Annotated in this window: 56 protein-coding genes (1 of these 56 cut by a window edge); 20 read left to right on the forward strand and 36 right to left on the reverse strand. The window is 69.3% G+C overall.

Annotated features, from left to right (window positions below; all coding sequences use genetic code 11):
- Positions 1-349: 349 nt before the first annotated feature.
- Both H9658_RS19220 and arfB read right to left on the reverse strand, forming a co-directional pair.
- Complete coding sequence (locus H9658_RS19220; RefSeq protein ID WP_179571100.1) at positions 350-952, reverse strand: lysophospholipid acyltransferase family protein; 603 nt, start codon at positions 950-952, stop codon at positions 350-352.
- A 3-nt stretch (positions 953-955) separates the two neighbouring features.
- Positions 956-1387 carry an alternative ribosome rescue aminoacyl-tRNA hydrolase ArfB gene (gene arfB, locus H9658_RS19225; protein WP_179571101.1) on the reverse strand — a complete coding sequence of 144 codons (432 nt, stop codon included), beginning with the start codon at positions 1385-1387 and terminating at the stop codon, positions 956-958.
- A 444-nt stretch (positions 1388-1831) separates the two neighbouring features.
- On the opposite strand from arfB, the gene H9658_RS19230 reads away from it, so the two are divergent.
- Positions 1832-2365 (forward strand): DUF2059 domain-containing protein, encoded by a 534-nt coding sequence (locus H9658_RS19230; RefSeq protein WP_191826590.1) that lies wholly within the window; start codon positions 1832-1834, stop codon positions 2363-2365.
- Between the two features lie 277 nt (positions 2366-2642).
- On the opposite strand, the gene H9658_RS19235 is transcribed toward H9658_RS19230, so the two are convergent.
- Complete coding sequence (locus tag H9658_RS19235) at positions 2643-3467, reverse strand: pseudouridine synthase (RefSeq protein ID WP_191826591.1); 825 nt, start codon at positions 3465-3467, stop codon at positions 2643-2645.
- 67 nt (positions 3468-3534) lie between these two features.
- Between H9658_RS19235 and H9658_RS19240 the strand changes: the two genes are divergently transcribed.
- On the forward strand, positions 3535-3996 hold the full coding sequence (locus tag H9658_RS19240) for a thioredoxin family protein (RefSeq protein ID WP_191826592.1): 462 nt from the start codon (positions 3535-3537) through the stop codon (positions 3994-3996).
- Positions 3997-4189: 193 nt separating this feature from the next.
- Here the strand turns inward: H9658_RS19240 and H9658_RS19245 are convergent, their stop codons facing one another.
- From H9658_RS19245 to H9658_RS19260, 4 genes are all read right to left on the reverse strand, one after another.
- Entirely contained in the window at positions 4190-4540 is a 351-nt protein-coding gene (locus H9658_RS19245; RefSeq protein ID WP_179571105.1) for a DUF3147 family protein, read from the reverse strand.
- A 71-nt stretch (positions 4541-4611) separates the two neighbouring features.
- Complete coding sequence (gene ubiB, locus H9658_RS19250) at positions 4612-6270, reverse strand: ubiquinone biosynthesis regulatory protein kinase UbiB (RefSeq protein ID WP_179571106.1); 1659 nt, start codon at positions 6268-6270, stop codon at positions 4612-4614.
- A complete protein-coding gene (locus tag H9658_RS19255) occupies positions 6267-6908 on the reverse strand; it encodes a ubiquinone biosynthesis accessory factor UbiJ (protein WP_191826593.1) in 642 nt (213 codons plus the stop codon). The genes ubiB and H9658_RS19255 overlap by 4 nt, the downstream gene beginning before the upstream one ends.
- Positions 6909-6974: 66 nt before the next feature.
- Positions 6975-8933: an alpha/beta hydrolase family protein gene (locus H9658_RS19260; protein WP_191826594.1), complete on the reverse strand. Its 1959-nt coding sequence runs from the start codon at positions 8931-8933 to the stop codon at positions 6975-6977.
- A 171-nt stretch (positions 8934-9104) separates the two neighbouring features.
- Here H9658_RS19260 and ddlA point away from each other — a divergent pair, with 171 nt between their 5' ends.
- Positions 9105-10220, forward strand: a complete 1116-nt coding sequence (gene ddlA / locus H9658_RS19265) for a D-alanine--D-alanine ligase (RefSeq protein WP_191826595.1) — start codon at positions 9105-9107, stop codon at positions 10218-10220.
- A gap of 114 nt (positions 10221-10334) precedes the next feature.
- Here the strand turns inward: ddlA and H9658_RS19270 are convergent, their stop codons facing one another.
- Positions 10335-10493 (reverse strand): DUF1328 domain-containing protein, encoded by a 159-nt coding sequence (locus tag H9658_RS19270; RefSeq protein ID WP_003468167.1) that lies wholly within the window; start codon positions 10491-10493, stop codon positions 10335-10337.
- Between the two features lie 62 nt (positions 10494-10555).
- Positions 10556-11566 carry a 2-alkyl-3-oxoalkanoate reductase gene (gene oleD, locus H9658_RS19275; RefSeq protein ID WP_191826596.1) on the reverse strand — a complete coding sequence of 337 codons (1011 nt, stop codon included), beginning with the start codon at positions 11564-11566 and terminating at the stop codon, positions 10556-10558.
- A 197-nt stretch (positions 11567-11763) separates the two neighbouring features.
- Between oleD and H9658_RS19280 the strand changes: the two genes are divergently transcribed.
- Positions 11764-12909 (forward strand): serine hydrolase domain-containing protein, encoded by a 1146-nt coding sequence (locus H9658_RS19280; RefSeq protein ID WP_191826597.1) that lies wholly within the window; start codon positions 11764-11766, stop codon positions 12907-12909.
- Here H9658_RS19280 and H9658_RS19285 read toward each other — a convergent pair.
- The 3 genes from H9658_RS19285 to H9658_RS19295 all read right to left on the reverse strand — a co-directional run bounded on the left by H9658_RS19285 (position 12893) and on the right by H9658_RS19295 (position 17218).
- The gene (locus H9658_RS19285; protein ID WP_191826598.1) at positions 12893-14473 is read right to left on the reverse strand and encodes a winged helix-turn-helix domain-containing protein; all 1581 of its coding nucleotides are present in this window, start codon (positions 14471-14473) and stop codon (positions 12893-12895) included. The two genes, H9658_RS19280 and H9658_RS19285, sit on opposite strands and share 17 nt — an antisense overlap.
- A 10-nt stretch (positions 14474-14483) precedes the next feature.
- Positions 14484-16136 (reverse strand): olefin beta-lactone synthetase, encoded by a 1653-nt coding sequence (oleC, locus tag H9658_RS19290; protein ID WP_191826599.1) that lies wholly within the window; start codon positions 16134-16136, stop codon positions 14484-14486.
- Between the two features lie 482 nt (positions 16137-16618).
- The gene (locus tag H9658_RS19295) at positions 16619-17218 is read right to left on the reverse strand and encodes a short chain dehydrogenase (RefSeq protein WP_191826600.1); all 600 of its coding nucleotides are present in this window, start codon (positions 17216-17218) and stop codon (positions 16619-16621) included.
- A gap of 100 nt (positions 17219-17318) precedes the next feature.
- On the opposite strand from H9658_RS19295, the gene H9658_RS19300 reads away from it, so the two are divergent.
- Both H9658_RS19300 and H9658_RS19305 read left to right on the forward strand, forming a co-directional pair.
- The gene (locus tag H9658_RS19300) at positions 17319-18215 is read left to right on the forward strand and encodes a LysR family transcriptional regulator (protein ID WP_191826601.1); all 897 of its coding nucleotides are present in this window, start codon (positions 17319-17321) and stop codon (positions 18213-18215) included.
- 108 nt (positions 18216-18323) lie between these two features.
- Positions 18324-18698 carry a YkgJ family cysteine cluster protein gene (locus H9658_RS19305; RefSeq protein WP_179571116.1) on the forward strand — a complete coding sequence of 125 codons (375 nt, stop codon included), beginning with the start codon at positions 18324-18326 and terminating at the stop codon, positions 18696-18698.
- Positions 18699-18838: 140 nt separating this feature from the next.
- Here the strand turns inward: H9658_RS19305 and H9658_RS19310 are convergent, their stop codons facing one another.
- From H9658_RS19310 to H9658_RS19340, 7 genes are all read right to left on the reverse strand, one after another.
- Complete coding sequence (locus H9658_RS19310; RefSeq protein WP_191826602.1) at positions 18839-19312, reverse strand: hypothetical protein; 474 nt, start codon at positions 19310-19312, stop codon at positions 18839-18841.
- Positions 19313-19521: 209 nt separating this feature from the next.
- Positions 19522-20427: an alpha/beta fold hydrolase gene (locus H9658_RS19315; protein ID WP_179571118.1), complete on the reverse strand. Its 906-nt coding sequence runs from the start codon at positions 20425-20427 to the stop codon at positions 19522-19524.
- Positions 20424-20579: a hypothetical protein gene (locus tag H9658_RS19320; RefSeq protein WP_191826660.1), complete on the reverse strand. Its 156-nt coding sequence runs from the start codon at positions 20577-20579 to the stop codon at positions 20424-20426. Before H9658_RS19320 ends, H9658_RS19315 begins: the two co-directional genes overlap by 4 nt.
- Positions 20576-21739 carry a protein adenylyltransferase Fic gene (gene fic / locus H9658_RS19325; RefSeq protein WP_191826656.1) on the reverse strand — a complete coding sequence of 388 codons (1164 nt, stop codon included), beginning with the start codon at positions 21737-21739 and terminating at the stop codon, positions 20576-20578. Before fic ends, H9658_RS19320 begins: the two co-directional genes overlap by 4 nt.
- An 87-nt stretch (positions 21740-21826) precedes the next feature.
- Positions 21827-22843, reverse strand: coding sequence for a 3-oxoacyl-ACP synthase III (locus H9658_RS19330; RefSeq protein ID WP_179571120.1), 1017 nt, complete (start codon positions 22841-22843; stop codon positions 21827-21829).
- A gap of 102 nt (positions 22844-22945) precedes the next feature.
- The gene (locus H9658_RS19335) at positions 22946-23263 is read right to left on the reverse strand and encodes a DUF4156 domain-containing protein (RefSeq protein WP_191826603.1); all 318 of its coding nucleotides are present in this window, start codon (positions 23261-23263) and stop codon (positions 22946-22948) included.
- Positions 23264-24013: 750 nt separating this feature from the next.
- Positions 24014-26890 carry a M16 family metallopeptidase gene (locus H9658_RS19340; RefSeq protein WP_191826604.1) on the reverse strand — a complete coding sequence of 959 codons (2877 nt, stop codon included), beginning with the start codon at positions 26888-26890 and terminating at the stop codon, positions 24014-24016.
- Between the two features lie 411 nt (positions 26891-27301).
- Between H9658_RS19340 and H9658_RS19345 the strand changes: the two genes are divergently transcribed.
- From H9658_RS19345 to H9658_RS19360, 4 genes are all read left to right on the forward strand, one after another.
- Complete coding sequence (locus H9658_RS19345; RefSeq protein WP_191826605.1) at positions 27302-27778, forward strand: hypothetical protein; 477 nt, start codon at positions 27302-27304, stop codon at positions 27776-27778.
- A gap of 51 nt (positions 27779-27829) precedes the next feature.
- Positions 27830-28309 carry a tRNA (cytidine(34)-2'-O)-methyltransferase gene (locus H9658_RS19350; RefSeq protein ID WP_179571124.1) on the forward strand — a complete coding sequence of 160 codons (480 nt, stop codon included), beginning with the start codon at positions 27830-27832 and terminating at the stop codon, positions 28307-28309.
- Between the two features lie 302 nt (positions 28310-28611).
- Complete coding sequence (locus tag H9658_RS19355; protein ID WP_191826606.1) at positions 28612-29463, forward strand: AraC family transcriptional regulator; 852 nt, start codon at positions 28612-28614, stop codon at positions 29461-29463.
- 54 nt (positions 29464-29517) lie between these two features.
- A complete protein-coding gene (locus H9658_RS19360) occupies positions 29518-29925 on the forward strand; it encodes a DUF2000 domain-containing protein (RefSeq protein ID WP_179571126.1) in 408 nt (135 codons plus the stop codon).
- A gap of 173 nt (positions 29926-30098) precedes the next feature.
- Here H9658_RS19360 and H9658_RS19365 read toward each other — a convergent pair whose 3' ends face one another.
- Positions 30099-30980: a LysR family transcriptional regulator gene (locus H9658_RS19365; RefSeq protein WP_191826607.1), complete on the reverse strand. Its 882-nt coding sequence runs from the start codon at positions 30978-30980 to the stop codon at positions 30099-30101.
- A 111-nt stretch (positions 30981-31091) separates the two neighbouring features.
- Here H9658_RS19365 and H9658_RS19370 point away from each other — a divergent pair, with 111 nt between their 5' ends.
- The 4 genes from H9658_RS19370 (at position 31092) to H9658_RS19385 (ending at position 34175) form a co-directional block, all read left to right on the forward strand.
- Complete coding sequence (locus tag H9658_RS19370; protein ID WP_191826608.1) at positions 31092-31961, forward strand: SDR family oxidoreductase; 870 nt, start codon at positions 31092-31094, stop codon at positions 31959-31961.
- A gap of 39 nt (positions 31962-32000) precedes the next feature.
- Positions 32001-32474 (forward strand): SRPBCC family protein, encoded by a 474-nt coding sequence (locus tag H9658_RS19375; RefSeq protein WP_191826609.1) that lies wholly within the window; start codon positions 32001-32003, stop codon positions 32472-32474.
- Between the two features lie 113 nt (positions 32475-32587).
- Positions 32588-33256 carry an NAD(P)-dependent oxidoreductase gene (locus tag H9658_RS19380; protein ID WP_191826610.1) on the forward strand — a complete coding sequence of 223 codons (669 nt, stop codon included), beginning with the start codon at positions 32588-32590 and terminating at the stop codon, positions 33254-33256.
- A 346-nt stretch (positions 33257-33602) separates the two neighbouring features.
- Positions 33603-34175, forward strand: a complete 573-nt coding sequence (locus tag H9658_RS19385; RefSeq protein WP_185814848.1) for an OmpO family porin — start codon at positions 33603-33605, stop codon at positions 34173-34175.
- Positions 34176-34340: 165 nt separating this feature from the next.
- Here H9658_RS19385 and H9658_RS19390 read toward each other — a convergent pair whose 3' ends face one another.
- The 5 genes from H9658_RS19390 to H9658_RS19410 form a co-directional block, all read right to left on the reverse strand.
- On the reverse strand, positions 34341-35366 hold the full coding sequence (locus H9658_RS19390) for an NAD(P)H-dependent glycerol-3-phosphate dehydrogenase (RefSeq protein WP_179571132.1): 1026 nt from the start codon (positions 35364-35366) through the stop codon (positions 34341-34343).
- 18 nt (positions 35367-35384) lie between these two features.
- Entirely contained in the window at positions 35385-35903 is a 519-nt protein-coding gene (gene secB, locus H9658_RS19395) for a protein-export chaperone SecB (RefSeq protein WP_179571133.1), read from the reverse strand.
- An 88-nt stretch (positions 35904-35991) separates the two neighbouring features.
- A complete protein-coding gene (locus H9658_RS19400; RefSeq protein ID WP_179571134.1) occupies positions 35992-36426 on the reverse strand; it encodes a rhodanese-like domain-containing protein in 435 nt (144 codons plus the stop codon).
- A gap of 53 nt (positions 36427-36479) precedes the next feature.
- Complete coding sequence (locus H9658_RS19405) at positions 36480-36899, reverse strand: hypothetical protein (RefSeq protein ID WP_179571135.1); 420 nt, start codon at positions 36897-36899, stop codon at positions 36480-36482.
- 37 nt (positions 36900-36936) lie between these two features.
- On the reverse strand, positions 36937-37407 hold the full coding sequence (locus H9658_RS19410; protein ID WP_179571136.1) for a YiiD C-terminal domain-containing protein: 471 nt from the start codon (positions 37405-37407) through the stop codon (positions 36937-36939).
- A 42-nt stretch (positions 37408-37449) separates the two neighbouring features.
- Here H9658_RS19410 and H9658_RS19415 point away from each other — a divergent pair, with 42 nt between their 5' ends.
- The 3 genes from H9658_RS19415 to H9658_RS19425 all read left to right on the forward strand — a co-directional run bounded on the left by H9658_RS19415 (position 37450) and on the right by H9658_RS19425 (position 40587).
- On the forward strand, positions 37450-38226 hold the full coding sequence (locus H9658_RS19415; RefSeq protein ID WP_406848148.1) for a uroporphyrinogen-III synthase: 777 nt from the start codon (positions 37450-37452) through the stop codon (positions 38224-38226).
- 118 nt (positions 38227-38344) lie between these two features.
- The gene (locus tag H9658_RS19420) at positions 38345-39322 is read left to right on the forward strand and encodes a uroporphyrinogen-III C-methyltransferase (protein WP_191826612.1); all 978 of its coding nucleotides are present in this window, start codon (positions 38345-38347) and stop codon (positions 39320-39322) included.
- Positions 39319-40587: a heme biosynthesis HemY N-terminal domain-containing protein gene (locus tag H9658_RS19425; RefSeq protein ID WP_191826613.1), complete on the forward strand. Its 1269-nt coding sequence runs from the start codon at positions 39319-39321 to the stop codon at positions 40585-40587. Before H9658_RS19420 ends, H9658_RS19425 begins: the two co-directional genes overlap by 4 nt.
- Before the next feature lie 114 nt (positions 40588-40701).
- Here H9658_RS19425 and H9658_RS19430 read toward each other — a convergent pair whose 3' ends face one another.
- Both H9658_RS19430 and H9658_RS19435 read right to left on the reverse strand, forming a co-directional pair.
- Positions 40702-41112: a hypothetical protein gene (locus H9658_RS19430; protein ID WP_225210124.1), complete on the reverse strand. Its 411-nt coding sequence runs from the start codon at positions 41110-41112 to the stop codon at positions 40702-40704.
- A 381-nt stretch (positions 41113-41493) separates the two neighbouring features.
- Positions 41494-42774, reverse strand: a complete 1281-nt coding sequence (locus H9658_RS19435; protein WP_179571141.1) for an acetyl-CoA C-acetyltransferase — start codon at positions 42772-42774, stop codon at positions 41494-41496.
- A gap of 102 nt (positions 42775-42876) precedes the next feature.
- Here H9658_RS19435 and H9658_RS19440 point away from each other — a divergent pair, with 102 nt between their 5' ends.
- Together H9658_RS19440 and H9658_RS19445 are read left to right on the forward strand one after the other, a co-directional pair.
- Positions 42877-43764 carry a hypothetical protein gene (locus tag H9658_RS19440; protein WP_191826614.1) on the forward strand — a complete coding sequence of 296 codons (888 nt, stop codon included), beginning with the start codon at positions 42877-42879 and terminating at the stop codon, positions 43762-43764.
- Positions 43765-43869: 105 nt separating this feature from the next.
- Positions 43870-44892, forward strand: coding sequence for an energy transducer TonB (locus H9658_RS19445; RefSeq protein WP_191826615.1), 1023 nt, complete (start codon positions 43870-43872; stop codon positions 44890-44892).
- Between the two features lie 105 nt (positions 44893-44997).
- On the opposite strand, the gene H9658_RS19450 is transcribed toward H9658_RS19445, so the two are convergent.
- From H9658_RS19450 to glnA, 7 genes are all read right to left on the reverse strand, one after another.
- Complete coding sequence (locus H9658_RS19450) at positions 44998-45654, reverse strand: superoxide dismutase family protein (RefSeq protein ID WP_191826616.1); 657 nt, start codon at positions 45652-45654, stop codon at positions 44998-45000.
- A gap of 69 nt (positions 45655-45723) precedes the next feature.
- Positions 45724-46305 carry a superoxide dismutase family protein gene (locus tag H9658_RS19455; protein ID WP_179571144.1) on the reverse strand — a complete coding sequence of 194 codons (582 nt, stop codon included), beginning with the start codon at positions 46303-46305 and terminating at the stop codon, positions 45724-45726.
- A gap of 302 nt (positions 46306-46607) precedes the next feature.
- Positions 46608-48032 (reverse strand): nitrogen regulation protein NR(I), encoded by a 1425-nt coding sequence (ntrC, locus tag H9658_RS19460; protein ID WP_179571145.1) that lies wholly within the window; start codon positions 48030-48032, stop codon positions 46608-46610.
- Between the two features lie 10 nt (positions 48033-48042).
- The gene (locus H9658_RS19465) at positions 48043-49080 is read right to left on the reverse strand and encodes a two-component system sensor histidine kinase NtrB (protein WP_179571146.1); all 1038 of its coding nucleotides are present in this window, start codon (positions 49078-49080) and stop codon (positions 48043-48045) included.
- A 352-nt stretch (positions 49081-49432) separates the two neighbouring features.
- Complete coding sequence (gene amt, locus H9658_RS19470; RefSeq protein WP_179571147.1) at positions 49433-50872, reverse strand: ammonium transporter; 1440 nt, start codon at positions 50870-50872, stop codon at positions 49433-49435.
- Positions 50873-50891: 19 nt separating this feature from the next.
- Positions 50892-51230 (reverse strand): P-II family nitrogen regulator, encoded by a 339-nt coding sequence (locus H9658_RS19475; RefSeq protein WP_039009092.1) that lies wholly within the window; start codon positions 51228-51230, stop codon positions 50892-50894.
- Positions 51231-51557: 327 nt separating this feature from the next.
- Positions 51558-52967: a type I glutamate--ammonia ligase gene (gene glnA, locus H9658_RS19480; RefSeq protein WP_003480122.1), complete on the reverse strand. Its 1410-nt coding sequence runs from the start codon at positions 52965-52967 to the stop codon at positions 51558-51560.
- 221 nt (positions 52968-53188) lie between these two features.
- Between glnA and H9658_RS19485 the strand changes: the two genes are divergently transcribed.
- Entirely contained in the window at positions 53189-53980 is a 792-nt protein-coding gene (locus H9658_RS19485; protein ID WP_179571148.1) for an undecaprenyl-diphosphate phosphatase, read from the forward strand.
- Between the two features lie 345 nt (positions 53981-54325).
- Here the strand turns inward: H9658_RS19485 and H9658_RS19490 are convergent, their stop codons facing one another.
- Together H9658_RS19490 and H9658_RS19495 are read right to left on the reverse strand one after the other, a co-directional pair.
- Positions 54326-54937 carry a YbhB/YbcL family Raf kinase inhibitor-like protein gene (locus tag H9658_RS19490; protein ID WP_179571149.1) on the reverse strand — a complete coding sequence of 204 codons (612 nt, stop codon included), beginning with the start codon at positions 54935-54937 and terminating at the stop codon, positions 54326-54328.
- A 22-nt stretch (positions 54938-54959) separates the two neighbouring features.
- Positions 54960-55012: the 3' portion of a tetratricopeptide repeat protein gene (locus H9658_RS19495; protein ID WP_179571150.1), read on the reverse strand. 2020 nt of this gene lie beyond the right edge of the window; only the last 53 of its 2073 coding nucleotides appear in the window; its start codon lies off the right edge, out of view — the gene reads right to left on this strand; the stop codon is at positions 54960-54962.

The following is a 55012-nucleotide window of genomic DNA, read 5'->3' on the forward strand; positions in this document are numbered from 1 at the left end:
CGCAAGGCCTCGGCTGTCTTCTCAGACCATATGATGCCAAAGCAGGCAGGTTTTTAGAGGTGCCCTTCAGTCGCGACGGGCCTTACCAGTAGAGCCCGTCGCGACCGAAGTCGCTCCCACAGCACTGCGCCGGCCGCAAGAAGCCGGGATGTCGCAACGCTATCGGCAGCAGCGCGGCGACGTCGGCCCGCATGTCGGCGCTGGTGCGGAACAGCGGCCTTTCGAGAGGTTGCAGGTACGCGCCCCTGTAGGAGCGGCTTCAGCCGCGACAGGATGCCACCGGTAACGCCCGGTCGCGGTTGAAGCCGCTCCTACAGAAAGCCCATTCGCATCGAGGTGCCGCCCGGCCTCACAACGTATCGCGATGCTTGCCGCGCCACGGCCGGTACCAGGTGCGGATCGCGGCGATGTCGGCGTGCATGTCGGCGCTGGTGTGGAACAGCGGGCCGAGACCGACGGTGCGGCTGGGGTAGTCGAAGTACACCGGGAAGATCGGGATCTCGGCGCCATGCGCGATCTTCCAGAAACCGACCTTCCACTTCTCCACCCGCTTGCGCGTGCCTTCCGGCGTGATCACGTACCACATGCGCGGCGCTTCCCGGATCAGCGCCACCGCCTGCTCGACCACGCCGCGCGGCGACTTGCGGTCCAGCGGGATGCCGCCGAGCTTGCGCAGCAGCGGCCCCAGCGGCCACCAGAACAGCTGGGTCTTGCCGAGCACGCGCACCTCGAAGCCGACCGCGAACTTGACCGCGAAGCCGAGGAAACCGTCCCAGTTGGACGAATGCGGGGCGACGATCATCACCAGCTTCGGCACGTCCGGGAACTCGCCCACCACCCGCCAGCCGGTCAGGCGCAGCGCGGTGCGGCCGAGCCAGCGGCCGAAGCGGCTGGGCTTGACCATCGGCATGTTCGGGGTCGCGGGGGGCAACGAAAAATCGCGTTCGCTCAAAAGTCACTCCCAGCGGCCGGGCGAACGGCCGCGTTTGATCTGGCTGCGCTCGCGCTTGGCATCCAGGCGCCGCAGCTTGGCGCCATGCGAGGGTTTGGTGGCGATGCGCCGTTTCGGCACCGACAGCCCGGCGGCGATGAACTCGGCCAGGCGCTGGCGCGCATCGTCGCGGTTGCGGTCCTGGGTGCGGAAGCGCTGCGCATCGATCACCAGCACGCCCTCGGCGGTGATGCGCCGGTCGCGCCGCGCCAGCAGCCGCGCACGCAGCGGCTCCGGCAGCGACGGCGAGCCGGCCAGATCGAAACGCAGCTCCACCGCGGTGGAGACCTTGTTGACGTTCTGCCCGCCGGCGCCGCTGGCGCGCACGAAGCGCTCGACGATTTCGCTTTCCGGAATCGCCAGGCTGTTCGAGATGTGGATGGCCCCGGTACCCATCCGCGAATTGTAGGGCATCCGCCAGACCGCTTGATTTTCGACGGCCTGCGGCCTGAACGGCCGGGCGCACGCGGCATCGGCGACTACGGCGCCGCCTGCCGCCGTCCCAGGGCTGGGTCCCGAGCGGCTGGGCGCATGACCTCGACCCCGGCTGCAGATCGGCGACAAGGCACCGACACCGACCCATGGCCCGCGGGATGAGCACGCCACCGCACGCTCGACACCGACCAGGCCACGCCGCGCGCCTTGCGCCGCCATTTCGACAGCGCCGACCAGTCCCGCACGGCGGCGCCGGGCTGTTGCGCTATTTCGAGCCGGCCCGCTCGCGCATCGCGCGCCGGGTCCGGCGAAGCCGCGGAGACCGAATCGCCGCAAGCGCGCAGACGGCGAGGCCGCGGCGATTCCCGTATCCTGGCCGCCGGTCATAGCCTTGCAGGACGCTCGATGAATCCGACCCCGCTCCTTTCCCGTCGCTGGCCGCAGCGCCTGCTGCTGGCCGCGCTGCTGGCCCTGGCCGCGGCTCCCGCCCTGGCCGAGCCGCCCAGCGATGGCGACGTCAACCGCCTGCTGTCGGCCTCGCGCGCGCAGAACATGCTCGACAGCATGCTGCCGCAGATCGAGGCGATGCAGCGCCAGCAATTCGCGCAGCTGACCGCGCAGCACCCGCTCGACGCGGCGCAGCAGCAGAAGTTGCAGCAGATCCAGGAGCGCACCCAGGCCACCGTGCGCAAGGCGTTGTCGTGGCAGGAGATGCGCCCGCTGTACGTGAACCTCTACAAGCAGTCGTTCTCCAAGCAGGACGTGCTGGCGATGGCCGAGTTCTACGAGAGTCCGGCCGGCCAGAGCATGCTCGACAAGACCCCGCAGCTGATGCAGAACCTGATGGGCGCGATCCAGCAGAAGATCACCCCGCTGTTCGTCGACCTGCAGAAGGACCTGGAGCAGACCGTCAACACGCCGCCGGCGGCGAAGAAGTAGTCCTGCCGCGGCAACCGCGCCGTGCCCCTGCGCGCGCGCGACGCCTGTACTGCGCTGCGGCTGTCGGAGCGGTTCCGGGTGGCCTCGGGCCATCAACCGCGACGAACGAAGCAGCGAGCGTTCCGGTCTCGGCAAGGACCTGGGTCAAACGCTCCCGAGCACGGCCAAAACACCTCCTCTTGCAGCCATGACACTGTAGGAGCGGCTTCAGCCGCGACGGGCTTTCCCGGTAATGCCCGTCGCGGCTGAAGCCGCTCCTACAGGGCGTGCTGACCGGTCAGCCAGCGGCTTCGCCCGGCGTATCCAGCAAGCGTTCCGCCTCGCCCCGCGACCACGGCGCCGCCGCCCACCCGAACAAACCGAACGCGCGCACGAACTCGGCATCCAGCGGCGCGTTCACCTCGATCCGGCGCCCGTCCGGATGCGGAAACGCCAGCCGCTCGGCATGCAGCAGCATGCGGTGCACGCCCTGCATGCGGAAGATCCGGTTGTGGCGGCCGTCGCCGTGACTGGTGTCGCCAATCAGGTGATGCGACAGATGCTTGAGGTGGCGACGGATCTGGCGGAAACGCCCGGTCACCGGGCTGCAGCGCAACAGCGCGTAGCGCGAGGTGCCGAACTCGCCCGACGGCACCTGCAGTTCGCCGCAGGCCAGGCGCTGGAAGCGGGTCTGCGCCGGCTTCTTCAGCGGCTTGCCGGGGCCGCCGTCGAGGTCGTGGTCGACGTCGAAGCGCTCCTCGGCCGGCCAGCCGCGGCAGATCGCCAGGTAGTCCTTGTCCACCTCCCCGCCCATCAGCGCCTTGCCCAGCGCGCTGGCGGTGTCGCGGTCGAAGGCCAGCAGCAGGCAGCCGCTGGTGGCGCGGTCGAGCCGGTGCACCAGGAAGATCGGACGTCCCAGTTGCGCGCGCAGGCGATCGGCGAGGAAGTCGTCCTCGCCGCGGGCCAGCTTGCTGTCGTGGACCATCAGCCCGGCCGGCTTGTCGACCACGGCCAGGAACGGGTCCAGATAGAGGATCTGCAGGGAATCGGGGGAAATGCTCACCGCCGGATTATCCGCGCCCGGCCGCCCCGGCCACAATGCGCGCGTCACGCAGCGTCCCATGGCCGGCCGTTGACGCCGCCGCGCCACCGCTCGACGATGATCCTCCCCCATGTTGCGGAGAGTCCCGATGAAGCGCTGGCTGTTGTTGTCGCTGCTGACCGTGGTCCCGCTGGCGCATGCGCTGGACCTGCCCTACGACGCCGCGGCCGACGCCAAGGCGCAGGTGCGGCAGGCGCTGGCCGCCGGCAAGAAGGCGCACAAGCCGACCCTGCTGATCTTCGGCGCCAACTGGTGCGGCGACTGCCGCGCGCTCGACGCCTCGCTGCACACGGCCAAGAACGCGGCGCTGGTGAAGGCGCATTTCGAAGTGGTCAAGATCGATGTCGGCAACTTCGACCACAACCTCGAACTGAGCCAGGCCTACGGGGACCCGATCCAGAAGGGCATCCCGGCCGCGGTGGTGGTCGGGGCCGACGGCAAGACGCTGTACACCACCAAGGCCGGCGAGCTGGCCAATGCGCGCAAGATGAGCGATCAGGGCATCTACGACTTCTTCGCCAAGGTGGCCGCGGTACCGTCAGGACATTGAGCCGCGGCGTCCACGGCGATGGCTGCCGGTGGCGGCCGGCAGCCTCATCGGCGCCATGGCGTGTCGCTTCCGCGCAAGTCGCGCCGCGTTCGCGCGAACGCGGCCATGTCATCGCATGGGCTCGCGTCCTCCCGTTTCCTGCCCCATGCACGCGCAGGCGTGGCGCGACCTGCTGATGGGTGGATGACAGGCCCTACAGCAACTGGATCCCGAAGCGGCGCACGCCCAGCGCCAACGCAGCGAAGCAGGCGATGGTCAGCAGCGCGCACGCGGCCAGCGTCCACCAGAAGCCCAGCCGCGGCAACAGCAGCGGAAACGCCAGGAACATCGGCAGCGTCGGCAGCACGTACCAGAACGTGTACCAGGCATGGTTGGCGATCTTGGCCTGCGGCTGCCGCTCCAGCTGCAGCCAGATCAGCGTCAGCAAGGTCACCAGCGGCAAGGCCGCGATCAGCCCGCCGAGCCGGTCGCTGCGCCGCGCCACCTCGGAAATCGCCACCACCAGCGCGGCGGTGATCAGGTACTTGCCGACGATCCAGGGCATGCGCAGCTCCCAACAGGTGAAAGACGCAGGACGCGGCCAGCGCGGGGCGTTCGATTGCGGCGGCGAAGCGCCTAGCGCCGCCACCACGCCGAGAGCAGGCTGACCACGCCGATGCCGCCGGCGATCCAGGCCCATAGCGAGGCCCCGCCGAGTTGCGGCCCGCCCGCGTGGAGCGCGTACAGCAGCACGGCGACGGTGAGCAGGCCCACGCCGGTGATCGCGGTGACCACGCGGCGCTGCATGCGCAGCAGGATCAGATTGAGGTCGGACAGGTCGCGCGAGCGCATCGACAGCTCGTGGCCGCCTTCCACCTGCTGGCGCAGCCAGCTGTGCACCAGCCGCGGCATGTCCGGCGCATGGGTCATGATTTCCGGCAGCCGCTTGCGCAACTCCTGCACCGCGCGTTGCGGACTGTAGCGCTCGATCAGGATGCGCTCGAGCACCGGCCGCGCCACCGCCCAGATGTCCAGCTCCGGATCCAGCTGGCGGCCCACGCCTTCGATGTTGAGCAGGGTCTTCTGCAGCAGGATCAGCTGCGGCTGCAGGGTCAGCTGGTAGCGTTGGGCCACGCGGAACAGCTTGATCAGCACCTCGGCCAGCGAGATCTGCGACAGCGGCCGGGTGAAGTACGGCTCGCACACCGAGCGCGCCGCCGCTTCCAGTTCGTCGATGCGCACGTTGGCCGGCATCCAGCCCGCCTCCACGTGCAGCTCGGCCATGCGCCGGTAGTCCTTGTTGAAGATGGCCATGAAATTCTCGGCCAGGTAGTACTGATCTTCCTGCGACAGCTGGCCCATGATGCCGAAGTCCAGCGCAATGAAGCGCGGGTTGATCCGTCGCGCCGGATCGCTGTCCACCCAGATGTTGCCGGCGTGCGCATCGGCATGGAAGAAGTTGTCGCGGAACACCTGCGTGTAGAACACGCGCACGCCCTTGGCCGCCAGCGCCTTGCGGTCGATGCCGGCGGCATCGAGCGAGGCGATGTCGTCGGAAGGAATGCCGCGCACCCGTTCCAGGGTCAGCGCGCGCTCGGCGGTGTGGCTCCAGATCACCTCCGGCACGTACATGTCGTCCGAATGCAGCCAGAAGCGGCGCAGCACGCTGGCGTTGGCGCCTTCGCGCTGCAGGTCCAGTTCCGCGGCCAGGGTGGTCTCGATCTCGGCCACCACTTCGCGCGGGCGGATCTTGTCGGCGCGCGGGTGCGCGCGATCGACCAGGGCGGCGGCGGACTTGAGCAAGGCGATGTCGGCGTCGATCTGCCGCTCGATGTCCGGGCGCAGCACCTTGACCACCACTTCGCGGCCGTCGTGCAGCGTCGCCGCATGCACCTGCGCGATCGAGGCCGAAGCCAGTGGCGTGGTGTCGAAACTGGCGAAGGCCACGCCGATCGGCTGCCCCAGCGCCTGCTCGACGATGCGCCGCGCGGCCTCGCCGTCGAACGGGCGCACCCGGTCCTGCAGCAGGGTCAGTTCCTCGGCCACGTCCGGCGGCATCAGGTCGCGGCGGGTGGACAGGATCTGCCCGAACTTGACGAAGATCGGCCCCAGGTCCTGCAGCGCCAGGCGCAAGCGCGCACCGCGCGACTGCGCGGCGATGTCCGGGCTGGCGCGCGGCACGAACGGCTTGGCCAGGCGCAGCCAGCGCTCGGCCGGGGTGCCGTCGAGCAGGTCGTCCAGGCGGTAGCGCAGGATCACCCGGCCGATGCGGCTGGCGCGGAACATCGCCTTCATGCGCCGCGTTCCGGCTGCAGCCGCGCCACGCGCGCGGCCAGGCGCTCGATGTCGTCGCGCACCGCATCCACATCGTCGTAGAACGCGTCCAACTCGGCGCGCGGGACCACGTCGCGCGATTCCTCGGTGACGAATTCGGCCGCGCTCTGCGCCAGGTCCTGCGCGCTGCGCTGGGCCTGCTGCAGCGCCGCGCGCGCCGCGTTGGCGAACTGCACGCCGAGCACGTCGCCGAACACCTGGGTGAACGGGCGCTGCCAGTCCGGGTCGAAACGCCCCGCCAACTGCTGCAGGCGCCGCGCCAGCTCGGCATCGCCGGACACCCGTACCCGCCCGCCAGGGCTGGCGCCGCGCCGCGCCTGCGCCAGGAACGGCAGCTGCGCGAACAGCCCGCCGAGGGTGCTGCGCACCGCCAGGTCCGGCTCCTGCGCCGCATCCACCGGGCCGACCTGCAGGCGCGTGCCGTCCACGCGGATCTGCAGCGCCAGCGCCGGCGCGTCCAGGGTCAGCGCCACGCGCTGGCCGTCGAGACCGCGCAGCGCCTCGCGGGTATCCGGGTCCAGCGCCAGCGCGCGGTTGAGCGCCGCTTCCAGCGCGCGGCCGGCCAGGGGCTTGAGGGCATCGAAGGGAGATCCAGGCATGCCGCGCATTCTAGCGGCAGACACGTCGCCGCACCGTGCGAGCGGCAGACTGTGAAGCGTGCCGCGCTACTGCGCCTGCGCGCCGCCCAGATGTTTGCTCAGGAACGCCAGCAACTGGGTGTAGTAGGCGCGCCGGTGCGGCTCGGTGTAGAAGCCATGGCCCTCGTTGGGGAAGTACAGCGACTCCACCGGCGCGCCGGCTTTCTTCAGCGCCTTTTCCATGCGCTCGGTGTGCTGGATCGGCGCACGCTCGTCCTTGCCGCCCGCGGCCAGGAACACCGGGATGCGGATGCGATCGGCCAGATTGACCGGCGAGCGCGCGGCCAGGGTGCCGCGTTCGCCAAGCCAGTCGCCGGCCCAGTTCTTTGCCCAGCGCGCTCGCCTGGCCTGGTCGCGGTACATCGTCTCCAGGTCGTATACCCCGACGTAGCCGGCGGCGCAGCGGTACAAGCCCGGCTCCCTGGCCGCGCCCATCAACGCCGCGTAGGCGCCGTAGCTGGCGCCATAGATGCAGATGCGCGCGGCATCGGCGATGCCCTGCGCGGCCGCCCAGCGCGTGGCATCGGTCAGGTCGTCCTGCATGCGGCCGCCCCATTCCTTCGCCCCCGCCTGGGTGAAGGCACGGCCATAGTTGCCCGAACCGCGGTAATTGACCCGCAGCACCGCATAGCCCGCCGCAGCGAGCAGTTGCGTGTCGTCGTCGAAATCCCACGCGTCGAACACGCCGAACGGCCCACCGTGCGGCAGCAACACCATCGGCAAGGGTTTGCCTGCCTCGGCATGCAGCGGCAGGGTGAGATAGCCGTGCAGCGGCAAGCCATCCCTGGCCTTGAAGCTGACTTCGCGGCTGGGCGGGACCTGGTCGGGCCGGAACCATTCGCGCCGGCTGAACACGCGCTTGGCCGATTTGTCCGTGCTGTCGAACAGGAAATAGTCGCCATTGTTGCGGTCGCTCCAGACGTAGAGCAACAGCAACCGGCGATCGGCCGTTGCCGAGATGATGAACACCGCATCGCCGTTGAACGCCTTTTCCAGCGATCGATACAGGCGCGAGGTCGGCGCGTTGTCGTCGAAGAAACGGTTATGCATCCGGTCGCTCATGAACGACACGCCGATCGGCGTCTTGCCGTCCAGGTCGCGCAATACCCGGTACGGGTCGACCTGCTCGTCGCGCAGCAAGGGCGAATAGCGGTCGGTCGCCGGATCCCAGGACACCACCGCATCCGGGCCGCTGGCCTGTTCCACCTGCAGATAGGCGAGCTTGTCGTCGGCGGAGAATCCCAACGGATAGGCGCGATGGAAACTGGCGGCTTCGTCGTTGATCAGCCGCCACGGCGTGGCGCTGTCGTCGCGGTAGTAGAGCTTGCTGGAATTTCCGGTATCGGCGCCGTTGGCGAAACGGACGCGCCCGGCGTGGTCGGCAACGAAGTCCGCTCGCGAGACCGGCGCGGTCGCCACGGGCGTACGCCGGTGATTGTAGATGTCCAGTTTATCGATATGGACCGTCGGGTCGCTGGTCTGCTCCACCACCGACACCAGCACGTTGCGCGGATCCTGCGGCAGCGTATCGAGCATGTACACCGACGGATCCAGGCCCACCTTGAGCGTGGCCGCGTTGACCGCGTCGTTCATCCCATACGGGCTGGCCAGCAGGCGTGGATTCTTGCCGTCGGCATCGATGGCGTGCAGCTGCCCGATCGCCACGGGTTCATCGCGCGTGCCGAAACGCTCGGCCATCGACACCACGATGCGCTCGTCGTTGGCCCACCAGAAATCGTCGATCACCGAGTCGGCGCCGCCGATGATCCTGGCCGAGAGCTGCTTGTCGCTGCGGCGAACGACCACCAGCCCGGTCCGGTCCTCCATCGGCTGGGTGACGGCATAGTAGGCGCCGGTCGGCGAGATCTTGACCCGCTCGAACTGGTCGCGCTTCAGATACGGGGTCAGATCCAGCGGCGGCGGCTCGGCCTGCGCGCATGCTATGCCGGCCAGCGCAAGGCCGGCCACGAACGTCCAACGTCGCATCGAGTGCATCCCCTGTCCCCTGAGCGGCCTATGTTGGCAAGCTCCGCGAACGGCGTCCATCCCCGCCACAGTCCGCGGAGCCCTGCGCGTGCTTCGCAGATACCCTCTCCCGCGACGCGCGGCGATGGCCCATGCTATCGCCCCTTCATCGGGCAATGACGGAGCCGCGACATGCGCAAGATCCGGGTCGGCATCATCTTCGGCGGCAAGTCGGCCGAGCACGAGGTCTCGCTGCAATCGGCGCGCAACATCGTCGATGCGCTGGACCCGCAGCGTTTCGACGCCACCCTGATCGGCATCGACAAGCAGGGCCGCTGGCACGCCAACGAGCGCGACGGCTTCCTGCTGCATGCCGACGATCCGGCGCGGATCGCGCTGCAGCGCAGCGGACGCGGCGTGGCGGTGATCCCCGGCGACGACACGCAGCCGTTGCGCGCGCTGCAGCCGGCACAGGCACTGGAGCAGATCGACGTGGCGTTCCCGATCGTGCACGGCACACTGGGCGAGGACGGCTCGCTGCAAGGCCTGTTGCGCATGGCCGGGCTGCCGTTCGTCGGCTCCGGCGTGCTCGGCTCGGCGCTGGCGATGGACAAGGACGTGGCCAAGCGCCTGCTGCGCGACGCCGGGCTGGAGGTGGCGCCGTTCGCCTGCATCCGCCGCCGCGATGCGGCGCAGGCCGATTTCGCCGCGCTGGCCGCGCAGTTCGGGCTGCCGTTGTTCGTCAAGCCGGCCAACCAGGGCTCGTCGGTAGGCGTGAGCAAGGTGCAGGACGCGGCTGCTTTCGACGCGGCATTGGCGCTGGCCCTGGCCTACGACCACAAAGTGTTGGTGGAAGCGGCCATCGATGGGCGCGAAATCGAATGCGCGGTTCTCGGCAACGACGCCCCGCAGGCCAGCGTCTGCGGCGAGGTGGTGGTGCACGACGCGTTCTATTCCTACGAGACCAAATACATCAGCGAGACCGGGGCCGAGGTGGTGGTGCCTGCCGCGATCGACGAGGCTACCCAGGAACGCATCCGCGCCGTCGCGTTGCGCGCCTACGCCGTGCTGGAATGCGCCGGCCTGGCGCGGGTGGACGTGTTCCTGACCGGCGATGGCCGCATCGTGATCAACGAACTCAACACCCTGCCGGGCTTCACCCGCATCAGCATGTATCCGAAGCTGTGGCAGGCCAGCGGGCTGAGCTACCGCGCGCTGATCACGCGCCTGATCGAGCTGGCGCTGGAACGCCATGCGCAGGATGCGGCGCTGCGGAGCGCGGTGGCCTTGCCGGGATCCGGCGAATAGCGCGGCGGCCATGCAATGGCGCGACTCCGGCGCCAGCGGCGCGCACAAAAACGAACGGCCCGCCGCACCGGATGTCTCTGGTGCGGCGGGCCGTGCGCGATGCAGCGCGGGCGACTACACCTTGCCGCGACGGAACATCGAGATCACGGCCAGGATCAGGAACACCACGAACAGGATCCAGGCGATGTTGGTCGCGGCGCCGGCGATGCCGCTGAAACCGAGCACGGCCGCAATGATGGCGATGACGAAGAAGATGATGGCGTAATGCAGCATGGCAAGGTCCAGAAGTTGTCGTGCCGAATCGGCGCGCAGGTATCTTCGGAAACCGCCGGTCGTCAGGAAGTGACGGAAGTGTCGCGGCGCCATGACGACGCCAGCCGCTGCAGGCCCTGCTCGATCGAAACCTGCGGCACATAGCCGAGATCGCGCCGCGCCGGTTCCATGCTGTACCAATGCGGCGTGCACAGCTGTTCGGCCAGGAAGCGGGTCAGCGGCGGCTCGCCGCGCAGGCGCAGCAGCGGCCACAGCGTTTCGCAGGCGGCGCCGATGCGATACGCCGCCTTGAACGACAGGGTCTTGGTCACCGGCGGCGCGCCGACCGCGGCCAGCAGCTTGTTCAGCAACTCGCGCATCGGCAGCGGCTCGCCGTTGGAAATGAAGTACGCCTTGCCGGCGCAGGCCGCACCCACGCGCAGATGCTCGAATGCGTCGAAATGCGCCTGCGCGGCATTGTCGATAAAGGTGGAATCGACCCGGTTGTCGCCGCCGCCGACCAGGCGCACGCGGCCGGCCTGCGCGCGCTCGACCAGCTTGGGCAGGATCTGGTTGTCGCCCGGCCCCCAGATCAGCCGCGGCCGCAGCGCCACCACCGCCAGCTGCGCGTCGTTGGCGGCGAGCACCGCGCGCTCGGCGATGGCCTTGGTCGCCGCGTACGGCGCCTGGAAGTTCTCGCCGTACGGCACCTGGTCCGCGCCCAGGCCTTCGACCGGATGCGTGGCGCGATGGGTCACGCTCGGCGTGGAGGTGTAGATCAGGCGGCCCACGCCATGCGCGCGGCAGGCGGCCAGCACGTTCTCGGTGCCGACCACGTTGGGCTGGTAGTAGCTGTCGTAGCTGCCCCAGGCACCGGCCTTGGCCGCATTGTGGAACACCGCCTCGGCCCCTTGTACGGCATGGTGCAGCGCCTGCGCATCGGTCAGGTCGCCGCGCACCTGGGCCACGCCCAGCGCCTGCAGTTCCGGATAGTGGCCGCGGTTGTAGCTGATCACCTCGTGCCCGCGCGCGACCAGCCCGCGACACAGCGCCTGTCCCAGGAATCCACCACCGCCCGTCACCACTATCTTCATCGCGCCGCACCGTTCGCACCAGGGCGCACACGATAGCCGGGGTCGCCGGGGAAGGCGATCCGCGCGGCGGCGGGCGACGCCGCTGCGCACGCCAACCCATTGATATTTCGGAACTTCATAATTCTTCACCGTGGCATCAGGCACTTCATCCACGGTGCTGGCGCAGTGCGCGGACCGCTTCCTTCCGGAGTTCCACCATGTCGCGCCTCCCGTTCCTGCTGTGCACCTTGTTCGCCCTCGCCGCGCCTGTCGTCCATGCCGCGCCCGCCGCCACAATCACCACCGCCATCACCACCGCCACCGCGCCGCCAGCGCTCGGAGACGGCTGGAAGGTCGCCGACGCCAGGGCCACCGGCTGGAACATGGCCACGCTCGCGGCACTGGAGCAGGCCATCGCCGACGGCAAGGCGCCGGACACCAGCAGCGTGCTGATCGTGCGCGACGGCGCACTGGTCTACGAACGCTACTTCGGCGATGCCGATCGGCAGACCCTGCAAGACACCCGCTCGGCGACCAAGAGCGTCACCGCGATGCTGGTAGGCGCGGCGATCGACCGCGGCCGCCTGGCCGGCGCGCAGGCCAAGGTCTACGACGCCTTCGGCGACCGCCATTGGAAGCAGCCGGATCCGCGCAAGCGCGCGATCACCGTCGAGGACCTGCTGACGATGAGTTCGCAGCTGGAGTGCGACGACGAGAACGCGTTCTCCAGCGGCAACGAGGAACGCATGTATGTCAGTGCCGACTGGACCCAGTTCGCCCTGGACCTGCCGATCAAGGGCTACGCGCCATGGATGCGCCGCCCCGAAAACAGCCCGCACGGCCGCGCCTTCTCCTACTGCACCGCCGGCAGCTTCCTGCTCGGCGCACTGGTGGAGAAAGCCACCGGCCAGCACCTGGAAGACTTCGCCGCGCAGGCGCTGGAACGGCCACTGGGCATCACCGACGTCCACTGGGGCCGCTCCGCCGAGGGCGTGGGCATGGGCGGCGGCGGCACCCGCTACCGCAGCCGCGACCTGGCCAAGTTCGGCCAGTTGCTGCTCGACCAGGGCCGCTGGCACGGCCAGCAGGTGCTGCCGGCGGACTGGGTGCGGGCGATGACCACGGTGCACGCGCAGGCGCGCGAGGACGCCGACTACGGCTATCTGCTGTGGCGTTTCCGCTTCCCGGTACGCGGCGTGGAGCGCGGGGTGTGGGCGATGTCCGGCAACGGCGGCAACTACGTGTTCGTGCTGCCCGAGGAACGCCTGGTGGTGGTGATCACCCGCGGCGCCTACAACACGCCGAAGATGCACCCGCAGTCGCAGGCGCTGCTCGCCGACTACGTGCTCAAGGCGCTGCCGTAGCCGCGCCGGTTTCCTGCGGCAGCAGGCCGGCGCGGCGCACCTGCGCGCGCTGGGCGGCGATGTCGGCCTGGTTGCGCGCCAGCAACGTGGCGAAGCCGGCCTGCGTGCGCAGCGGCGCCAGCAGCGGCGACACCCGCAGGTAGGCCGCATCGCGATAACCGGCGGCCTGTGCGCGGCGCAATGCATCCAATGCCGCGTCCGGGTCGCCGGCCAGTTGCAGCAGCAGCGCCGCATCCAGCCCATCGAGTGGGTCGGCGCCACGCGCGAGGCTGCGCAACAGGTCTTGCGCCCGCGCGCGCAACGCCGGCGCGGCGGGCCGCGGCTGCGCGTCCAGCGTCCATGCCAGCGTCTGCGCCAGGCTGCCCTGCGGACGCAGCCGCAGCGCATGCAGACTGGCCTGGCGCGCACGTGCCGCATCGCCCTGCGCCAACGCCAGTTCCGCCTGCAGCAGATACAGCCCGGCGTAGTCGGTGCCGCGCCCCAGTGCCTCGTCCAATGCCGCCTGCGCTTCGGCGGTGCGGCCATGCGCGAACAGGAAACTCGGCCAGGCCACGTTGGAAAATGCGCTGTCCGGATACAGCTGGAAGCTGTCGCGATAGCGCGCCTCGGCGGCGCTGACGTAGCCGAGCAGGTTGAGGTTGCTGGCGATCTGGATCGGCAGGAACCGCACCCGCGCCGGATCGCGCACCTGCAGGTTGGCGGCCAACGCCTGCGCCAGTTGCCCCTTGCGCTCGTACAGATACGCAGCCGAGCCGCGCACTGCATCGGCGCCCGGATCCAGCTGCAGCGCGCGCTCGTAGGCGGCCAGCGCCGCCGCGTACTCGCCGCTGCAATCGTGCGCGTAGCCGAGTGCGGCATGCGCGGCGGCCAGCTGCGGCTGCGCCGCGATCACCTGCGCCGCCAGGCGCCGCGCGAGCGCGACGTACTGCGCATCGCCGCCGTACTGGCACACGCGCGCGCTGTAGGCGCGGCTGAGCCCGAGCAACGCACGCGGCTCGTCGGGGACTTGCTGCAGACGCTGCCGGTACAACGCGATCGCGCGTTCGTTGTCGTCGCGCTGGCCGATGCCGGCGTAATACTCGGCGCGTTGCAGCAGCGGTGACGCCGCCGCTTGCGGCGGCGGCGCAGACCACGACCACGCCAGCGCCGCCAGCGTCCCGACACCGAGCGCCACGACTGCCGCGATCGCGATGCCACGCCAACGCGGTCGTCGCGGTGCCGGTGCGTCGTCTCTGTCGCCGTCGTCTTCGTCGCTGCGCACCGGTGCGCACAGCTGGTAGCCCTGGCCACGCACCGAACGCAGATAGCGCGGCTGTCGCGAGGCATCGCCCAGCGCCTGCCGCAGCAAGCGCACGCGCTGGGTCACGGTCTCCTCGTTGACCAGCGCCGGCGCCCACACCTGCGCGATCAGTTCGTCGAAGCCGACCACGCGCTGGCCCTGCTGCAGCAGGTAATGCAGCAGGCGGAAACTCAGCCCGCCCAGTTCCAGCGCCACGCCGTCGCGTTCGACCCGCTGCCGCGCCACGTCGATGCGCAGGTCGTCCAGCCGGTAGCGCTCGCCCATCGCGGCGGCCTCAGCGCACGCGGTCCTTGGCCCACAGCGCCAGCTTCTCGCGGCCGATCTTGGCGTTGTGGCGGATATCCACCGGGAAGCCCGGATGACGCAGGAAATCGGCGATGCCGGCGGTGTGCGCATGCGTCTGCGCCAGCGCGCGCAGCACGGCGTCCGGCTGCGCCGGCGGCGCCACGCCCGCCTGCAGCTCGTAGCACAGCACCGGACGCTGCGCGCCCGCCGCGCCGATCCCGACCAGCGCGCTGCGGCGCAGCCACGGCAAGGTGTTGAAGATCGGCTCGACCTGCTCCGTGTACAGCGGCCCCTGCGCAGTCTCCACGCGCTGGGTCTTGCGCCCGCAGAACCACAGCCGGCCCTGCGCGTCGAAATAGCCGATGTCGCCCATGCGATGCACGATGCGCTCGCTGCCGTCGTCCAGGCGCTCGCGGATCTTGGCGATGCGCGTGGCCGCATCGCGGTTGAAATAGGTGTCGGTGGTGGTCGGCCCGGCCACGGTGATCTCGCCGACCGTGCCCACCGGCAGCTCGCGCACGCCCGCCCACTCGGGGATCGCCGCATCGTCGATGGCGATGATGCGCACCACGTTCGGCGCCACCACCGCGCCGACGCAGGTGCCGGCGCCGGTTTCGGTGGCCGCGCGCGTGTCCTGCAGTTCGCGGCCTTCGATCGCCGCCACCGGCAGGCACTCGGTGGCGCCGTACGGCGTCCACAGCTTGCCGTCCTCCGGTAGCAGGCTGCAGATCTTGGCCACGATCTCCGGCGGCACCGGCGCGCCGGCAGAAGTGGCGCAACGCACGTTCGGCAATGGACGGCCGTAGTCGGCCAGTACCCGCATCAGCGCCGGCGAACCGAACAGCTGGGTCACCCCGAAGCGGTCGATCGCATCGTGCAGCTTGCGCGGATCGGCGCTGGCCGGCCGCGTCGGGTCCATGTCCGGGATCACCGAGGTCAGCCCCAGCGCCGGATCGAACAGGGCGAACGGCGGGAAGGTCGGCAGGTCGATGCCGCCGGCTTGCATGTCGAACGCGTTGCGCATCAGTTCGATCTGGCCGACGAAATGGCGATGCCGATAGACCACGCCCTTGGGCACGCCGGTGGAGCCGCTGGTGAACAGGATCGCGGCCACGTCGTCGGCCGCGGTGTCGGCCAGCTGGCTGCCGGCGCCGCTGCCGGCACGCTCGATCTGCGCCAGCGTGGTACCGCCCCAGGCCCAGCGCCGGCCCACGGTGACGATGCGCTGCGCCGAGCGCGCCCAGCCCAGCAGGCGCCGCGCCAGCTGCGCCAGCGGAATGCCGATGAACGCCTCCGGCTGCGCCTCGTCCAGGCATTGCTTGAGCGCGCGCTTGTCGATGCCCGGATCCACCAGCACCGGCACCGCACCGGCCTTGAACAGCGCGAACATCAGCAGGAAGAACTCCGGCGACGGCCGCACCATCACCACGGTGCGGGTGCCGCGGCCGATGCCGTAGCCGCCCAGCCCGGCGGCGATCGCGTCGCTGCGCGCATCCAGCTGCGCATAGCTCAGGGTCACGTCGTAGGCGGCCAGGCCGTTGGCGCCGCGGCCGCCCGGGCAGCGGATGGCGATCTGGTCGGGGCGCTCGCGGGCCAACGGCGGCAGCGTCGCGGCGATGTTGCAGATGGGGGTCGTGGTCATCGGCCGATTATCGCCGATGGCGTCGCCATGCCGCCAAGGCATGTCATGCAGTGCCGAGTAGGTCACGTTGGATCGTCAGGTCGCCAGTTGGTGCTGCGTGGCGCAGCGACTGACTGGCGGTCGGCTCAAGCCGCGTGGCGCAGGCCGCTGGGCCGCTTGCGCGTACGCGAGGCGCGTCATGGTTCGGGACTGCACACGCGTCCACGTCCGCTCTGTTGCTTGTCCCGTTCGCGCGCAGGATCGGCGCGGCCTGTTGCCCTAGGGCATCCCGAGTGGGTCGCGCTGGGTCTGTCAGGTCGCCAGCCGGTGCTGCGTGGCGCAGCGCCTGACTGGCGGTCAGCTCAGGCCGCGCGGTGCCGGCTGGCGGCCTGACAGGCCCAACCCGTAGGGCCGCTCTTGCGCGTGCACGCTGCCGCGCCAGCGCTGACGTGAACATGCATGCGCGGGAGTGGCGCGAGTTGCTCGGGGATTGATGGCGCGCCCTAGGCGACCCGGAACGTGCGCCCGCTCTGGATCCCCGCCACGCTGCGCCGGTAGGCCAGCGCCGCGCGCGCGGCGCTGACGCTCTCGAATCCAGGGAAGAACGCCCCGTACTGTTCGGCCGATTCGCTCAGCACGGTCGGGCTGACCACATTGATGCGGCGGCCGCCGCGCAACTCGCAGGCGGCCGCGCGCACGAAGCCCTCCAGCGCGGTGTTGACCGTGGTGGCGTTGCTGCCGCCGCGGATCGGCTCGTCGGCGACGATGCCGCCGGTCAGCGTGATCGAACCGCCTTCGTTGAGATGGTGCTGGCCGAACAGCGCCAGCCGCACCTGGCCCAGCAGCTTGTGCTGCAGCCCCAGCGCGAACTGCGCCGGCTGCAGCGTGGCGAGCTCGCCGAAGTGCAGTTCGCCGCTGGTCGAGACGATCGCATCCACCGGCCCCAGCGCGGCGAACAGCGCCTGCACGCTGGCGTCGTCGGTGATGTCCACGGTGTACGCGCCGCGCGTGTGGCCGACCGCGATCACCTCGTGGTCGCGCCCCAGTTCCTGCACCACGGCCCGGCCCAGGGTGCCGGTTCCGCCGATGACGACTGCCTTCATGCCACTGCTCCTGCTGGTGTGAGGCGGGCAGTCTGGCCGCGTACCGGGCGGCGAAAAATGGCGCAGAATTTCCGACACTGCAAACCCAGGGTTCGCAATCGTGGACAAGCTGCGCAGCATCGAGGTCTTTCTCGCCGCCGTGGAGGCCGGCAGCTTCAGCGCCGCCGCGCGGCGGCTGGACATCAGCGCGGTGATGGTCGGCAAGCTGGTCCGGCAGCTCGAGACCCATCTGGGCGCGCGGCTGCTGGAACGCAGCACCCGTCGCCAGGGCCTGACCGACGCCGGTCGCCGTTTCTACGAAGAGGGCAAGCGCGTGCTCGAACAGCTGCGCTGGGCCGAAAGCTCGGTCGAGCGCCTGGCCGCCGCGCCAAGCGGGCTGCTGCGGATCAGCGCCGCCACCACGCTGGGCGAATGCGTGATCGCCGCGGCGGTGGCCGAGTATCAGGCGCAGTTCCCGCAGGTGCGCATCGAACTGGACCTGAGCAACAGCGTGGTCGACCTGATCGAGGACGGCATCGACCTGGCGATCCGGGTCGGCGCGCTGGATCCCGCCCTGAACCTGGTGGCGCGCCCGCTGGGCCACTACCGCATGGCGATCTGCGCCGCGCCGGCCTATCTGGCGCGCCACGGTGTGCCGGCCACGCCCGCCGACCTGGCCGCGCACCGCTGCCTCGGTCACGCGGCCTGGAACCCGCGTTCGGCCTGGCGGCTGGAGGCGTCGGGCGCGACCGCGGGCTGGCCGGCCGAGACCGCCCTGCGCTGCAACAGCAGCGCCGCCTTGCGCCAGGCCGCCCTGCACGGCGCCGGGCTGCTGTTGCAGCCGCAGGTGCTGGTGGCCGAGGATCTTGCCGCCGGACGCCTGGTCGGCCTGCTCGAGGCCTATCTGCCGGCCAGCCGCCCGGTCCACGCGCTGTACCGGCAGGACCGTCGACCGCTGCCCAAGCTCGCCAGTTTTCTGACCTTCCTGCAGCAGCATGCGGCGCCGCGACTGGCCTGATCGCGCACGAAACGCCGCCGCCTGAATGCCGCGCCGCTTGCAGCGCGCGCCGGTTCGGTCAGAATGCCGCGCCCCCCACCGCTGTTTGCCGCGCAAGGCCCGGCTGCCATGGCACATCCCTGCCTCACCTGCGGCGCCTGCTGCGCCTACTTCCGCGTCAGTTTCCACTGGAGCGAAGCCGATCCCGACCTGGGCGGCAGGGTCCCGTTCGCACTCACCGAACCGTTGCGCACCCACGAACGGGTGATGCGCGGCACCTCGCAGGCGCAGCCGCGCTGCGTGGCGCTGGACGCGCAGATCGGCCGCTACAGCCGCTGCACGATCCACGACCGGCGCCCGTCGGTATGCGCCGCGGTGCCCGCCTCGCTGGAGTTCGGCGAACGCAGCGCGCAGTGCGACAAGTCGCGGCTGGCGCACGGGCTGCCGTTGCTGACCGAGGACGATTGGGATGGCGTGACCGAGCGTAATCTTCCGGACGCCTGATTGCGCGATGCCGCTGCGCTCAGCGCAAGGTCGCCCATGCGCATCGCAACCCGTCCGACGACCGTCCTCTCATCGGTGCAGGATGCCGATGGCGCCGGCGACATCCGCCCGCCAGCGCCACGGCCGAGCATGAACGCGCTTCAGCGGTTCTTCCACTTGGTCGGCACCGGATTGGTCACGGTGTTCTTTTCCATGGTGTATGTGCCGTTCTGCTGGGCGATGGCTTCGCCGGTGTCGACGATCGCGTTCTGGATGAAGATGTTCTTGTCCTCGCCGCGGACGAAGGTCAACTGGTGGAAGGCGGTCTTGTTGCCCCAGTCCTCGGACGGCAGGGAAATGAAGCGGACGGTATAGCTCTCGTCGTCGAAACTGCCTTGCAGCACATAGACGCCGTAGTGGTTCTCGCCTTGCGAGATGAGCTTGTACATGCCGTTGCTGTAGTAATAGAGCTCGGCATCGGGAAACGGCTTCTTGTCGTACATTTTCCGGTAGTGCAGCACCTGTTTGTAGGTGGGCTGGCCGAAACCGACCGCCAGGTGCTTGCCGTCGGGGGAGGTGGTCAGGCCTTCCGCGTGCGCGCCGGTGGCGCTCATCGACATCAACAACATCGACATTGCGATCGCTCTCACTTCGTCTTTACTCCGGTCCGCTTGCGTGCATCGCCTGCACTGTACAGAGACCTGTTTATTACAGAGCGGCAATCGTTTGCAGTTTTCGCGAACAAGCCGGCGACGTCTCCCGCTGCGACGCGCGTCAGGGCCAACGACGCGCCTCAGCGCGATGCGCGCCCGCCGCCGGACCGATGCGCGCCGGCGACGGCGCGTCAGCCCAGCGGATGCCTGTCCAGGAACGTGCGGATCGCCGGCACCAGCACCTCGTGCTTGTCTTCGAGCACGTAGTGGTTGGCGTCCTCGAACGCCATGACCTCGGCCTGCGGCAGCGCCTGGCGGAAACCGGCCAGGAAGTGATGGTCGAAGCAGATGTCGCGAAGGCCCCAGGCGATGAACGCCGGGCGGTCGGCGAACGATGGCAACGCCTGCGCCGAGCGTTCCAGCAACGACCAGGCCTTGTCGGCCGGCGACAGCGGGATGTCCTGCATGAAGCGGATCGTGGAAATGCGGTTGGCCCAACTGTCGTACGGCGCCACGTAGGCGCGGCGCACGGCGGCGGGCATGCGCCGCGACACGCCCAGCCACGAGGCGCCGGAGGAGAACGCGTTGAAGGTGCGGATGAACCACTCGCCCGGGCGCCAATGCCGGCCCATCGCGATCTGCCACGGCATCGGCTTGGCCGCCGGCAACGGGAACGCGGCGGTGTTGGTGATCACCAGCCGCTTGACCTGCGCATGGTGCGACAGCGCCCAGCCGAAGCCGATCATGCCGCCCCAGTCGTGCACCGCCAGCGTCACCGGGCCGTCGATGCCCAGGTGCCGCAGCAGCGCGTCGAGATCGTCCACGCGCGATTGCAGGGTGTAGTCGTAGCCCGGCTGCGCGCCCGGCGCATCGTCCGGCTTGTCCGACAGACCCATGCCGATATGGTCGGGCACGATGCAGCGGTAGCGGTCCGACAGGCCGGTCACCAGATGCCGCCACAGATAGCTCCACGACGGATTGCCGTGCAGCATCAGCACCACCTCGCCGTCGCGCGGGCCTTCGTCGAGGTAGGACATCGCCAGTCCCGGACGGACCTGGAAACGCTGCGGGGTGAAGGGGTAGCCGGGGTAGTTCATGCAAATCGCATCCGATCCAGATCGAAGGAACCCGCGTTTTGTAGGCATTCGCCCAACTTCGGCAGGGAGAAGAATTCGCGCTCGCCGCGCTCACTTGCCACCATGAAGACTGCGCCACCGTCTCGATGGACCGCGCCGTGCTTGCCAATCACGCCATCGATTCCTCATCGCGCGCAGACGCATGGTAAGCAGGCAAACGATGGTCGTCATTGGAAAGCAGGCGCAGAAAAGCAGGGTGCAGAAACAGTTTTTCCTTGCCCAGGCGCTGCTCCTGCAACACGCCAATCTCCACCAACTCCTTCAACTGACGCGCAGCGGTCTGCCGGGTCACGCCCACCACCTCCACGGCGTTTTGGATGCGGCAATAGGGCTGGTTGAAAATCACCTCCACAAGCTCTCGGCTATACGCCTTGGGCGCATGGCTGCGAATGTAATCGCGCGCCTGTGCCTCCAGCCCGCGGATCGCCTGGATCTTGGCCGTGGTCCAGGCAGCCGTCTCGGCCACGGCGCTGAGCATGTACTGGATCCACTCGGCCCAGTGGCCATGCCGGGTCACGTCCAGCAGCAGGCGGTAATAGTCGCTGCGGTGGCGGATGATGTAGCGCGACAGATACAGCACCGGCAAGTCGAGCAATCCCTGTTCGATGAGCATCAGCAGGTTCAGCACGCGCCCGGTACGGCCGTTGCCGTCGGTGAAGGGGTGGATGGCTTCGAACTGGTAGTGCGCGACCGCCATGCGGATCAATGGATCGATGTCGGTGTGCTCATGGATGAAACGCTCCCAGTTGGCCAGCTTGTCGCGCAGCAGCGTCTCCCCCACCGGCGGGGTATAGATGACCTGCTGGGTCTGGTCGTTGGCTAAAGCCGTACCGGGGACGCGGCGGATCTGCATCTGCACCGCCTTGATGCGGCTGCAGACGACGACCGCGGTATCCGTGCACAAGGGGCGCTGCTGCAAGGACTGGAAGCCTTCGTAGAGCGCGCTGCGGTAACGCAATGTCTCCTTGGTCGCAGGCTTCTGCGCCTTGTCCTGATCTTCTGCGTAGCGGAACAGGTCGTCCGTCGTGGTGACGATGTTCTCGATCTCCGAGCTGGCCTGAGCCTCAAGGATCGGAATCGTGTTGATCAACACCGTGGGATTTGGCAGCAGCGCCGTGGCCTGCTTCAACTCGGCCAACGCGGTTCTAGCCCCGATGCAGGCCTTGAGCAGGCTGCGGGTCTCGATATCTCCCGTTGGGGGCAGCAACGGGAGATCGTTGTACGGGAACTCGGCTTTGAACGTCGACACATCTTCCATGGCTGCGTCAATCATGTTCGGAGAACGAACATGATGCAATAACATGTACTAAAAATCCATTTTTTTTAACACGTCTTATGCGCCCGCCAGGCCTCCGTACCGCTACCAGACCACCTCGGCCATCGAGCAGTTCAGGCCCGAGCCGATGCCCATCAGCGCGATCCGGTCGCCCTTCTTCAGGCGCCCCAGTTCGCGCAGCTTGCTCAGCACGATCGGCACGCTGGCCGGACCGATGTTGCCGTGCTCGCCGAAGATGGTCATCACCTTCTTCGGGTCGATGCCGAAGTTCTTGATGAAGGCCTGGGTGTGCGGCAGGCTGACCTGGTGGATCACGAACTGGTCCAGCTCGTCCACCGCCCAGCCCAGCGCCTGCCTGGCGGCGATGAAGGTCTTCTGCGCCAGCTTGAGGCCCTCGATCAGCAGCATGCGGGTATCGGTGACCATGCGGTCCAGGTTGCCCCGGCACAGGGTGTTCCACTCGGTGGCCGAGCGGGTCACGCCGCCGCGGTAGCGCGGGGCGTCGGGCACCAGCTCGGCGCGCGCCATCACCATCGCCGCGGCGCCGCAGCCCAGGGTCAGCGCGGCCAGCTCGTCGCGGAATTCCTGCGCGGTCACGTCCGGGGAGGTCATCCGCTCCAGGGTCTTCTCGTACACCAGGTTGGCGGTCTCGCCGTCCACCACCAGCGCATAGTCGATCTCGCCGCGCTCGATCATCCGCGCCGCGATGTCCATGCCGTTGATGAAGGCCAGGCAGGCATTGGCGACGTCGAAGGTCATGCATTCCTCGCCCACGCCCAGGTTGCCGGAGACGATGCTGGCGGTGGACGGTTCCAGGTAGTCGCGGCTGACCGAAGTATTGACCAGCAGCCCGACCTGGCCGGCGTCGATGCCCGCGTCGGTCATCGCCTTGCGCGCGGCCAGGGTGGCCGCATCGGACGCCTGCATGTCCGCATCCCACATGCGCCGCGCGTGGATGCCGGCGATGTCGCCGAGCACGTCGGTGCGGATGCCGAGACGGTCGTAGGTCGGTTGCAGGCGTTCGTTGATCTGCTTGGAAGTCAGCGTGTGCGGCGCATCGATATGCGCCAGTCCCGCGATGGAGACATTGTTGAAGAGCATCGAGATGTACGCCGGGATAAGGCGAAGGGGCGCCAATTCTAGCGGCTGCCCGGTTTTACCGCATCTTTAACAAATTGGAACAGAGCGTATGGCTTAACCGGTTCAGCGAACGCTGCACTGATAGGCGCCGTAGCGCTGGTCACCGTCGACCGGTTCGCCCATCGCCTGCACGGTATTCGCACCGACGCCGGGGGCCTCGTTGCGCGCCAGGGTCTCCAGTTCCTCGCGCACCCGCAGCGGGTTGCGCTGGTAGAAGCCCACGTTGCTCTTCACCGACACCACCACCTCACCCCGCTTCTCGCAGCCGGCCGGCGCCTGCCCTGGCGGCAGTACGCGCACGGTCTTGCCTTCCGGCGCCATCGGCACCCAGGTGCAGGCGGCGAGACTGGCGAGCAGGAGCAACGCGATCGGTAGGCGCATGGAGAGGGACCGCAGGCTGAGAGAACCCGGATTGTGCCGCAGATTGCTGAATTGGCAATGACGCCGCCGGATCCCGGGGGCCGCAATGCGCACCGGAGCCGGCCACGGCGGCTCCGGTGCGCGAAGCTTCGCCATGCGTCGTCCGGCCCTGAGCCACCGTCCCCCGCGAAAGGGGCTCATGTCCCCGCGAGGAGAAGGGAACGGCCTAAGCCCCTCTCCCACCGGGAGAGGGGTGGAGTGAGGGTCCGGCGCGAAGCGTCTCGCGGTGTTTGGGTGCACGAGGCTGCGCCCGTACCCTCATCCGGCCCTGCGGGCCACCTTCTCCCGAGGGGAGAAGGGAACAGCCGACTAGCCCCTCTCCCACCGGGAGAGGGGTTGGGGTGAGGGTCCGGCGCGAAGCGCCTCGCGGTGTTTGGGTGCACGAGGCTGCGCCCGTACCCTCATCCGCCCCTGCGGGGCACCTTCTCCCGATGGGAGAAGGAACAGCCGACTGGCCCCTCTCCCACCGGGAGAGGGGTTGGGCTGAGGGTCCGGCGCGAAGCGTCTCGCGGTGTTTGGGTGCACGGGGCTGCGCCCGTACCCTCATCCGGCCCTGCGGGCCACCTTCTCCCAAGGGGAGAAGGGAACAGCCGGCTAGCCCCTCTCCCACCGGGAGAGGGGTTGGGGTGAGGGTACGGCGCGAAGCGTCTCGCGGAGTTGGGCGCACGAGGCTGCGCCCGCATCCTCACCCGGCCCCGCAGGCCGCCACCCTCAGCGCTTGGGCGCGGCCGGCGCGGCCGCGCCCTGGGGCTTGCCGTCGGCGTCGATCACCGTCACTTCGCCCAGCTTCAGCGCGCGCACCGGGCGCTCGATCTGCTTCAGGTCGCCCACCACCACCCAGGTCAGTGCGTTCGGGTCCAGGGTCGCGGCGGCCTGCGCCACCTGCGCCGGGGTCATCGCCTCGATCTCGGCCTTGCGCTTGAACACGTAGTCGTCGGGCCGCCCGTAGCGGACGATGCCGCCGATCGCACCGAGCACCGAACTGGCGGTCTCGTAGGCGCCAGGCAGGCTCAGGGTCTGGATGTTGCGGATCCGCGCCACTTCCTCCGCCGTCGGCGGCAGCTTGCCGCTGGCGAAGGCGCTGATCTCCTTCTGCATCTCCTGCAGCGCCGGCGCGGTCTTGTCGATCTGCACCGGCGCGGCGGCCGACCACGGGCGCTGGCCCAGCGTATTGGAGGCAGAACTGCGCGCGCCGTACGACCAGTGCTTGTTCTCGCGCAGGTTCATGTTCAACCGCGAGGTGAAATCGCCGCCGAGCACGCCGTTGGCGGTGTCGAAGCGGATCGAGGACGCATCGGTGGTCGGCGGCACCAGTTCGGCGGCGAACAGGTTGGCCTGCACCGCGCCGGGCTGGTCGATCAGGTACACCCGCGGCTTGCTCGGACGCGCCACCGCCGCCGGCGCCTGCAGCGACGGCGCCGTGCCCTCGCCCTTCCAGTCGCCGAACTGCGCGTCCAGCAGCGGCACCACCTCGGCCAGGGTGGTGTCGCCGACCACGATCAGGGTGGCTTGTTCGGGGCGGATCCAGTCGCGCTGGAAGTCCACCAGATCGGTGCGCTCCAGGGCCGCGATCGCCGGCTCGGTGCCGCTGCCGCTGAACGGGATCGCATACGGGTGGCCGGCGCCGTACAGCAGCGGCGGCAGCACCCGCATCGCCACCGCGTTGGGCTGCGCCTTCTCCTGGCGGATGCCGGCGATCCAGCTCGCCTTGATCCGCTCGATCTCCTTCTGCTCAAAGCGCGGACGCCGCAGCATGTCGGCGTACAGCGCCAGCGACGGCGCCAGGTTCTCCTTCAAGGCCGACAGGTAGGCGTTGCTGCCGTCCAGCGAGGCGCCTGCGCTGAGCGTGGCGCCCAGCGTGTCGGCGGCATCGGCGAAGCCCAGCGAGTCGTAGCTGCCGGCGCCTTCGTCGAGCATGCCCATGGTGAAGTTGGCGGTGCCCGACTTGCGCCCCTGGTCGGCGCTGAAGCCGCCCGGGAATTCGTAGCTGAACTGCACCACCGGCACGTCGTGGCGCTCGGCCAGGATCAGCCGGGTGCCGTTCTTCAGCGTGGCGCGTTGCAGCGCCGGGAACTTCAGCTGCGGGAACTGGGTGGTCTTGGGCGGGCCGGCGCTGCGATCGACGACGCTGGGCAGCGCGCGGTACTTCGGATCGACCGGCGGCGGATTCAGTGACGCCGGCTGCACGGCCGGCTCCTCGGCCAGCGCCACGCGCTCGCCCGGTTCCACCACCAGGGTGTGGTCGCCCTTGCCCAGCCATTTGCGGCCCACCGCCTTCAGATCGCGCGCGCGGGTGGACTCGATCGTGGCCAGCGAGGTGCGGAAGCAGCCCGGATCGCCGGTGAACACCGTGCACTCGGCCAGCGCATCGGCCTTGCCGCCGAAACCGCCGATGCGCTCGATGCCGCGCACGAAGCCGGCGCGGAACGCGGTCTTGGCCCGCAGCAGTTCGTCCTTGTCCGGCCCCTTGTCGAGCAGCTTGCGCAGCTCCTCGTCGATCACCGCCTCGACCTTGGCCGGATCCACGCCCTGCTTCACCGTGGCGATGATGCCGAAGCTGGAACCCAACTGCGACGGCCAGGCGCCGGCGCTGATCTGGTCGACCAGCTTGTCCTCGTGCACCAGGCGCCGGTCCAGCCGCGACGACTTGGCGCCGCCCAGCACCTGCGCCAGCAGCTGCAGGCGGTCGATGTCCTCGGTGCCGGTCTGGGCCACGTTCCAGACCCGGTAGATGCGCGCCTGCGGCACCTTGTCGGTCATCGTCTCGCGGGTGGACTGGGTGCGCTGGGCCACGTCGACCTGCGGCTGCGCCATGCTCGGCCCGGCCGGGATGTCGCCGAAATAGCGGGCGACCTTCTCCTTCGCGGTGGCCACGTCGATGTCGCCGGCCAGCACCAGCACCGCGTTGTTCGGCCCGTACCAGGTGCGGAACCACTGCTTCACGTCGGCCAGCGAGGCGGCGTTGAGGTCGTTCATCGAGCCGATCACGCTGTGGTGGTACGGGTGGCCCTTCGGGTACAGCGCACGGCTCAGCTTGTCCCAGGCCTGGCCGTAGGGCTGGTTCTCGCCCTGGCGCTTCTCGTTCTGGACCACGCCGCGCTGTTCGTCGAGCGCGGCCTGGTCGATGGCGCCGACCAGGTGGCCCATGCGGTCGGACTCCATCCATAGCGCCATGTCCAGCGCGGTGGTCGGCACGTTCTCGAAATAGTTGGTGCGGTCGCTGTTGGTGGTGCCGTTCTGGTCGGTGGCGCCGACCTGCTTGAACGGTTCGAAGAATTCGCCGCTGTGGTTCTCGCTGCCCTGGAACATCAGGTGTTCGAACAGGTGCGCGAAACCGGTGCGCCCGGCCGGCTCGTCCTTGGCGCCGACGTGGTACCAGAGGTTGACCGCCACGATCGGCGCCTTGCGATCGGTATGCACCACCACGCGCAGGCCATTGGGCAGGGTGAACTGCTCGAACGCGATGTCCACTTTCGCCGCAGCCGGCGGCCTGGCCGCACTCGACGGCGGCGCGTAGCTCAGCGCGCCGAGCGCGGTGGACAGGGCGATGGCCAGCAGCGCCCCACGGGGGCGGATCGACACGGTCATGCAAGTTCCTTTTGAGAAATGAGTGGAAGGACAACAGGCCTCGATCGTAACGGGCCGCCGCCGCGCCCGCGTATGTCTTTTGGCCCGTTCCCGAGCGTGGCCGGCGCTTCCGATCCTGAACGCGATGCGCCAACGCCGCTGCCGCAACGGTGACCGGCAGGCCGAAGACGGACGTACGCAAGCGACCGGGTGTCCGCCCGCGGACACACGGCACGCCAAAAACACCTTGAATAACAATGGCTTGAAGTTGGCACAGGATCTGCTTTGCATCTGGCGCAACAACTGCAGCCGAAGCAAATAATGAATGAGAGCTTAATAAAAAGAAAAAACAGAAGAAAGTTCTTGCACACCCTGATTAGGTGTTCTACCTTACTACCACACCACTGCTCAACAACACCAACGAGGCCCGCCATGAAAACCGCTTCCTTCGCCCTGACCTTCGCCATCGCCGCCCTGCTCGCCGCGCCGGCCATCGCCGCACCGACCGTCACCACCCTGGACAGCGTGCAGGTCCGCCCCTCCGCCGAGCAGATCGCCCAGCGCACCTTCGAGCGCAACAGCGGCATCGCCACCCTGGCCGCGGTGCAGGTGCGCCCCTCCGCCGAGCAACTGGCGCAGCGCGATGCCGAACTGTCCAGCCGCATCGCCACGCTGGCGTCGGTGCAGGTGCGTCCGTCCGCCGAGCAGATCGCCCAGCGCGATGCCGAGCAGGCGACCAGCCAGCGCGTGGTGACCCTGGCCGCGGTGCAGGTGCGTCCGAGCACCGACACCCAGAGCGTCTTCGCGATCGGCAGCGTGGTCAGCGGCGCCCTGGACAGCGCGATGCTGCAGTTGCAGCCGAGCCTGCAGAACCTGAGCCAGGACCTGACCACCAGCCTGGCGCGCTGAGCCGGCGACGCTTCGCCGGCGCAGGCCGGAGCCGGCGCGTAAACTGCGCCGATGACCGCCACGCCCACGCTGCATGTCCTGCTGTTCCAACCCGAAATACCGCCCAACACGGGCAATGCCATCCGCCTTTGCGCGAATACCGGCGCGCAGCTGCACCTGATCGAGCCGCTCGGCTTCGACCTCGAGGACAAGCAGCTCAAACGCGCCGGCCTGGATTACCACGAGTACGCACGCCTGCAGGTCCACGCTTCGCTGGACGCCGCGTTGCAGAGCATCGCCCCGCGCCGCCTGTTCGCCCTGAGTACCCGCAGCGACACCCGCTACGATGCGCCCGCCTTCGCCGACGGCGATGCGTTCCTGTTCGGCCCGGAGACCCGCGGCCTGCCCGCCGAGGTGCTGGAACAGGTTCCGCCCGCGCAACGCCTGCGCCTACCGATGCGCCCGCACAACCGCAGCCTCAACCTGTCCAACGCGGTAGCGGTGGTGGTGTTCGAAGCATGGCGGCAGCTGGGCTTCCCCGGCGCGGATTGAACGCGCGGCAGGGCACGGGGCGCTGGCGCCACGTCCATCGGGCCGGGCTGTGCGGCAACGCAGACGACGACTGCCACGCGATCCGGCACACGGCGGCGGCGCCGCAGGCATGAGGCCTTCTCCACGACAACGAACGCAAGCTGCACGCCGACGTTCCGCCGGAAAGCCGCTGCGTCTCGTGCATTGCGGCGTCTTTGCTTGCGGTTGAAGTCGGCAACGCTTCGTTCTTACACTGAGTCGTCAGGGACATCGCCTGAGTCGATCCGGGCGCGCTACCCGCCGCGCGCTTGCAGGGTAGCGCTATGACCTCCAGCTCCCGAAAAACGACCACCGACGATTGGGTCAGGATTCGCCGCGACCAGGAAACCGGGATCGAGAGCGTGCACGCGCATTTCCGCGGACACGCCTACGATCCCCACGATCACGACGAAGTGCTGGTCGGCGTCACCTTGCAGGGAATCCAGCGGTTCCACTGCCATCGATCGCTCCATACCAGCACGCCGGGGCGCGCCATCCTGATCGAGCCTGGGGCGGTCCACGACGGGCATGCGCCCGAGGAGGACGGCTTCACCTACGCGATGCTCTACCTCCCGCAGTCCTGGGTGGCGCAGATGCTGCAACGGCTCGGGCAGTGGGACATCTCCGCGATTCAACCGGCGTTCCGGAGCACCTTGACCGGCGACGCGGTGTTGAGCGCGGCGATACGGCAGGCGTTCCTCGCCGTGCATCATGGCGAAGGCCGCCTGGCGCGGGACCAGTGCCTGGATCGCATGATGCGGCGGCTGTCCTCGCACCTGTCCGCGGATGCGCAGCCCGCGCGCGATTCGGCGGCAAGGATGGCGCGGGCCAGGGATTTCCTTCACGAGCAGATGGAACGCGACGTCGGCCTCGATGAACTTGCCGGCTACGCCGGCATGGACCGGTTCCGCCTCACCCGGCAATTCCAGCGCACGTTCGGCCTGTCGCCGCACGCGTACCTGGTCCGCTTGCGGTTGCGCGTCGCGCGCGCCCTGCTGGCCACTGGCCAGGAGCCGGCGGACGTGGCGCTCAAGGTCGGCTTTGCCGATCAAAGCCATCTGGGCCGCTGGTTCAAGCGCGCCTATCGGCTCACCCCGGCCGCCTACAGGCGGCAATGCACAGGCGTTCTAGATTGAATCCTGGGCGGCTCCGAACATGGCCACACAGTCCAGCAAGAACGGAGTTCCCCAATGTTCGACACCAAAGTGGCTCTCATCGTCCGCAACGACCTGGCGACCTGGCAACGGTTGAATGTCGTTGCGTTCCTGGCGACCGGCATCGCATCGGCCGCCCCGGACGCCATGGGCGAACCCTACGTCGATGCGAACGGCCATCGCTACGGCAACATGCTCGGGCAACCAATGCTGGTGTTCGAGGCCGACCTCGCCGGACTGCAGGCCGCGCATCGCGTGGGACTGGAGCGTGAGATCACCGTGCTGCCGTATGTGTTCGCCATGTTCGCGACCGGGCACGACGACGCCAATCGCCAGGCATTCGGCGCGGAAGACCCGGGCGATCTGAACCTTGTGGGGATCGGGTTGCGCGGGCCGAAGAAAGCCGTGGAAAAAGCCACGAAGCGCCTGTCCCTGCATCCGTGACGCGGCGCGCGGCGATGCGGCCGTGCCGAATCTTCCCGGGTTGTCCCGCACGCCGCACTGTCCCCTGCACGGTCGGTCGTTAGCGGATGGCTCCAGGCGATGGGTAGCGATGCCTGGCACCCGGGGCAGGCGCACGGTCCGCGCATCCGGATGGCGTGCGCCGCCGGCCAAGGTCATGCGTCGACGACAAACACGCCACTCGGGTAACGGCCGCATATGAACTCGACGAACGCCCGGACCTTGGGACTCTGCAGGCGCCGTGAGGTGTGCAACACCCACAGTTCGACCTCGTCGCCGGCCGCGCCCCACGCGACCAGTTCGCCCTCGTCGAGAAGGCGCCCAATGAGCGACTGCGGCAGCATGGCCGCGCCCGCGCCGGCGGTGACGGCATCGCGGATCGTCAGCAGCGAGGACAGCCGCAGGACGGGCTGTGGTTCGACCACGAGCTGGCCGCCCTGGACGGACCACAGCTCGCCGTCGCGATAGGACGGCATCACCACGGCCGGGACGCGCAGCGTCTCGCCCTTGCGCCCTTTGGGGATCTCGACGACAGGAGCCGCCGCAAGCACCAACCGGTCCTTGGCGAAACACCTGCCGACCAGCGCGCTGTCCTTGCGCGGGTTGATGCGGATGGCGACGTCGAAGTGCTCGTCGACGAGGTCGGCGACACGGTCCTCGGAGACGGCTTCGATCTGCACTTGCGGATGGAGCGCCTGGAACGCGGCGGCAAGCCGTCCCAGCGCCACTTGCGAGAACAGCAGCGGCGCTGCGACACGCAGCCGGCCTCGCGGGGTCGCCAGTCCATCCCGCGCCGCCGCGATCGCGTCGGCAACCTCGCGCATCGGCCCCTCGAGTCTTGCCAGCAGGATCCGGCCGGCTTCGGTCAGGCCCAGGCTGCGCTCGCCTCGCTCGATGAGCCGTATGCCCAGGGAGTCTTCGAGATCGGCAACCCGGCGCGACAGGGTCGCTTTGGACCGGCCACTGGCGCGGCTGGCTCTGCCGAAGCCGCCGTGCGCAGCCACCAGTTGGAAATCTTCCAGGGCGTTCAGGTCCATTCCGTCTCAAATCTGGTACGAGGCGTCCATATTTTAGAGTCTGTGTTTTGAATGTGGAACATCCTATCGTTTGGCCCACACCCAGACCGAACCCCAACCAAGGACATCACCATGACCATTCTCGTAACCGGTGCAACCGGCAATGTCGGCCGTCAGGTCGTCGAACACCTCGTCAAGCGCGGCGCCGATGTCCGCGCGCTGGCCCGCGACCCCTCCAAGGCCAACCTGCCGGCAGGCGTCGAGGTCGTCCAGGGCGATCTGCTCGATGTCGACGCGCTGCGTGGCGCCTTCTCCGGCGTCTCCACGCTGTTTCTGCTCAACGCGGTGGTGGCCGACGAGTACACCCAGGCCCTGATCGCGCTGAACGTCGCCCGCGAGGCCGGGATCGAGCGGTTCGTCTATCTGTCGGTGATCCACAGCGACCTGTACGTCAACGTGCCGCACTTCGCGGGCAAGTACGGCGTGGAACGCATGATCGAGCAGATGGGCCTGAACGCCACCATCCTGCGTCCGGCCTACTTCATCGACAACGACCTCACGATCAAGGACGTGGTGAGCGGCTACGGCGTCTATCCGATGCCGATCGGCAGCAAGGGCCTGGCGATGGTCGATACGCGCGACATCGGCGAGGTCGCGGCCATCGAACTGCTGCGCCGCGAGCAGTCGGCAGTGCCGCTGGCGCCGGACCGCATCAACCTGGTCGGCCCCGAGACGCTGACCGGCGCGGCCGTCGCCGCGATCTGGAGCGACGCGCTGGGCCGCCAGATCTCCTATCCGGGCGAAGACACTGCCGCATTCGAGCAGAACCTGCGCCAGTTCATGCCGAGCTGGATGGCCTTCGACATGCGCCTGATGAGCGAGCGTTTCATCAGCGACGGAATGGTCCCCGCCGCCGGCGACGTCGAACGCCTGACCACGCTGCTGGGTCGCCCGCTCCACTCCTATCGCGAGTTCGCCACCCGGGTCGCGACCTCCTCCTGACAAGCAGCGCTTGCGCACCTACACCACCAGGACTCCACCATGATCTATTCGACCGCCACCGTCGCCGTGAACCCTCCCGGCGAACTCCCGCTGACCCGCGCGCAGGCCTGGCAGGGCCTGCTGCTCAAGGCCCGAGACGCCCGCCTGTTCCTGCCCGAGGGCCTGTGCACCCGCTGCGACGTCGTGGAGGAAAGCGCGACGCACTTCGTGCGCGAAGCCACGATCGCCGGCACCGACCTGCGCGAGATCATCGTCCTCGAACCGGAAAGCAAGATCACCTTCTTCCAGGCCACCGGCCCGCGCGAAGGCGCGATCGTCAACGTGCTTTTCGAGGACGCGGCCGGAGCGCTGCAGCTGCGCTTCTATTGCTATCTCGGCCTGCGCGGCAAAGAGCCGGGCGGCCCCGAGGAGCAGGCCGAGCAGGCCCAGTTCGACAGCGACAAGGGCTACAAGGCGGCGCTGCAATCGACGCTGAAACGCACCCGCGAAATGCTCGCGGACGGCAGGCTCTGAACAACCGTCCGCCTCTCGCCGCAACGGCTCCGCCAGGAAACGCCTGGCCGAGACATGAGATCCCCCTGGGACGACCTCTATCAACAGGCGTCCCGTCCTCCGAGGAAGCCAACATGCAACAGCACGACAGCGGCAATATCGCGCCTGACCGACCGAAGATTCTGGTCCTGGGCGCGACCGGCGGTACCGGCCGGCTTATCGTAGGCCAGGCGGTGGCACGCGGGTACGACGTCGCGGCGCTGGTGCGTTCGCCCGACGCGGCGCGTCATCTCGGCGGGGCACGACTCACCGTAGGAGACGCCCGCGACGAGACGATCCTGCGCCAGGCGCTGCGCGACCGCGACGCCGTCATCAGCGCATTGGGCACGCCGGCCAGCCCGCGCCGCGAGGTCACCCTGCTCTCCACCGCGACGCGGGCGCTCGTGAGCGCGATGAAGGCAGAGCAGGTCACACGCCTGATCGGCATTACCGGAATGGGGGCCGGCGACAGCGCAGGACACGGCGGATTTCTGTTCGACAAGCTGATCTTTCCATTGCTTCTGCGCAACGTGTATGCAGACAAGAATCGGCAGGAAGCCCTGATCCGCGACAGCGGCCTCGACTGGGTGCTGGTCCGCCCATCCGTGCTCAACGACAAGCCCGCCCGCGGCGAAGTCCGCGCGATCACCGATCTCACCGGTTTCCGCGGCGGCAGCATCGCGCGGGCGGATGTCGCGACGTTCGTCTTGGACCAGGTGGCCTCCGATGCCTGGTTGCATCGCGCGCCGCTGGTCACCTGGTAAGCGCAACGCGCGCGCCATTGCCCCGACCGCGCCGGACGAGTAGACGGACGCGACCCGCCGCGATAGCCGCGACCAGAAGCCAGCGACCAACGCTGTCGGCAACGAGTCGATGGCGGTTTGGCGTCCCGGGACTATGGCGACTTGTGATCCGGTAGCAGCGCGAACCGTGCGGGCCATGCGCCTTCGAAACCGCGCCTCCGAAAGTTCCTGAACACGGTGTCTGATTTATATACCGGTCAGTTTGAAATTCAGGGCAAGTTCGGGTGGCTAACGGATAATTTACATATCGGCAGCGAACGGCCCACGCCTCAGCGCCGACTAAACCAATAACAAGGGTATCCCGATCATGAAGACTTCTCTGCTCGCTCTCGGCCTCCTGGCCACTCTGCCGTTCGCTGCCTCTGCGGCCGAAGGCCTGTCCTACAATTACGTCGAAGGCGGTTACATCAAGACCGACGCCGACGGCGGCGACGCGGACGGTTGGGCCGTCAAGGGCTCCTACGCGATCAACCCGAACTTCAGCGTGTTCGGCGACTTCAACCGCCAGAAGACCGATTTCGGCGACGTCGACGTCGACCAGTGGCGCATCGGCGCCGGCTACAACCACGAGATCTCGACCAGCACCGACCTGGTGACCCGCGTGGCCTACAACCGCTTCGACCCGGAATACGGCACCAAGTTCAACGGCTACAGCGCCGAAGTGGGCATCCGTACCGCGTTCAACCCGTACCTCGAGGTGTATGCGCTCGGCGGTTACGAGGACTACACCAAGAAGGACGGCATCAACCCGGACGGCGAGTTCTACGGCCGCCTCGGCGCCCAGGCCAAGCTCAACCAGAACTGGGGCCTGAGCGCGGACCTGAAGATGAACCGCGATGGCGACAAGGAATGGTTCGTCGGCCCGCGTTTCAGCTGGTAAGCGACACCGCGTAGCGCTGCGCGCCGCGTCTCTCTCCGCTGCGCGCGGTTCGAAGCCCGGTCCCAGGACCGGGCTTCTTTTTTGCGCGCCGTTCGGGCCAAGTGGCCGCAGACACGAAAAAGCCCGGCTTCCGCCGGGCTTTTTCGTGTCTGGAACAACGCGCGATCAGCTGAACAGCGTGGTCGGGTACTCGGGTTTCTGCTCGCGGGCCAGCAACTGCTGCAGGCCCACCGCCGGGGTCAGTTCGCCGTGCAGCACCGCGCGCACCGCGTTGGAGATCGGCAGGTCGATGCCATGGCGTTCGGCCTGGCGCATCACCTCGTCGGCGGTCTGCACCGACTCGACCACCTGGCCGATCGCGCGAACCGCGTCGGGCAGGGTCTGCCCGCGGCCAAGGGCCAGGCCCAGGCGCCGGTTGCGCGACAGGTCGCCGGTGCAGGTCAGCACCAGATCGCCGAGTCCGGCCAGGCCCATCAGCGTTTCCGGCTTGCCGCCGATCGCCGCGGCCAGCCGCAGCATCTCGTTGAGCCCGCGGGTGATCAGGCCGGCGCGGGCGTTCAAGCCCAGCTCCATGCCGTCGGCGACGCCGGTGGCCACCGCCAGCACGTTCTTCATCGCCCCGCCCAGCTCGGCACCGACCATGTCGTCGCCGGTGTAGGCGCGGAAGGTGGGGCCGTGCATCGCGTCGGCGACCTGCTGCGCGAACGCGGCATCGCCGTGCACGGTCACCGCGGTGGGCAGGTCCAGCGCCACTTCCTTGGCGAACGACGGCCCGGTCACCACCGCCAGCGGCACGTCCTCGCCCAGGATCTGCTGCGCCACTTCGTGCAGGAAGCGCCCGGATCCGGGCTCGAAGCCCTTGGTCGCCCAGGCCACGCCGGCCTGCGGCGGGCGCAGCGGCGCCAGCTGGTGCAGGGTTTCGGTGAACGCGTGCGACGGCACCACCACCAGGATCCAGTCGGCGCCGTGCACGGCCGCCGCCAGGTCGGTGGTGGCCTGCAGGCTCGCCGGCAGCGGGATCTGCGGCAGGTAGCGCGGGTTCTCGTGGCGCTGTTGAATCGCCTCGGCGACGACGGCGTCGCGCCCCCACAGCACGGTCGGGAAACCGTGCCGGGCGACGAGCGCGGCCAGGGCGGTGCCCCAGGAACCGGCGCCGAGGACGGCGATCTTCTTCGCAGGGTTATCGCGCATGCGCAACGGCGGACGCGCTCAGGCGTTGCCGGCCGGCTCCGAGTCGGCCAGCGACTGGGTCTCGCCCTGCTGCGCGCGCTGGCGCAGGGTTTCGGCGTACAGCGCTTCGAAGTTGATCGGCTGCAGGAAGAACGGCGGGAAGCCGCCGGCCTGGATCAGGTCGCTGACCAGCGAACGCACGTACGGGAACAGGATGTTCGGGCACTGCGTGCCGAGCAGCACGTCCACCGCCTGCGGGTCCAGGCCGACCAGGCCGAACACGCCGGCCTGCTGCACTTCGGCCACGTAGGCGGTCTTGCCGGCGGCGGTGCAGGTCAGGGTCACCGCGAGCACCACTTCGAAGGCCTGCTCGTTCAGGCGCTGCACGCGCTGGTTGAGGTTGAGCTGCAACTCCGGCTGCACGTTGTCGTTGAACACCGCCGGCGCGTTCGGCGACTCGAAGGACACGTCCTTGACGTAGATCTTCTCGATGGTGAAAGCGGGGCCGGCTGCGGCTTCGGCCGGCGCCGTGGCGCCGTTGTTGGTGACGTCGGACATTTCTTGACTCCGGTGGATTCAGGTAACAGAAAGATTCGGGATTATCACATGCCGGCCGCGGCGCTCGGCGCCCGGCCGGGACGCGCGATCAGCGGCCCTTGACCAGCGGCAGATCGGCCTGCTGCCAGGCGGCGATGCCGCCGTCGAGCACGTAGACCTGCTCGAAGCCGGCCTTCTTCAGCTGCTTGGCGGCGGCGTCGGCGGTGTTGCCGGTGCGGCACACCAGCACCACCGGCGAGGACTTGGCGTTGGCCACCAGCTTGTGCTCGGGGCCGAACTGGCTCGGCGTGGCGTTGCGGCTGCCGGCGATATGGCCCTTCTCGAAGTCGGCCGCGGCCGACAGGTCGACCAGGACCGCGTTGCCGGCATTGATCAGCAAGGTCAGTTCGGCCGGGCGCAGGGTCTTGAAGCCGCGGAACAGGCGCGCGATTTCGGTGACGATCAGGGCGATGGTCAGGCCGACCAGGGCCAGGGCCAGCATCGGGTTGCGGCCGGCGAAGGCCAGCAGTTCTTCGAAGTTCACAGGAATAGGGGGCTGGAAGCGGGCGCCGATTGTCGCACAGCTGGCCGGCGGCGCTACTGGCCGTTCCACAAGTCCGGCAGGCCGTCCAGCAGCCACCAGGTCTTGGCCTGCGCGTCCCAGCGCCAGCGCTCGCGGTAGCGCACGATGCGCTCGGCCTGGGTATTGCGGTTGATCACGCCCAGTTCGATGTCGCGTACCGCGTCGCCATCCAGCGCGCCGACCCGCCCGACCTTGTAGGAGGACACCTGCACCTGGCGGTAGCGCTCCAGTTGCAGATCGGTCAGCGGGTGCGCCTGCCGGTAGGCCGGATCCACCGCTTCCCAGGCCGACTCGAACTCGCTCCAGCGGATCGCGGTGCCGTAGGCGGTCTGCAGATCGTCGAGCTTGTTCTGCTGGCTGCGGCTGGCGGCCAGCGCGGTGCCGGCGAAACCCAGCACCAGCAGCAGCGCCAGGGCGCGGAACGTCGAGTGCATGGCGGGTTTCCGGATGGGCGCGAGCGATGCGCGCATCCTACCCTTTCGCGATGGCGACGAAACGCCCGCTCAGCGTCGCCGCGGCGGCGGCATCGGCCGGGCCGACCTGGGCCTGGATGCCGATCCGGGCACGGCCGCGCTGGCGGAAGGTCTGCACGAAGGTGTCCCAGTCGGCCTGCGCATCGGCGCCGGCCTGCGCGTGCAGGTCGGCATACAGCGGCGCCAGGTAGCGCACCTGGGTATCGGCGACGTAGACGTCGGCCTGCAGGCCGGCGCGGTGCAGCTCGCAATTGACCAGTGCCCAGCCGGCCAGGGTCATCACCGAGCCCAGGCTGCCGCCGAAGGCGTTGCCCTTGTCGTTGAGGTTGGCCGCCAGCGGCGCGACCACGTGCAAACGCTGATCGGCATAGCCCTGCAGCGCGACCTGCAGCGCCGCCACCGGCGGCATCGCATCGAACTGCCGCTGCAACTGCTGCAGGAACGCATCGAAAGGAAGATCCGCTGCCATGGTGCGATTGTGCTGCCGGTGGGGGCTCGCATAATGCCTGGCATGAGCGCACATGCAACCGTTGCCGCCGCGGCCTGGACCCTGATCTCGCTGCGCCCGCAGGGCGAGCACGCGCCGCTGCGCCGCGCCGCGGCGCGGGTCGGCGCGCGGCTGCTGGCGGTGTCGCCATGGCGCCTGCAGGCCTGCGACGACGCCGCCACGCGCACCGCACTGGCCCTGGCGCTGGCCGCGCCGCGGGTGCTCTTCAGCAGTCCGGCGGCGGTGCGCGCGGCCGCGGCGCTGCAGCCGCTGGCGGCGGCGCCCGGGCAATGCTGGCTGGCGGTGGGCGCCGGCACCGCACGCGCGCTGCAGCGCCATGGCATCGCCGAGGTCGCGGTGCCGGAACGGATGGACAGCGAAGGCCTGCTGGCCTTGCCGCAGCTGGCCGCCCGCGATGGCGCCGTCGGCCTGATCACTGCGCCCGGCGGGCGTGGCCTGATCGCCGCGCAGCTGCAGGCGCGCGGCACGCCGCTGCAGCGCGCCGATGTCTACCGCCGGGTGCCGGTGCCCCTGTCCGCGGCGCGCATCGCCCGGCTGCGCGCCGCGGCGCCGGGCGTGCTGGCACTGAGCAGCGGCGAGGCGCTGCGGCTGGTGCTGGACCGCCTGCCCGATGACCTGGCCGCCGCCTGGCGCGCGCGGCCGCTGGTCGCGGCCAGCGCGCGGCTGGCCGCGCAGGCCGCCGAACTTGGCTTCACCGACATCGCGCGCGCCGCCGGTCCGCTGCCGCAGCAACTGGCCACCGCCGCCGCCGCGGTCGTAACGCGCTCGCCACCTCGCTGAACGCGCGCCGCCCCCCGGCTTGCGGGCGCGGTGCCGCTCACGCCATGCTCCCGCGTGCCGTGGGTCCGGCCGTCGCCATCGTCGCGACGGGACGCAGGCTATAAGGATGCCCCCGCCGATGACCGAAATCTCGTCCACGCCCCGCCGCTCCACGCGCTGGATCTGGCTGCTTCTGGTACTGGCCATGCTGGCTGCGCTCGCGCTGGCCGGTTGGCGCGGCTGGGAGTGGTGGCAGGCGCGCAACGCGCGCGCGCTGGCCGAGCAATCGGAGACCCAACTGCAGTTGCAGGCCCTGCAACAGAACCTGGAAACCCTGCGCCGCGACCAGCGCGCCACCGTGCAGCGGGTCCAGGATGCGGCCAGCACCAACCGCGTGCTGCGCGACGAGATGCTCGGCCTCAGCCAGCGCAGCGCGTTGCTCGAAGACAACGTCGCCAAGCTCGCTGACTCCAATCGCCACGGCGCGCAGGCGCTGCGCCTGGACGAGGTGGAACTGCTGCTGAGCCAGGGCCAGCAGCGCCTGGACGTGGCCGGCGATACCCAGGGCGCCCGCCGCGCCTATGCGCTGGCCAGCGGCGTGCTGGAAGGCGTGGACGATCCGCGCTATCTCAATCTGCGCCAGGTGCTGCTGCAGGAACGCACCGCGCTGGACGCGCTCGGCGAAGGGCCGCAGGCGCGGCTGTCGGCGCAGTTGGACGCCTTCGCCGCCAGCCTGGAGGCATTGCCCACGCAACTGCCCGAGCGCACGCAAGCCCCGCTGTGGCAACGGCTGCTGTCGCCGCTGGTCAAGATCCGCCCCGCCCAGGGCGGCGTGCTGGTCGCGCGTTCGGAGCGGATCGCCGCGCGCGATGCGCTGCAGCTGGACCTGAGCCTGGCGCGCGCCGCACTGGAGCGTGGCGACGCGCGCGGCTACCGCGGCGCGCTGACCCGCGCCGGCACCTGGCTGCAACGCCTGTGGCCCGATTCGGCGCCGCTGCGCGAACGCCGCGCCACATTGCAGACCCTGCGCAACGCCGCCCTGCGCCCGGCCGTCCCCGAGCTGGGCACCACCCTGCAGCAGTTGCGCACCATGCGCGACGCAAGGAGCCAACCATGAAATCCCTCCGTTCCCTGATCGTGTTGCTGGTGGTGATCGCCCTGGGCGTGATCGGCGCGCAGTGGCTGGCGCAGGACAAGCTGGGCGACCTCGGCGAAGTGATCGTGCGCGCCGGCGGCAATGACTACATCTCGCCGCTGCCGCAGGCGGCGCTGCTGCTGGTGATCGCCTTCCTGGTGCTGTTGCTGCTGTGGAATCTGCTCAGCTTCCCGTTCCGCGCCTGGGGCCGGCATCGCCGCAAGCAATCGCGTGCGCGCCTGATCGAAGGCCTGACCGCGCTGCACAATGGCCAGTGGGCGCGCGCCGAGAAACAGCTCAATGCCGCTGCGGAAGATCCCGAAGTCAGCGCCATCGCCCTGGTCGCAGCGGTCCGCGTGGCCGATGCGCGCGCCGACGCGGAGGCGGCCAACCGCTATCTGCAGCGCCTGAGCGAGCGCGATGCCGGCGCGCACGCGCTGTTGCAGGGCGAACGCCTTCTGGCTCAGCAACGTCCGGTCGATGCGATCAATGCGCTGGACGTGGCCGCGGCGCAGCCGTTGCCGCCGCGCGGGTTGCTGCTGCGCACCGAGGCGCTGACCAGCATCGGCCGCGCCGGCGAGGCCTATGGCCAGCTTGGTGCGATTCGCCAGCAGCAGGCCTTGCCGCTGGACGCGATCGGCCCGTTGGAATCGCGCCTGGCGTCCGCCTCGCTGCAGCAGGCGGACGATGCCAACGCGCTGGCCGAACGCTGGGAAAGCCTGCCCAAGTCGCAGCGCAGCGAACCGGCCGTGGTCGAGGCCTATGCCACCCGCGCCGCCGCGCTGCACTGGGACGACGCGGCGTTGCGCGCCGTGGAACAGGCCCTGGAGACGCGCTGGGACGAAGGCCTGGCGGCGCTGTACGGGCGCCTGCCGGTGGAGAAATACGATTCGCGCCGCGCCAGCGCGCAGCGCTGGCTGCAGAGCCATCCGGACAGCCCGGGCCTGCTGCTGACCCTGGCGCGGCTGGCGCATCAGCAACAGCAATGGCCGCAGTCGGAAGAATTCCTGCATCGCGCGCTGGCGCTGGGCGCCGGCGCAGAGGCCTGGGAGGCGTTCGGCGATGGCCATGCCGAGGCCGGCGACTCCTTCATGGCGCAGCGCTGCTACGCCAACGCGCTGCGCGTGCAACGCGGCGAACTGGCCCAGCCGCTGCCTGCGGCCAGCGCGCCGGTGGTGCCGATCGACCCGGATCCGGGCAGCGACGAACGCCGCGACGAACACGGGTTCCCGCGCCTGCAGGAATGAGTGCGGCAGCAGGGATGACGTACCGTTGACCGAGGCCGGCGTCGGCTGCAGCCGGCGCCGGCTTTCTCATTCAACGATGGCGAGGCCAGCGCCAGGCCGGCCGAACCAAGCGGCTCAGCGCCGCAACGCGGCCGGCAGCGCCGGCAGGCGCGCCAGGAATGCGGGCGCCACACCCTTGTAGCGCGCATAGCGCTCGTCCATGCGCCGCGGCACCAGGATGCGCGCGCCGAGCAGGCCGGCGACCAGCATGGCCAGGAACAGCCCCAGGCCCAGCCAGAGCCCGGCTTCGTCGCCGACGGCAAACCCCAGCAGCGGCGCGACCACGAACGCAGCCGCCGTGAGCAGCACGAAGCGGTTGCGCCGGCGCCGATGCTCCGCGCACATGCCGAGCACATGGCTGCTGCGCTTGCGCGCGATCAACGCCGCGATCGCGTAGATCACCACGCTCACCAGGATCAGCACGTACCAGCCCGGCGCGTGCCAGTAGAACGTGCGCTTCTTCAGTTCGTCGTTGCGCAGCGCCACCCCGCACTTGACGCAATGCGCCGGGAACGGCGTATCGCGCAGGCACAGCAGGTCGTCGCCGTCGCGCCACAGCGTCTCGCCCGGCAGCGGCGGCAGGTGGTGGCCTGGATGGCGGCGTCGGGCGCCTGATACGGATTGAAGCTGTCGAGCTGGTTCATGGCATGCGCCCCCTGCGCGCCGTTCGGCCTGCATCGTGCAGGCGGATCGGCGCGCATGGTAGCGCAGCGGCAAGCGCTGCTGGCGGGCGATGGCGGGGGGGGGGAACCTATTCGACGATGCGGCGGTCGTGACCGCGTCGAGCAGCGCCTTCGCTTCGGGCCCGGCGCTATCGCCCTGCGCGCTTAGCGGCGCGCCCAGGCCGCGCTGGCCGCATGCCGCGGCTCAGCGCTCGACGATCGCCACCACGCCCATGCCGCCGGCGGTGCAGATCGAGATCAGCGCCCGCCCGCCGCCGCGTTCGACCAGCTGCTTGGCCACCGTGGCGACGATGCGCGCGCCGGTCGCCGCGAACGGATGGCCGGTGGCCAGCGAGGACCCCAGCGGATTGATCTTGGCCGGATCGATCTGCCCCAGCGGCGCGTCCAGGCCGAGCCGGGTGCGGCAGTAGTCCTCGCTCTCCCAGGCGCGCAGCGTGCACAGCACCTGCGCGGCGAAGGCCTCGTGGATTTCGTAGATATCGAAGTCCTGCAGGCTCAGGTTGTGCCGCTTGAGCATGTCCGGCACGGCGATGGTCGGCGCCATCAGCAGGCCTTCGCCGTGCACGAAGTCCACCGCCGCGACCTGCGCATCGCGCAGGTACGCCATCGGCACATGGCCGTGCGCCTGCGCCCATTCCTCCGAGGCCAGCAGCACCGCGGCGGCGCCGTCGGTCAGCGGCGTGGAGTTGGCCGCGGTCAGGGTGCCGCGGCCGCTGGTCTTGTCGAACGCCGGCTTCAGCGTGGCGAGCTTTTCCAGCGAGGTGTCGGCGCGCAGGATGTTGTCGCGCTCCACGCCGCGGAACGGGGCGATCAGGTCGGCGAAGAAGCCGCGCTCGTAGGCGGCGGCCAGCTTGTGGTGCGAGGACACCGCCCAGGCGTCCTGCGAATCGCGCGCGATGTTCCACTGCTTGGCCATGTCCTCGCAGTGGTCGCCCATGCTCTTGCCGGTGCGCGGCTCGGCCACGCCGGGGAACTCGGGCTTGAGTTCGGCGAACTTGAAACTGCGGGTCAGCGCGCGGATCTTGTCGCCGGTGGTCTTGGCGCGGTTGGCGGCCAGCAGCCGCGCACGCAGCTTCTTGCCGTACACGATCGGCACTTCCGACGTGGTGTCCGAACCGCCGCCGATGCCCGACTCGATCTGCCCCAGCGCGATCTTGTTGGCCACGGTGATGATGCTGTCCAGGCTGGTGCCGCAGGCGCGCTGCAGGGTGATGCCCGGCGTCAGCGGCGACAGCCCCGACGACAGCGCGGCCTCGCGGCCCAGGTTCCAGTCGCTGGAGTGCTTGATCACCGCCCCCATCGCCACCTCGCCCAGCTGCTGGCCGTGCAGGCCGTAGCGCTCGACCAGCGCGCCCAGCGTGCGCACCGACATGCCGAGGTTCCCGACATCCGCATACGCCGTGTTCTGCCGGCAAAACGGAATACGGACGCCGCCGAGAATGGCGACGGGACGGGCTACTGGCATGGGATTACCTCGCGCGAGGGGTCGGGGACATGGCCTGCACGTTAGCGCAGGCATAATGAAGCGAGTGTAGCTTTGCGCCCGCGACGGGCCAACCGCCAAGCCATGAGCCAAGCCATTGCCAGCATGAATGCCCGCGGCGTGATCGCCCTGGAACTGTCCGCCGGACTCGCCCCGGCCCACGCGGCGCTGCCGCACGCCTTGGCCGCGGAACTGGCCGAGAAGGTCGGCCGCGATCTGGCGCAACTGGTGCCTGCGGTGCGTGAGCTGGAATTGAGCCTGGCCGGCGCGCATTTCGACCCCGCCGAGGTGCTGCGCCCGGGCTGGCCAATGCACCGGCGCTTGGATGAACTGCGCGCACGCGCGCCCGGCCGCGACGCCGGCCCGCGCCTGCTGGCATTCGGCGCCGATGCCGACGGCACCGTGCCGCTGCCGTTCCAGGCCGACACCGCCCTGCTCGGCGGCGCGCTGCGGGTGGTGCCGTTCCTGCTCAGCGGCCCGGCCGAGACGCTGCAACCGGTCGCCGAGGCGCTGGAAGACCTGTTGCTGGCGCAGGGCATGGCGCAGCCGGACACCGCGCTGCTGGCGCAGCAGGCGTTCGGCGCGCAGATCGAGCACGCACGCTATCTGACGGTCAACGACCTGGCCGCGATGATGTCGATGCAGTACGACAACCAGGGCCTGGCGCCGCTGTGGCCGCTGATCGAGACCGCGTTGCTCGCGCCGGACCAGGAGGAATGGCTGGCCAGCCCGCCCGAGCCGCTGCTGCGCTACCGCGGCGGCGAAGTACGCATGGCCTTGTTCGACCCGGCCAGCTGGTGCGCGCACTACGCCCACGACCGCCAGGACTGCGAGCGCCTGCAGCGGGTCTACGAACACTACCTGGCCCGGCAGCGGCAGCTGGCCGCGGTGCTGGAAGCGCACGGCATGCCGGTGCTGTACGTGCATTGCGAAGCCGGGCAGGACGCGAGCCAGGCATTGGCCGCGGCTTAGGTTTCGCGGTTGCCGGCCGCTATCGGCTCGGCGGACGTAGCACTCCCCCACTCTCCAGGGTGGCGGAGGGGAACGCCGCATCGTCTCCCTCTCCGGTCGTCCCGAATGCGCCAATCCATCGTCAGCATCCTGATCGCGCTCGGCGCCTGTGTGAGCATCCCCGCCTGGGCCGACACGCCGGCGGCGGTCTGCCAGGTGGATGCGGCGTCGCAACGCGTCTGGCCTGCGCCGTTCCCACAGCATGCAACGTCCGCGGGCGTGGTCACCCTCGACGTCACGGTAGGCAAGGATGGGCGCGCCTCCTACACGCGGATCCGCACCTCCTCCGGCCAGGCATTGTTGGACGCCTCCGCCCGTCGCGCCGTGCAACACTGGACGTTCCGGTGCCCGGATCAGGCGCGCCCGATCGCGCCGGTGGCCATTCGTTACGCAGCGCCCGCCTGCTCGCTAGACATCGCCTCGAAGAACAGGAATCCACCGACCTATCCCGCAGCGGCCAAGGCCGCCAGGCAGCAAGGCGATGCCTACGTGTCGCTGCGCCCGCAGTCGACGGGAGCCGACAGCGAAGTCCGCCTCGTCGCCAGCAGCGGCAGCGCCAGCCTGGATCAGGCCGCGCTGGCGGCCGCGCGGAAATGGCGCTTCGCCTGCGCGACACCGGCTTCCGCAAACGGCTGGATCGAAGTGCCGGTCCGATTCGAACTGGATACGCCTGCCGCTAGGGCCCCTTTGGCACGCGCACAGGCGCCGGGACGCGATACGCAGGAAGCGGACGCCGTGCCGCTGCCCTACCGCAGCGTGGCCGAAGCGGCGAACGCGCTACCGAAGGATCGTTCGCTGAAGACCACGACGCTCGCCGCGACACCCGCCGGCATGCACCTGTATCAATCCACCAAGCAAGCGGTTGAAGCATCGGAGGATTATGCGGTCGTGAACTGGATCGTGTTCCTGCCTCCGCATCCGCTGGCGCCGTCCGTGGTCCGTTACACCACGTCCACCGATTTCAGCGGCGCTGGGTCCGCAACTGCGCCGGCACGAAGAGTCCGGGCGGGCAGGCTGTGCGAGGCCTCTGCGGCGACCTGCCAACGTCTGGACGCACAGATCAAAAAACTGCTCGGTGGCGACCGCTGATCGCGCTGAACGATCCAGCGTCGGAGGGATCGGGCCTGCCACCGCGCAGCGCGGTGGCAGGCATTTGCATCGGCGCAGCGGGCGCTGCGCCATCCGCCTGGCGCGTTACTGGGCCGCGGGCGCTAACGCGTTGCCCTTGATCACGCCGCAGGCCAGGCGGCCGCCGGCGTTGCCGGTGGGCTGGGTCTTGTAGTCGTCCGGGTCGGCATGGACGATCACCGCGTGGTTGAGGATGTCGAAGCCGTCGCCCTTGCCGATGTTGACGTTGTTGGACACCGGCGCGTCGATCGTGGCCTTGCCGTCGGCGTCGGCCTTCAGGTTCGGCATGTCGCCGCCGTGGTGCGGATCGGCGCTGACCTGGCCGTGTTCGGACTTGGCCGGGTTGAAGTGGCCGCCGGCACTGCTGCCGTCGGGCGCGCTGCAATCGCCGAACTCATGGATATGGAAGCCGTGCTCGCTGTTGGGCTTGAGCCCGGTGATGGTGCCGGTGACGTGCACGACGCCATCGACCGTATCGAACTTGACCTCGCCGGCGACCTGGTTGCCCTGGGTCGGGCTCAGCGCGGCGCTGGCGGCGGCCTGGGCGGGCGTGGCGGCGGCCTGGGCGGGCGTGGCGGCGGGCGCGGGTTCTGCGGCCGGTGCCGGGGTGGCGGCCGGCGTCGCCGCCGCGGCGGGGGCGTCGGCTGCGGCTGGCTCTTCGCGCTTGCAGGCGCCGAGCGCGAGGGTCGTGGCCAGGAACAGGACGGTGGGAAGCGTACGCATGGTGGTTCTCCTTGAGGGGCCGCGGAATGCGGACGTTCGCCGCGGAGCACGCTCCGGGCGGATGATCGGTTAGCGCAACACGCGGATCACGCCGCAGGCCACGCGCGCGCCGGCGTTGCCGGCCGGCTGGCTGCGGTAGTCGTCGGCATCGGCATGCGCGACCAGCGCGCGCCCGGCGATGTCGTTGGCCGCGCCGCCACCGAGCACCACGCCGTGCAGCAGCACATCGACCTGGGCGACGCCGTCGGCGTTGGCGCTGAGGTTGTCCATGTCGCCGGCATGGTGCGGACCGCTGCCGGCGCGGCCATGCGGACCGCCGAGCGGATTGAAGTGGCCGCCGGCGCTGCTGGCGTCGGCCGCACTGCAATCGCCGCGCTCGTGCACGTGGAACGCGAACGCGCGGTTGGGCTGCAGGCCGCCGAGGGTGCCGGTGATGCGCACGCCACCGGGCGCGGCGACCAGCGACAGCTTGCCGCTGACCAGGCTGCCGGAGGCCGGGGCGAGCACCGCCTGCGCCTGCTGCGCGGTGCCGCTGGTGGGCATCGGCGGCGCTTTCGGCGGCGGCGGTGGTGGCGCTACCGGCGGCGCACTGCTGCAGCCAGCCAGTATCAGCAACGCGCTTCCCACGATGGCATGCAAGCTGTAACGCATCGGCATTGGCTCCTTGTGCAGCGAAAACTAGAGGGGTGGCCGTTCACAGCTCATGAAGGCTGCGCCCGGCGGGCAAGTCTAAACCGGCGCTGCGTGCCGGTTCGGGATTCGGGATTCGGGATTCGGGATTCGGGATTCGGGATTCGGGATTTGGGATTCGGGAATCGGGAATCGGGAATCGGGAATCGGGAATCGGGAATCGGCAGAGCGTCGCAGCGGTTGCTTACGAAGTCTGCGGAGAAATCAGACAAGGCCCGTTGCTTTCCGGGTCCCCGGTCCCGAGTCCCGGGTCCCGGCCGCACTCAGCGGCGGCGCCGGCCCGGGCCGAGCTTGCGGGTGACCGTGTTGCGGCCCACGCCCAGGCGCGCGGCGGCTTCGGCACGGCGGCCCTGGGTGAAGCGCAGCGCCACTTCCAGCAGCGCCTTGTCGAAACGGTCGCGCGCTTCCGCGTGCAGGCCCTCCGCGCCGTCGGTCAGGCGCTGCTGCGCCCAGGCCGACAACTGCGCATCCCATTCGCCGCCCTCGCCGCTGCGCTCGCGGCGGCTGCCGCGCAGCAGCGCGCCGTCCACGTCGTGCGCGTCGATGACCTCGGCCGGTGCCAGCGCGGCCAGCCGCCAGCACACGTTCTCAAGTTCGCGCACGTTGCCCGGCCAGGCATAGCCGCGCAACGCGTCGAGTGCCGCCGGCGACAGCCGTTTGGGCGGGGTGTCGAGCTTGCGCGCGGCCATCGCCAGGAAGTTCTCGGCCAGCTGCGGCACGTCGGCACGGCGCTCGCGCAGCGGCGGCAGCTGCAGCCGCACCACGTCCAGCCGATGCAGCAGGTCGGCGCGGAAGCGGCCCTGTTCGACCAGCGCCTCCAGGTCCTGGTGGGTCGCGGCGATCACCCGCACGTCGACCCGGATCAGTTCGCGGCCGCCGACGCGGAAGAATTCGTTCTCGGCCAGCACGCGCAGCAGCCGGGTCTGCAGCGGCAGCGGCATGTCGCCGATCTCGTCCAGGAACAGGGTGCCGCCGTCGGCCTGTTCGAAGCGGCCGATGTGGCGCCGCTGCGCGCCGGTGAAGGCGCCGGCCTCGTGGCCGAACAGTTCGCTTTCCAGCAGCTCGGCCGGGATCGCCGCGGTGTTGAGCGCGACGAACGGCTTGCGCGCGCGCGGCGACTCGGTGTGCAGCGCGTGCGCGACCAGTTCCTTGCCGGTGCCGGTTTCGCCGTTGATCAGCACCGACAGCGGCGCCTGCGCCAGGCGGCCGATGGCGCGGAACAGCGCGCGCATCGCCGGGGTATCGCCGATCAGTTCGGCGCTGCCCTGGCTGGACACCGGCAGCGCGACCTCGGCGACGCCGCCGGCCTCCGGCAGCGCGCGCGCGGCCAGCGCCACCGCGTCGTCCAGGTCGAACGGCTTGGACAGGAATTCGTGCGCGCCGCCGCGGAACGCGCCGGCGGTGCTGGCCACGTCGGTGTAGGCGGACATCACGATCACCGGCAGTTGCGGATGCGCGGCCTTGAGCTTGTCCAGCAGCACCAGGCCGTCGTCGCCGGGCATGCGCACGTCGGTGAACAGCAGGTCCGGCAGCGGACGCTGCGCCAGCGCCTGCAACGCCGAGGCGGCGCTGTCGAAGCCGTCCACGCTGTAGCCGGCGTCGCGCAAGGCGGTGGACAGCACGAAGCGGACCGAGCGGTCGTCGTCGACCACCCAGATGCGTTGCGATCCTTCCAGGGATTCGGTCATCGGAATGCTCCTATTCGGGGTCCGCTGCGGCCTGCGGCAGCAGCAGGGTGAAAACGGTATGCCCGGGGCGGGAGCGGAAGGTCAGCGAACCGGCGTGCTCGCGCGCCACCTGCTGCGCCAGCGCTAGGCCCAGGCCGCTGCCTTCGGCGCGGCCGCTGACCAGCGGCAGGAACAGGTGCTCGGCCAGTTCCTCCGGCACGCCACGGCCGTCGTCGACGATCTCCAGGCGCACGCCGCGCGCATGCACGCGGTCGCGGATGCGCTGGGCGTGCTCGACGCGGGTGCGCAGGGTCACCTGCGCGGCGCCGGCCTGGATCGCGTTGCGGACCAGGTTCCACACCGCCTGGGTCAGGCGGTCGGCATCGCCAAGGAATTCGGGAATGCTGGGGTCGTAGTCGCGCTGCAGGCGCACCGACCAGCCGCCCTCGTTCTCGGCCAGGCGCAGCACCCGTTCCAGCACCGCGTGGATGTTGAGCATGGCGTGCGGCCGCGCCGGCGCCGGCGACAGCAACTGGTCGAGCAGGCTGTTGAGGCGCTCGATCTCCGCGCCGATCAGGTCGATCAGCTCGCGCTCGTCCTCGTCGCGATGCTGCGCGCGCCGCGCCAGCAGCTGCGCGGCGCCCTTGAGCCCGGCCAGCGGATTGCGCAGTTCGTGGGCCAGCCCCTTCAGCGCCGCGCCGAGCGCGTTGGGCAACGCCTGGGCCGGATCCGGGGTGGGGAATTCGTCGACCGGGTGCGCTTCCAGCAGCCAGCCGCCATTGTCCATCCGCGACAGCCAGCCCTCGGCAAAGCGCGGAGTCTCGCCGGGAATGGCCAGGGCCATGCGGTGCAGGCGCAGCACGTCGCGCTCGTCGTTGAGCAGGAACCGCGCCAGCGCGTCGCCCTGCACTTCCAGCGAGGCCAGCGGCTGGTCGAGCAGGCGCCGCACGCTCACGCCCAGCCAGCGCGCGAAGGCCGGATTGGCGCCGAGCAGGCGGCCGTCGGCATCGGCCCAGACCACCGGGGTGCCGAGCGCGTCGAGCGGGGGCGGAGGCGAGGTCATCTGCATTGCACCAATGTAGTGCAAAGGCTGCCGGAAGGCGCTGAACGCCTGGCCGGGCGGGCCATTTGCCGGAACCTGCCGGCAACGTCGGCCGGCACCGAGGCGCGGCCTGTCGCAGCCACCGCGGCCGGCGGGCACGAGGCGCCGCGGGCAACGGGGGAACCAATGAGTGGGGGTCGGGCGAGGCTAGCGGCCACGCGGGAATACCTCAGATCGCTAAGAAAACTGCCGTCGTTCCGCCCCATGGAGCGCCGGCGATGGCCACTGACCGCCAGGACCGGCGCATAACGGGCCGCAGGCGGGATTGCCGCAGCGGCCCCCCCCCCCCCCGCGACGCGAGGTCGCGGGCCGGTCTTGCTCAGGACTCGTACGCGGCTTCGCCGTGCGAGGTGATGTCCAGACCCTCGCGCTCGGCTTCTTCCGACACCCGCAGGCCGAACACCAGCTTGGCGACCAGGAAGCCGACCACCGAGACCACGCCGATCCAGACCACGGTCACGCCGACGCCGGTGGCCTGCACCAGCACCTGATGGCCCATGGTCACGCCTTCGGCATAGCCGGCGCCGCCCAGGGCCTTGTCGGTGAACACGCCGGTCAGGATCGCACCGACGATGCCGCCGACGCCGTGCACGCCGAACACGTCCAGCGTGTCGTCGGCGTTGAGCAGCTTCTTCAGCCCGGTCACGCCCCACACGCAGATCGCGCCGGCGGCCACGCCGATGGCGATCGCGCCGAACGGGCCGACGGTACCGGCAGCCGGGGTGATGCCGACCAGGCCGGCGACCATGCCCGAGGCCACGCCCAGCGCCGAGGACTTGCCCTTGACCAGCTTCTCGACCAGCGACCAGGCCAGCACCGCGGCGGCGGTGGCCAGCAGCGTGTTGAGGAAGGCCAGTGCCGCAGTGGCGTTGGCTTCCAGCGCCGAACCGGCGTTGAAGCCGAACCAGCCCACCCACAGCAGCGAGGCGCCGACGAAGGTCAGGGTCACGTTGTGCGGCTTGAGCGCGGTCTGGCCGAAGCCCAGGCGCTTGCCGACGAAGTAGGAACCGACCAGACCGGCGATACCGGCATTGATGTGCACCACGGTGCCGCCGGCGAAGTCCAGCGCGCCCTTGGTGAACAGGAAGCCCGGCGCCGCCCACACCATGTGCGCCAGCGGCAGGTAGCCGAAGGTGAACCAGATGACGACGAACAACAGCACCGCGGCGAACTTCACGCGTTCGGCGAAGGCGCCGACGATCAGCGCGCCGGTGATGCCGGCGAAGGTCAGCTGGAAGGCGACGAACACGTATTCCGGCAGTTTGAAGCCCTTGGAGAAGGTATCGGCCAGCGTGGTGGTATCCACGCCGTGCAGCAGCGCCTTGTTGAGCGTGCCGACGAACGGGCCGCCATCGGCGAAGGCCAGGCTGTAGCCGTACAGCACCCACAGGACCGCGATCAGCGAGAACACCACGCCGACCTGGATCAGCACCGACAGCACGTTCTTGGAGCGCACCATGCCGCCGTAGAACAGCGCCAGGCCCGGCACCACCATCAGCAGCACCAGCAGCGTGGAGGTCAGCATCCAGGCGACGTCGCCCTTGTCCACCACCGGCGCGGCGGCTTCGGGCGCGGCGGCGGCGGCCGGCGGCGCCGGCGGCGTCAGTTGTTCGGTGACCACGTCCGGCGTCGGCGCCGGGGTCACTTCGGCCTGGGCGAAGGCCGTGCCCGGCACGCCCATCGCCATCGCGCTGACCAGCATCAGCATGCATACCGCGTAGAACCGGGCCTTCCACCCGGAGAAAAGACCTGTCTTCATGAGGGGCTCCAGGGTGGGGTTAGAGCGCATCTGCGCCGATCTCGCCGGTGCGGATCCGGATGACCTGTTCGATCGCGGTGACGAAGATCTTGCCGTCGCCGATCTTGCCGGTCCCTGCCGCGGTCTGGATCGCCTCGACCACGGCCTCCAGACGCTCGTCGGTCACCACGGTCTCGATCTTGATCTTGGGCAGGAAGTCGACGACGTACTCGGCACCACGGTACAGCTCGGTGTGGCCTTTCTGCCGGCCGAAGCCCTTGACCTCGGTGACGGTGATGCCGGACACGCCTGCCTGCGACAAGGCCTCGCGGACCTCGTCGAGCTTGAATGGCCGGATGATGGCGGTGATCAGTTTCATGCGCATACCCCGTTGGTGGAAGGAGCCGGCCGCCGAACGCCGGCCGGCGGTTTGCATGTCATCGGCGCCGCGAACGGCGCCGTCCTGCTGCGCGGTGCGTCCCGCGGATCACGCCGTGGCGCGGCGCACGGCAGTGCGACGGCAACGGCGACGTGGGAGGGAGCGTGGCCCACGGCACGCAAGCGCTGTCTTTCGTGGTGCATCCCCTGGAAAACCGGCTGTTGCGACTGATTCGGGCGCGGACCACCGGCACGGCTCCCCAGCCGAGTAGGTGGCGGCGATGACGAAGGAGGGAGGGGTAACCTTCGCCATCGCCGCGCGTGGAACTCAGTTGGCGTAGTACAGCTGGTATTCCAGCGGGTGCGTTGCGGCGCGGAACTTGGTCACTTCCTGCATCTTCAGCGCGATGTAGCCGTCGATGAAGTCGTCGCTGAACACGCCGCCGGCCTTGAGGAACTCGCGGTCGGCGTCGAGCGCTTCCAGCGCCTGGTCGAGGCTGGAGCACACCTGCGGGATCTTCTTCTCTTCTTCCGGCGGCAGGTCGTACAGATCCTTGTCGCTGGGCGCGCCCGGGTCGATCTGGTTCTTGATGCCGTCCAGACCGGCCATCATCAGCGCGGCGAAGGTCAGGTAGCCGGACTGCAGCGGATCCGGGAAACGGATCTCGATGCGGCGCGCCTTCGGGTTGGACACCCACGGAATGCGGCACGAGGCCGAGCGGTTGCGCGCCGAGTAGGCCAGCATCACCGGCGCCTCGAAGCCCGGGACCAGGCGCTTGTAGCTGTTGGTGCCGGAGTTGGTGAAGGCGTTGATCGCCTTGGCGTGCTTGAAGATGCCGCCGATGTACCACAGCGCCATCTGCGACAGGCCGCCGTAGCCGTCGCCGGAGAACAGGTTGGTGCCGCCCTTGGCCAGCGACTGGTGCACGTGCATGCCCGAGCCGTTGTCGCCGACGATCGGCTTGGGCATGAAGGTCGCGGTCTTGCCGTTGCGGTAGGCGACGTTCTTGATGATGTACTTCATCATCATCAGCTCGTCGGCCTTCTTCACCAGCGAGTTGAACTTGGTGCCGATCTCGCACTGGCCGGCGGTGGCCACTTCGTGGTGGTGCACCTCGACCTCGATGCCGACCTGCTCCAGGGTCTTGCACATTTCGGCGCGCAGGTCCTGCAGCGAGTCGGTCGGCGGCACCGGGAAGTAGCCGCCCTTGACCGCCGGACGGTAGCCGCTGTTGCCGCCTTCGATCTTGCTGCCGCTGCTCCACGCCGCTTCTTCCGAATCGATCTTGAAGAAGGTGTGGCCCATCTCGTTGCCGAAGCGCACGCCGTCGAAGATGAAGAATTCCGGCTCCGGGCCGAAGAACGCCTGGTCGGCGATGCCGCTGGACTTCAGGTAGGCCTCGGCGCGCTTGGCCACGCCGCGCGGGTCGCGGTCGTAGCTCTGCATGGTGGCCGGATCGAGGATGTCGCAGGTCAGGACCAGGGTCGGGTCGGCCATGAACGGATCGATGAACGCGGTGTCGGCGTCGGGCAGCAGGACCATGTCCGACTCGTTGATGCCCTTCCAACCCGAGATCGAGCTGCCGTCGAACATCTTGCCCTCTTCGAACAGCGCCGGCTCGATGATGCTCACGGGGAAGGTCACGTGCTGCTGCACGCCGCGCATATCGACGAACCGCAGGTCGACGAACTCGACCTTGTTGTCCTTGACCAGCTTCTCAATATTTTCCGCAGACATCGATGAAACCTCGGGTTGGTGAATGACTTGCCCAGTAAGAGCAATCGCCGTGCCAACTGTGACCGGTTCACAAGTCCTTGATTTTGGTGAAGGGAGCACGCCAACGGGGCGAAATCCAAGCACCAAAATGGTTCGATGGCGATTGAGAGCACCAAAATGGTGCTCGAGGCAATGTTTTATCCTTGCCCGGCTTTCCTCCCCCACAAGCCGAACCCTCCCCCATGAGCGACATGTTCTCCGCCCTGCTGCTGGGCATCCTCGAAGGCCTGACCGAATTCCTGCCGGTCTCCAGCACCGGCCACCTGCTGATCGCCGAGCAATGGCTCGGCCGCCGCTCGGACTTCTTCAACATCGTGATCCAGGCCGGCGCGATCCTGGCCACCACCCTGGTGTTCCGGCAGAAGCTATGGACGCTGGCCACCGGGCTGGGCGACCGCGCCAACCGCGACTACGTGCTCAAGCTGGGCACCGCGTTCCTGGTCACCGCGGTGGTCGGCCTGGCGGTGCGCAAGGCCGGCTGGCAGCTGCCGGAAACGGTGCAGCCTGTGGCCTGGGCCTTGGTGATCGGCGGCGTGTGGATGCTGGTGGCCGAGCATTTCGCCGCGCGCATGCCCGAGCGCGAGCTGGTGACCTGGAAGGTGGCCATCGCGGTGGGCCTGGCGCAGGTGGTGGCCGGCGTGTTTCCCGGCACCTCGCGCTCGGCCGCGACGATCTTCCTGGCGATGCTGCTGGGCCTGAGCAAGCGCTCGGCCGCGGCCGATTTCGCGTTCCTGGTCGGCATCCCGACCATGTTCGCGGCCAGCGGCTATTCGTTCCTGGAGCTGTACAAGAACGGCGCGGTGGGCAGCGAGGATTGGGGCGACGTGGCCGTCGCCTTCGCCGCCGCGGTAGTGACCGGTTTCATCGTGGTGAAGTGGCTGCTGGGCTACATCAAGTCGCACCGCTTCACTGCGTTCGCGGTGTACCGCATCGTGCTCGGTGCGGCGCTGTTGCTGTGGCTGCCGGCGGCCTGAGGGCTGGTTGGCTGGCTGCCGGACCCTCACCCCAACCCCTCTCCCGAGGGGAGAGGGGCTAGCGGCTGTTCCCTTCTCCCGTCGGGAGAAGGTGGCCCACAGGGCCGGATGAGGGTACGGGCGCAGCCTCGCGCACCCCAACTCCGCGAGACGCTTCGCGCCGGACCCTCTCCCCAACCCCTCTCCCGAGGGGAGAGGGGCTAGCGGCTGCTCCCTTCTCCCATCGGGAGAAGGTGGCCCGCAGGGCCGGATGAGGGTGCGGGCGAAGCCTCGCGCACCCCAACTCCGCGAGACGCTTCACGCCGAACCCTCACCCCAACCCCTCTCCCGAGGGGGAGAGGGGCTTCAGGCAAGCTTGGGATTCAGGCTGTACGTGCCATGGAGGCTGGCCTCGGCCAGCACATGGCCTTGCATCGCGCGCAGCGCGTCGGCGGCGGTGAAGCGCGCCGGCAGATCCAGCGTGGCCACGTCCAGCGCGAACAGGCGGAAGAAGTAGCGGTGCAGGCGCAGGTCGTTGGCCGGCGGGTACGGGCCGTCGTAGCCGTAGTAGTCGCCGCCCATCTGCGCATCGCCGGCGAACCAGTCGGTATAGCTGTTCAAGCCCTGCCGCGCGCCAGGCAGGCCGGGCGGTTGCCGCTTGCCTTTGGCCACGACGCCGTCGCTGGCGCTGCCTTCGGCGATCTCGCGCAGGTCGGCCGGAAGATCAACGGCAGCCCAATGCACGAAATTGGTGCGTGGCTGCTCGACCGGGATCTGCACGTCCTCGCGGCCGACCATCTCGGCCACGGTCGGTACGTCCGGATCGATGCACAGCAGCGCGAACGCCGCGGTGCCGGCCGGGACGTCGTCCCAGGCCAGGTGCGGATTGCGGTTGGCGGCGAAGCCGTCGGCCTGGCCCATCGCGTAGGTCGCGGCGATCGGCTGGCCGGGCTGGATGCTGTCACTGCGAAGACGCATGCGAAAACTCCTGTGGGGGGAATCAGGTTTCGGCGTAGCCGAGGCGCACGGCCACCGGCGTGAGCAGCGCGAACG

This window comes from Xanthomonas bonasiae, assembly GCF_014836395.1.
GTDB classification, from domain to species: domain Bacteria; phylum Pseudomonadota; class Gammaproteobacteria; order Xanthomonadales; family Xanthomonadaceae; genus Xanthomonas_A; species Xanthomonas_A bonasiae.

Coding starts and splice junctions, on each gene's coding strand:
- H9658_RS19365 (WP_191826607.1), bottom strand. CDS start 30,980: ATGGACCTGAACGCCCTGGAAGATTTCCAACTGGTGGCTGCGCACGGC.
- H9658_RS19260 (WP_191826594.1), bottom strand. CDS start 8,933: ATGCGACGTTGGACGTTCGTGGCCGGCCTTGCGCTGGCCGGCATAGCA.
- H9658_RS19410 (WP_179571136.1), bottom strand. CDS start 37,407: ATGGCAGCGGATCTTCCTTTCGATGCGTTCCTGCAGCAGTTGCAGCGG.
- amt (WP_179571147.1), bottom strand. CDS start 50,872: ATGAAGACAGGTCTTTTCTCCGGGTGGAAGGCCCGGTTCTACGCGGTA.
- H9658_RS19390 (WP_179571132.1), bottom strand. CDS start 35,366: ATGCGCGATAACCCTGCGAAGAAGATCGCCGTCCTCGGCGCCGGTTCC.
- arfB (WP_179571101.1), bottom strand. CDS start 1,387: ATGGGTACCGGGGCCATCCACATCTCGAACAGCCTGGCGATTCCGGAA.
- H9658_RS19465 (WP_179571146.1), bottom strand. CDS start 49,080: ATGCAGATGACCTCGCCTCCGCCCCCGCTCGACGCGCTCGGCACCCCG.
- H9658_RS19440 (WP_191826614.1), top strand. CDS start 42,877: ATGAGCCAAGCCATTGCCAGCATGAATGCCCGCGGCGTGATCGCCCTG.
- H9658_RS19435 (WP_179571141.1), bottom strand. CDS start 42,774: ATGCCAGTAGCCCGTCCCGTCGCCATTCTCGGCGGCGTCCGTATTCCG.
- H9658_RS19450 (WP_191826616.1), bottom strand. CDS start 45,654: ATGCGTACGCTTCCCACCGTCCTGTTCCTGGCCACGACCCTCGCGCTC.
- H9658_RS19350 (WP_179571124.1), top strand. CDS start 27,830: ATGACCGCCACGCCCACGCTGCATGTCCTGCTGTTCCAACCCGAAATA.
- H9658_RS19295 (WP_191826600.1), bottom strand. CDS start 17,218: ATGAAGGCAGTCGTCATCGGCGGAACCGGCACCCTGGGCCGGGCCGTG.
- H9658_RS19385 (WP_185814848.1), top strand. CDS start 33,603: ATGAAGACTTCTCTGCTCGCTCTCGGCCTCCTGGCCACTCTGCCGTTC.
- secB (WP_179571133.1), bottom strand. CDS start 35,903: ATGTCCGACGTCACCAACAACGGCGCCACGGCGCCGGCCGAAGCCGCA.
- ntrC (WP_179571145.1), bottom strand. CDS start 48,032: ATGACCGAATCCCTGGAAGGATCGCAACGCATCTGGGTGGTCGACGAC.
- H9658_RS19335 (WP_191826603.1), bottom strand. CDS start 23,263: ATGCGCCTACCGATCGCGTTGCTCCTGCTCGCCAGTCTCGCCGCCTGC.
- H9658_RS19255 (WP_191826593.1), bottom strand. CDS start 6,908: ATGCCTGGATCTCCCTTCGATGCCCTCAAGCCCCTGGCCGGCCGCGCG.
- H9658_RS19375 (WP_191826609.1), top strand. CDS start 32,001: ATGATCTATTCGACCGCCACCGTCGCCGTGAACCCTCCCGGCGAACTC.
- H9658_RS19240 (WP_191826592.1), top strand. CDS start 3,535: ATGAAGCGCTGGCTGTTGTTGTCGCTGCTGACCGTGGTCCCGCTGGCG.
- H9658_RS19380 (WP_191826610.1), top strand. CDS start 32,588: ATGCAACAGCACGACAGCGGCAATATCGCGCCTGACCGACCGAAGATT.
- H9658_RS19315 (WP_179571118.1), bottom strand. CDS start 20,427: ATGAACTACCCCGGCTACCCCTTCACCCCGCAGCGTTTCCAGGTCCGT.
- oleD (WP_191826596.1), bottom strand. CDS start 11,566: ATGAAGATAGTGGTGACGGGCGGTGGTGGATTCCTGGGACAGGCGCTG.
- H9658_RS19405 (WP_179571135.1), bottom strand. CDS start 36,899: ATGCACTCGACGTTCCGCGCCCTGGCGCTGCTGCTGGTGCTGGGTTTC.
- H9658_RS19415 (WP_406848148.1), top strand. CDS start 37,450: ATGAGCGCACATGCAACCGTTGCCGCCGCGGCCTGGACCCTGATCTCG.
- H9658_RS19355 (WP_191826606.1), top strand. CDS start 28,612: ATGACCTCCAGCTCCCGAAAAACGACCACCGACGATTGGGTCAGGATT.
- H9658_RS19310 (WP_191826602.1), bottom strand. CDS start 19,312: ATGTCGATGTTGTTGATGTCGATGAGCGCCACCGGCGCGCACGCGGAA.
- H9658_RS19330 (WP_179571120.1), bottom strand. CDS start 22,843: ATGCTCTTCAACAATGTCTCCATCGCGGGACTGGCGCATATCGATGCG.
- H9658_RS19360 (WP_179571126.1), top strand. CDS start 29,518: ATGTTCGACACCAAAGTGGCTCTCATCGTCCGCAACGACCTGGCGACC.
- oleC (WP_191826599.1), bottom strand. CDS start 16,136: ATGACCACGACCCCCATCTGCAACATCGCCGCGACGCTGCCGCCGTTG.
- ubiB (WP_179571106.1), bottom strand. CDS start 6,270: ATGAAGGCGATGTTCCGCGCCAGCCGCATCGGCCGGGTGATCCTGCGC.
- H9658_RS19485 (WP_179571148.1), top strand. CDS start 53,189: ATGAGCGACATGTTCTCCGCCCTGCTGCTGGGCATCCTCGAAGGCCTG.
- H9658_RS19475 (WP_039009092.1), bottom strand. CDS start 51,230: ATGAAACTGATCACCGCCATCATCCGGCCATTCAAGCTCGACGAGGTC.
- H9658_RS19420 (WP_191826612.1), top strand. CDS start 38,345: ATGACCGAAATCTCGTCCACGCCCCGCCGCTCCACGCGCTGGATCTGG.
- H9658_RS19490 (WP_179571149.1), bottom strand. CDS start 54,937: ATGCGTCTTCGCAGTGACAGCATCCAGCCCGGCCAGCCGATCGCCGCG.
- H9658_RS19445 (WP_191826615.1), top strand. CDS start 43,870: ATGCGCCAATCCATCGTCAGCATCCTGATCGCGCTCGGCGCCTGTGTG.
- H9658_RS19270 (WP_003468167.1), bottom strand. CDS start 10,493: ATGCTGCATTACGCCATCATCTTCTTCGTCATCGCCATCATTGCGGCC.
- H9658_RS19340 (WP_191826604.1), bottom strand. CDS start 26,890: ATGACCGTGTCGATCCGCCCCCGTGGGGCGCTGCTGGCCATCGCCCTG.
- ddlA (WP_191826595.1), top strand. CDS start 9,105: ATGCGCAAGATCCGGGTCGGCATCATCTTCGGCGGCAAGTCGGCCGAG.
- H9658_RS19230 (WP_191826590.1), top strand. CDS start 1,832: ATGAATCCGACCCCGCTCCTTTCCCGTCGCTGGCCGCAGCGCCTGCTG.
- H9658_RS19280 (WP_191826597.1), top strand. CDS start 11,764: ATGTCGCGCCTCCCGTTCCTGCTGTGCACCTTGTTCGCCCTCGCCGCG.
- glnA (WP_003480122.1), bottom strand. CDS start 52,967: ATGTCTGCGGAAAATATTGAGAAGCTGGTCAAGGACAACAAGGTCGAG.
- H9658_RS19345 (WP_191826605.1), top strand. CDS start 27,302: ATGAAAACCGCTTCCTTCGCCCTGACCTTCGCCATCGCCGCCCTGCTC.
- H9658_RS19425 (WP_191826613.1), top strand. CDS start 39,319: ATGAAATCCCTCCGTTCCCTGATCGTGTTGCTGGTGGTGATCGCCCTG.
- H9658_RS19235 (WP_191826591.1), bottom strand. CDS start 3,467: ATGGGACGCTGCGTGACGCGCGCATTGTGGCCGGGGCGGCCGGGCGCG.
- H9658_RS19285 (WP_191826598.1), bottom strand. CDS start 14,473: ATGGGCGAGCGCTACCGGCTGGACGACCTGCGCATCGACGTGGCGCGG.
- fic (WP_191826656.1), bottom strand. CDS start 21,739: ATGATTGACGCAGCCATGGAAGATGTGTCGACGTTCAAAGCCGAGTTC.
- H9658_RS19305 (WP_179571116.1), top strand. CDS start 18,324: ATGGCACATCCCTGCCTCACCTGCGGCGCCTGCTGCGCCTACTTCCGC.
- H9658_RS19245 (WP_179571105.1), bottom strand. CDS start 4,540: ATGCCCTGGATCGTCGGCAAGTACCTGATCACCGCCGCGCTGGTGGTG.
- H9658_RS19370 (WP_191826608.1), top strand. CDS start 31,092: ATGACCATTCTCGTAACCGGTGCAACCGGCAATGTCGGCCGTCAGGTC.
- H9658_RS19455 (WP_179571144.1), bottom strand. CDS start 46,305: ATGCGTTACAGCTTGCATGCCATCGTGGGAAGCGCGTTGCTGATACTG.